Source organism: Bacillus sp. OK048 (assembly GCF_900103525.1).
Lineage (GTDB): Bacteria > Bacillota > Bacilli > Bacillales > Cytobacillaceae > Neobacillus.
Genome location: NZ_FNHN01000001.1, coordinates 230,687 through 288,357 on the forward strand (window position 1 = coordinate 230,687; position 57,671 = coordinate 288,357).

Sequence of the window (57,671 nt, forward strand, 5' to 3'; positions counted from 1 at the left end):
CCCATTCTTTATCCGTATGTCTTGGCACGCTGCTGGTACGTACCGTACAGGTGATGGCCGCGGTGGTGGTGGGACTGGTAACCAGCGTTTTGCTCCACTTAACAGTTGGCCTGACAACGTTAGCCTTGATAAAGCTCGACGTCTCCTATGGCCGATAAAGCAAAAGTATGGGAACAAGATTTCATGGGCTGACTTACTTGTTCTAGCAGGTAATGTGGCTATTGAAGATATGGGCGGTCCAATAATAGGTTTTGGTGCAGGACGCGCAGACATTTGGCATCCGGAAGAAGACGTCTATTGGGGTACTGAAACCGAATGGCTAGGTGATAATCGTTATACAGGCGATCGCGACCTTGAGAATCCACTTGCTGCTGTTCAAATGGGGCTTATCTATGTGAACCCAGAAGGTCCAAACGGTAAACCAGATCCAATTGCGTCGGGTCGTGACATTCGTGAAACCTTTGCACGTATGGGAATGAACGATGAAGAAACAGTTGCATTAATAGCAGGTGGTCATACGTTTGGTAAGGCACACGGCGCAGGAGATGCTTCCCATGTTGGACCAGAGCCAGAGGCTGCTCCAATTGAACTACAAGGATTAGGCTGGCAAAGTTCTTACGGTAGTGGTAAAGGTCGTGATACGATTGGCAGCGGTATTGAAGGAGCATGGACTGCTAATCCAACACAGTGGGATAATGGTTTCTTCGATCTATTATTTGGATATGAATGGTGGCTTACAAAGAGTCCCGCAGGTGCATGGATATGGCATGTTGTAGATGCAGATGAGAAGCATCTTGCACCTGATGCAGAAGATCCGACTATTAAAGTTCCAACGATGATGACTACGGCTGACATGGCATTACGTTATGATCCAATATACGAGAAGATTTCGCGTCGATTCCATGAGAACCCAGAGGAGTTTGCAGATGTATTTGCACGGGCATGGTTCAAACTATTACACCGTGACATGGGTCCTAAGGCAAGATACCTAGGTCCAGAAGTACCAGAAGAAGATTTCATCTGGCAAGATCCTGTGCCGGCTGGAAATTATGAATTAACAGATGCTGATATTGCTGAGATTAAAGCAAAAATCCTAAACTCTGGACTTACAATCAGCAAACTAGTAACCACTGCTTGGGCTTCTGCAAGTACCTATCGTGGCTCTGATCATCGTGGTGGTGCTAATGGTGCCCGCATCCGTCTTGCTCCACAGAAGGATTGGGAAGTGAATCAGCCGGAACAACTAGCACAAGTCCTTCATGTACTAGAAGGCATACAGAAAGAGTTGGATAAGAACATCAGCATGGCTGATTTAATTGTACTCGGCGGTTGTGCAGCAATCGAACAAGCAGCAAGAGACGCTGGCTTTGATGTGAAGGTTCCTTTTGCTCCTGGACGTGGCGATGCAACCCAAGAGCAAACAGATGCAGAAAGCTTTGATGTGCTTGAGCCTGTTGCAGATGGGTTCCGCAACTATCAAAAGAAACAGTATATTGTAAGTCCTGAAGAGCTACTGATCGATAAAGCTCAACTCTTAAATCTTACTGCACCAGAAATGACTGTACTTATTGGTGGTTTGCGCGTTCTCGATACAAACTATGGCGGCACTGGGCACGGCGTTTTCACTGATCGTGCTGGCAAACTCACGAATGACTTTTTTGTTAACTTGCTTGACATGGGTGTGGAATGGAAGCCTGCAAGCGAAAACGTCTATGAAGGACGTGATCGTAAAACAGGTGAAGTTGTGCGTACAGCAACTAGAGTGGACCTGGTATTTGGTTCAAACTCCGTCCTGCGTGCCATTGCAGAAGTATACGCTCAAGATGATAACAAGGAGAAATTTGTCCATGACTTTATCGCTGCTTGGGTCAAAGTAATGAATGCAGATCGCTTTGATCTTAAGGCGGTTGACCTTAAGAAAGCTCAATTAACTGGTAGATAATAAATGTAAGAAGTAACCGCCGTCAAACCAACGGCGGTTACTTTTTGTGAAAGGAATCAACAATTAAGCAAAAAAGCGTTTTTTATTTTTACAAAGTGATTGGAATAATAATCGTTTATCTTAAGCTAAGTATGCTTCCCTGACTTCTTCATTCTTAATCAAATCATAGCCGTTTCCTTGAAGTTTAATTTCTCCTGTTTGAATAACATATCCCCTATGGGCAATTTGCAACGCTTGATAAGCATTTTGTTCCACGAGTAAAATGGTTAAACCTTCTTGATTAAGTTCTTTTATGATTTCAAATATTTGTTCAACAATAATGGGAGCAAGCCCCATTGAAGGCTCGTCAAGCATTAATAAATTTGGTTCCATCATAAGGGCTCGGCCGATGGCAAGCATTTGCTGTTCCCCTCCGCTCATCGTGCCGCCTTTTTGCTCGAGTCGATCTTTTAGCTTAGGGAAATAGTGGAACACTCTTTCTAATCTCTCATTGATCACACTTTTATTTTTTACTGAAAAAGATCCCATAAGTAAATTTTCCTTGACTGTAAGTCTCGAGAAAATCCTTCTGCCTTCAGGGACATGAGCAATACCTAATATGGTCGTTTCGTGGGCTGGCTTGTTTGCGATTTCCGTTCCTTTATAGACAATTTTTCCTGTCTTCACCTTCACTAGTCCACTTATCGATTTTAAAGTAGTTGATTTTCCAGCGCCATTACTTCCTATAAGTGTGACAATTTCACCTTTATCCACTGAAATGTCTATCCCCTTTAATGCCTGTATACCACCATAATAAGTTTCAATATTTTTTAATTGAAGCATAATTTCCTCCTATCCCACATGAACTGCTCCCGAACCTAGGTAGGCTTCGATAACTTTCGGATTATTTCTGATGTTTTCAGGCTTTCCTTCGGCAATTTTTTCTCCATGATCCAGTACAATGATATATTCTGAGATTTCCATAACAAGCTTCATATCATGTTCAATTAAGATAACGGTTAAATTGAATTCATGTCTCATTCTCTTAACAAGTTGTGTAAGGTCGTTTGTTTCTTTTGGATTCATGCCAGCCGCAGGCTCGTCTAATAATATGATCTTTGGCTTGGAAGCTAGAGCCCTCGCGATCTCCAGTCTTCTTTGTGCGCCATAACTTAGATTGCAAGCTTTTTCATTTAATAGATGAGCCAGTCCAACATATTCCAATAATTGATACGCTTTTATTTCGGAGGATTTCTCTTCTTTTCGAATGGCAGGAAGATTGAATAAAATACCCATAAGACCAGCCTTTAAATGGGTATGCATACCGACAAGAACATTTTCTAGGACGGACATTTCATTAAATAAGCGGATGTTTTGAAAGGTTCGGCATATCCCTTTTTTCGAAACCTCATGTGGCTTTAATCCGTTTATTTTTTCATTTTCAAGTAATATTGCCCCTGACGTTGGTTGATATATTCCTGTAATCATATTAAAAAAGGTCGTTTTTCCAGCACCATTAGGTCCAATAACGGCTGTAATTGAGTTTTTTTCAATTGTCATTGAAACATCTTGATTTGCTGTAAGACCGCCAAACTTTTTCGTTAAATTTCGAACCTCTAAAATAGACATGTAGCTACACCTCTTTGGCTTCAATATTCTCGTTTTGCGCTTGTTCAGGTGCAATCCCTAAGTCAGCTTGAATACTTCCTTCTTGTAAAACCTTTTCGTCATAAACATGATTTTTGGCTGGCAAAAGCCCTTTTGGTCTATACAAGGCAAAGAGGATTAATAGCAAGCCGAAGATTAATCTTTGCATTTTTGCCGGAGAGAGTGCGTCTGGAATCGAAAGGACACCAGACAAGCTTAGTTGATTCAACCAATTTGAAACTTCCGTTAATACCTGTAGATTCAGGATCGTCATAACAGCTGCACCGAGAACAACACCAGGAACACTGCCCATCCCGCCTAAGAGTACCATTACTAAAATCGTAATCGACTCAAGTAGAGTGAAACTTGTAGGATCTACAAATGCTTGTTTGGCAGCGAAGACAACACCCATCATCCCAGAGAAGGATGCACCAATCGCAAACGCCATTAGTTTTGTCCGAACTAAAGGGACACCCATCGATTGAGCAGCAATTTCATTTTCCCTAACCGCTTTCCACGATCGTCCTATTTTTGAGTGTTCAAAACGACGAACGGTAAAAATCGTAAATAGTAGAATGACGAGTACAATATAATAAAATTGGCTCGGAAAAAGAAAATCGACTCCAAACAAGCGAGGTGGAGTGACAGAAGGAATTCCCATTGCACCGTTAGTAATATTAATCGGGCGATCAAGGTTATTAAAAATAATTCTAATAATCTCACCAAATCCTAACGTAACAATGGCTAAATAATCCCCTTTTACCCGAAGGACTGGTATTCCAAGTAGAATTCCAAATAATGCAGCTACGAAACAACCGATTAAGATAAATATCCAAAAGCTTTCTCCTGGCAGGGGGAACGTTCCAAATGGCATAAAATTCGCTGCTTGAGCAGTAGAAAAAATTCCATAAGTGTATGCTCCAACCGCGAAGAACGCGACAAATCCTAAATCAAGCAGACCTGCCATCCCAACGACAATATTTAACCCAAGGGCCATCGATATATAGATTCCAACAAGTGTGGCAACTTCCATATAGGATTGATAGGCATCGCCATTACTGGCAGTGAACGGGAGTAAAAAAACTAGAACAATACCCGCAATTAACCATTTTGTGAGGTTTTTGAAATTTGTAAAATATAGCAGTAACAGGGAAGATAATAAAAGCAGGAAGGCGGTGACTGACCTTTGTGCCATAAATAAACTTAGCGATGTGACTCCGATGTAAATGAGAAGAAAGATTCCTTGTGACAGTTTGTTTTGTTTGTATTTGTTCCATAGTGATTTCATTCTTCTCACCTACACTTTCTCTGCAACCGGTTTGCCTAATAAGCCCTCCGGTTTAAAAAGTAATACAATAATTAAGATAGCAAATGCAAAAACATCTTTGTATTCGGCACCAAGTATACCACCTGTTAAAAGGGTTAAATTGGCAGATGCGAACATTTCCATTACTCCAAGCAGTAAACCTCCCAGCATGGCACCCCGGATATTTCCTATCCCGCCTAATACCGCGGCAGTAAATGCCTTTAATCCAAGAATGAACCCAATATAAGGATCAATCGTTCCGTATTGTACGGCAAATAATACTCCAGTTGCCCCACCAAGAGCGGAACCAATAAAAAACGTAATGGAAATAACCTTGTTCACATTTACTGACATTAAGGAAGCTGTCTCTCGATCTTGTGCGACAGCTCTCATCGCCATTCCCCATTTTGTTCGATTGACAAATAGATCAAGTCCAATCATCATTACAACCGCCGTGACTAGAACAATAACAAATGATGTTTTAATCGATGCATCGTTAAAAATGGAGCTTATCGAGGAGGCTTTAATCAAAATTTGATCTGTAAAAAGACTAGGTCCTGTTACGATAAAATTGCCTTTTTTTAATTCAGCTATGAATCTCACAATATCTTGTAATAAAAAAGAAATACCGATTGCCGTGATGAGTGGGATTAATCTTGGTGCATTTCGCAAAGGCCGATAGGCTACTCTTTCGATCCCCATCCCTATGAATCCTGTCAAAATAGCAGTTAATAAGAGAACAAAAATCAGCATTACTATCGCTGGCACTGCTGAAACCCATCCTATTCCTGTCAAAATGATTAATATCGCTGTACCGATAAAAGCGCCTGTCATAAAGATCTCTCCATGGGCAAAATTGATTAATTCCAATATGCCATAAACCATTGTGTACCCTAATGCAATAACGGCATAGACCGTACCTAAAGTAAGACCATCAATCAAGACTTGCGGGATAGATTGGATCAATTCGTTCAGCATATATTACCTCCTTGTCCCAATTTTACAGAAGAAAGGGTATTCCCACTTCAAAAATGAGTCATACCCTTTCTTATCTATTAATTCTTATTTTCCAACTTCACCTACGAATTGTGCCGGGTAGCTAGCTTCGGGAAAACTATAAATAAAGACTTTCGCAAAATCATTGTCACCTTTATCGTCAAAGCTAACTTTCGTCAACACACCTTGGTAGTCTTTCACTCCGCGAACAGCATCTCTTACTTGTTCTCGAGTTGGCAATTTGTTGTCATTTCCTTTGATAGCATCCTCTATCGCTTTTAAAACAAGTCCCATCGTATCATAGCCATATACCGAGTAGGATTCGGTATTTTTATTAAATGTTGCTTTGTATTTTTCGATAAACTTTTTACCTTCTTCTGATTTAGTAGAATCCCCTGCTAACGAAGTGATGTACGTATTTTTAATTGCATCTCCAGCAATTTCAACTAGTGTAGAAGAATCCATTCCATCCCCACCCATAAATGGGACATCAATGCCTTTTTCGCGCGCTTGTTTAATTAGCAGTCCACCCTCTGAATAGATACCTCCGAAGTATACTAAATCTGGCTTCTTGGAAAGAATCTGGTTTAGGACACCATTAAAATCTTTTTCTCCAACCGTAATTCCTTCAAACCCAAGAATTTCAGCTCCTTTTTCTTCAGCTGCTTTCTTAAAAGCTTCTGCAATCCCTGTACCATATGCTGTTTTATCTTGAACGACAAAGATTTTCTTTGCCTTTAATGTGTTAACCGCATATTCAGCACCTGCCGGACCTTGAAAATCATCACGAGCTACAATACGGTTGACTGTTTTTAATCTTCTATCCGTAACATCTGTCGCTGAGTTGGCTGGTGAAACCATTGGTATAGCGTATTTTTCATATACCTCTGAGGATGGGATAGCGACACCAGAGTTAAAGTGACCAACAACTGCCAATACAGATTTATCTGAACCTATCAATTGAGCATTGGCCACCCCTTTTTTAGGATCTGCCTGATCATCATAAGGTACGAGCTGTAAACCAAAACCTAATTCTTTAAACTTTTCCTTTTCCTCGTCTAATTTAAGTTGTGCCCCTAGCTTAATTGCTTCACCAATTGTTGCACTTCCACCTGACAGTGGGGTCTGAGTAGCGATTTTGATAACCGTTGAATCATTTTTTTCGGTCCCAGACTTTGCACCGCAGCCTGCTAAAATAATACCTACCGCCAAACCCCCTGATAACAATAAAGCTAACGATTTTTTTAACTTCATGTTGACCCTCCCTATAATCTTTTTATACAAGCCCCCTTTATATATATTTATCAGTTCATAGAAATAGGACGAATTATTTATTTTAATTTTCTGAATATTATTTCCGTTAAAAAAAGGGTTGTTCCTAGTTTCTTTATATATAGTTTTTTCTAAATCATGTTGGACTGGCACAAAGGTTGAGAGGCATTTAATGGTTTTTATCAAGTTTCCACAATCCCCTTGTAATATATGACAACTTTCTTTTTACAAAACTGCACAAAAGCAACAATATTAAACACAAATAAACAGCTGATAAACCCCCACCTGGATTGCACCTTTAACAGCTATATACAAATTACGGATAGCGGCAAATTGCTCTACCCTGCACGGACAATTTGGATACGATGGGGATGTTGCCTTAAGTATGCCATGCATCGTCGGCAGAAGTGGTGTGGAGCAGCAATTAGAAATTGCCCTTAATACCCAAGAACTTGAATGTCTGCATCAATCAGCGGAGTATATTAAAGAAGCGATGAAGGTTGCAAAGACGGGTAAAATCCATAATTCACTCTAAAAACATCAAAAACCACTTCCCTAGGTTCTTATAGGAAGTGGTTTTTGCAATTGCAAAATTGATTAAAAATACGCAAGGGTTCACCTGCAACCTTCAGTCCTTAGCTGCCGCTTACCTTCGTGTTAATTTTATATAATCAATCACAATGGAGCCGGCTTTTGTGGCTTGAAACCGAATTGGATAGGTCCCTGCAGCCGGGAATGTCACCTGGTCTAAATCCACAGGAATATATTGATTGGCCGTTGAACTAAGTTGATTGACCGCTTCCCCTATCGCTTCACCATTTACATATGCCTGAACCGTTGCCCTTCCTGATGTATTGGTCTTATATTGATAAGACACATCATAAGTGCCTGCCGCAGGAACATCGATACTGAATTGAATCCACTCTCCGACTGGTACGGAATTGGTCTGTAAATAGTAAATTCCATTCGTTGATGAAGTGGAGAGTGTAATACTTGGGATACTCTTAGTAACCGAATTGATTTGCGACTCCCCTTCAATCAATATCTCAAGCGGAACAGTGATCCGATAACTTGCCTTTGTCGTTCCGTCTTCAGCGGTCACAACCAGAATATCTCCCGTTTCAAGCCCACCTGAAGTCTTTGGCTGGCCGGAGGAACCGGTGACGGAGTAAGTCTGTGCCGTCCCATCCGTTGACTCAATTTGACTGGTCAAGTCAACTGCTGTGGTACCTAAAACTGTAGTAATGGTATAACCTTCTGTATCCAGATTGGTAATGTTGTTATGAACATCCCGTTTCAATTGAATCGAGATATTATGCGGATCCTTTACAATCGGCGGATAAGCCTGATTATCAGTCACCGTCGCATTTACTATGTCGTCAAGCGGTGTCAACTTATTGCCCCAAGTATTCTTGTAGAAAGCAGCATTCTTTACGGTAATATTGCTGGCGTTTTTCAGCAGGATGACACTTGGGTTATTTTCCCCTCTCACCATTGTCAACTGGTCGAGGACCGCATTTTTAACATCATCTAATACGAAGGCATAACGATCGTCATTTTTCTCAAAATTAGTCGTTACATTTTTAAACGTTAGACCATCGACATGTCTTGCCCAGAATCCGTAGGCAGGCTGTACGCCAAAGTCGCCAACGTTGTATTTGCCGACACCTAACTCCGGAGGACTGATATGTGAATCGGCAAGACTGTTGCCGCCCTTTACTAAAATATCCACATTTTCAAAGTTCACATTCTCGATATAACCGATACTGCGTCCATCCGGAAGTTTTGGACCTCCATCGCCAACCTTATAACCTGCAATAATCGGTGTTGCCTTACTTTGATTGGTGTAAGGAACCCAGCGCTTAGATGGGTCGCCGTACTGACTTCCCTGGTAAACCTGTTCAATATTTACATCTTTAACGTAAATGTTTCTCACATGGCCGATATTGACATTGTTGCTCAGCAATTCATCACGCTGCACACCATTTTCCATGAATTTCATCCGCTGCGCTTGTCCGCCAATCACCCGTCCCCGATTGGAGATCGAAATGAAGAATGGTGCCCGGGTGCGCCGCATCTGAGCCTCATGGTGAATTGGCCCTGTTTTGCCTGAATTCAAGTAAATATTTTCAACGGTTGCGCCGTCATTTGTTGAAATCGAGAATCCCGCCTTATTTCCGGCTAATACATAAATATTATCGACATAAGCATTTCTGATGTCGTCTGCTGTTTCACTTCCAATCTGGAATAGATTACAGTTTGTGTCACCAATAATATTGCGGACATAAAAATCAGTCGCAGGTCTTGTAAACCCTAATGAAGAGTCGCTGCCCGGTTTGACTATGTCATCGGAAGTACCTTTAGCATAGATGTTTTTAGCCGTGACATAGCTGCTTTCCATATAGTCAAATACGTCCCTGGCCTGTCCCCCTTTTCCTTTATCATAATAAAAGTCGTGCGTGTTGATATGGTCCGTACCGGTTGCCAGCATTGCAAAGTGACCAGCATTATCCACTCTCAGCATATTACTAATGTCTCTTTGCTTCACTTCATTTTTTCCGTCTTTGTCGATGCTTTTAATATAATAGGGCTCGTCAGTGGTTGGTGAATCAGTCTCTTCATACCACAAATCAAGCCCATTATTTAAACCGCCAAATTCAAAGTTGGTGCTTAGCTTTAAAGTAACCATCTTATCCGTACGATTATCAGGTGCGTTATTCATGACACCATCACTAGTCACAAGATTACCATTTCCGGTAATTCGTCCATTTCCAATAATTTTGACATTGTCGACCCTTTCACCGAAGAACATACTATTTCTAAAGTATGTGTGGCCGACATCCTGCTTTGTCATGTAATTTTCAGGATCCCGGTATGGCCCTGTGTCTGTAGGGGATGTACCCGAGCGATAAGCTTTATCTGAAAAATAAGCTGATTCAGGGGCGTCTCCGCCTTTCAATGCGGCAATCGTCGCATCTTTATTGACATATAAATAGACATTGCTTAGCAGATGTACAGTTCTTACATTAAAGGTGCCATTCTCAAACAGCAGCGTGCCGCCGCCAATCGAATTAAGGTACGCAATCGCCTTATTAATGGCTTCTGTATCATCAGCGGTACCGTCACCTTTTGCACCCATAAGCCTGGCGTTAAATTTTCCTGTATAGAATTTAGTAATATTTGATTCTCCGTTGTTCTCCCCGCCAGTGACGTCGAGCCTAAAGAAGTACTCTGTATTCGGAGTCAGGTTCTGAGCTTCAACTTCTCCACTTTGTTTTTCCACTTTTGCATTGCTTTCTGTCCAGCTTGTTCCCTTATCTGTTGACTGCATCAACTTGATGAAGGCAGCATGCTTCGGAGCAGTCCAGCGGAATTTAGCCTTCGTGTAAGTATCGCTATTTTCCTTATATGTTAGACTCTTATCTAAAACTCTATGAAAGTTGCTTATCGTTTTAACCACATTTAAGCTGACAGTGCATGATGGACTAGGTAATACTTCCGGTTCAGAGGTCGTGTAGGAAGCCTCAAACTGATAGCTGCCTTTTTTTATAGAAACATCCTTAAAGCTGATTTGCAGATCTGCCCCATTTGCCGGTCTTAAATCGAGACCCTTGAACGTGATGGCCTGGCTGCCGTCCTTGTTGTTATCAATCTTTACCGTCCCTACTTTTTGGAAACGATATCCTTCCCCGACTCTGCCAATGGACTGTGTCTCAAGCCCGGAAAGCTTGACTTCCCCTCTGCCGATTACATTTACAGTGGTGTTATCCATCGTGGCATTGATGCCCTTTGGAACCTTTATAACCACCTCTGTTGCCGGACTTCTCATACCTGCAAAAAAATTCAATACAACATCCGATTCAGTCTTTTCCGTAATTTCGTTGTCTTCGAGTTCCATCTTGCCGCGAACGGCACCTTTTATAACTTTAATCTGATAATCGTAGGAATCCTTTCCTGCCTTTACGGTTAGAACATCACCTTGGCTGATTGCATCTGTCGGTTGTTTTACTATCCCATTTGCATCTTTCACGGCATATATTGGAGTTACAGCCGCTTTGGAAGTAATTTGCTTGAACAGTTCCTCCACTGTTTTAATTTCTAACGTGGTGCGCCCCTGACTCTCAGGGGTATCGACTGTATAAATAAACGTATCACCCGAAGTAAGCGTAATCGTATCACTAGAGACATCAAAAATATTTATGCCTTGATCTGATGGTAAAATTGAAAGCTTTTCAGGTACCTTGCCATCGCTTTTATGTTGACCCTCCTTTGTTACTTGGATTTCAGCAGCAGATGCGGCTACGGGAAAGCCTGCCCCTAGAGAGGCTAATACAGTCGAAAATAAGAGCACCACAAAAACCATTGCTGAAAATCCCTTTTTCACTATGTTTGTCATCCTTCCACTCCCTTATTGTTTATTTAACCAGATATTTCCTCGCTTATGTTCTGGTTTACATCCTCCTTCCTGAACAGCCATAGAATTGTTTGGTCCTTCTTAGAGGTCGTATACAATGATTGTATAGTAGATACCGCTGTGCCATTAGGGGTAGTTTTTATATATATTTTAGGAATTTTTAGATTATCTGGATGTTATAAAGAAATGGGTGAAATGGCACACAGGGGATGGGACCAGTCTGACTTAGAGGTCGCTGGAAAAAGAAAAATCCAGGTCATGCCCCTGGCTTTAAGAGATTGGATGTGTCCGTTGTCATTACCCGCTGCGCAATTTATTCTACACTGACCTTGCCGCGTTGAAACGATTTGCGAAACTCCGAAGGTGTTTTTCTTTTTATCCTTTTAAATGTGCTGCTGAAATATGATAAATCCGCATAGCCGAGACGATGGGCTATTTCCGTTATTCTAAGAGATGTGCGTGTGAGCAGCCGCTCCGCTTCGTCCATACGCAATTGCTGGACATAATCAAAAAAATTTTGATTCATTTGGCGCTTAAATAGCTGGCTTAAATAGCTTGAATTCAAGTGCACCTCCTTTGCTGCCTCTGTCAAGGTCACTTCACCTGGCACCCTGGATTTGATGAACTCTACCACATGTTCTACGGTGGACTTTTCCAATGGATATGGATTCTCTTTCCCTTCAGTCTGCTCAACGAAATCCACACAAGGATTGAGCCATCTTTCTAAACAGACTGTCATTTCTTCAACTTCTACTGGCTTTAGCAAATAATCGAATACACCTGCCCTTAGTGATTGCTGGGCATAGGAAAAATTATCGTGACCGCTAATCATCATAACGGCTTGTCTTTGATTGACCGAACGGAATTGCTCCAAGAATGTTAAGCCATCCATGACAGGCATCCGAATATCCACCATAATCAGGTCGGCATGATTGGTTTTCAGCCAGTGCAGCGCTTCTGAACCATTGCTGCTTTCGTGGCAGACCATAACCGGCAGACCAGTCTTTTCGATAGTCCGTCTGATGGCGGTCCTTACCCATCTTTCATCGTCTACAAGTAATATTTTTTTCATTTCTCATGCCTCCTAATTCATTACAGGGGCAGAAACGGCAATTTGATATCAACAGCGCTTCTTTGGAACACTAAAATTTCGTAAATCAAAATATTATCCATGTAATATTCAGACGAGTTGACCCCAGCAATCGCCGCAAAACAGGTTTAATTTATTTTGAAGCGCTTTCAACTTGACGTAATACTGCTGTTAAGCCTAATCGGTTTCAATTAGGCTAGAATGATGATTGGAAGGTTTTTATTACTCATAGATATCTTTTGCAGACAATCCCAATCTTGTCTATGAAATTCCAAATCTTTGATACTATCATATTATTTTTAAATTATCTGTCAATGCAACTTTATGACTATTCTTCCCAGTAAATTAATCTAGAACAATAAATAAGGTCCTTTCCAACACTTTATCCAATTAAACAGAAAGCGGGCATTTATTATCCCCGCTTTCTAGTTCAATTCACGATTTATCTAGATTTACTTGTCTTTGCCTCCAGGAAAGTCAACCCGTTTCACATTGATATGATAGGTTTTTGGTTCACCTTTCTTCGGCGTCACTTCAATATGGATTGGATTATCGCCAATTTTTAATAGAATCGGCCGCAACTCAGAGCCAGCCACACCATTTACCTTCACTCTTGCAGCAGCATCGGCGGTAACCGGTGTAATATTAATTCTGTTAATATTTCGTTTTAGATTAACTGTATACTCAGTTACATCCGCATTAAACGAAGGAGACAATGTCCCCTCGCTAAGGATCAGCCGGCTCAAGTCAGCATTCGTTTCCGACGGAACAGCAGATATTTCAACATCATCCAGGTTCATGTATCCGATACTGGAGCTGTCTAATCGGAATCTGAAAAGGAAATTCGGTTTATCAAAGGCATTTGGATTACTAATCGTAAAAGTGAACGGAATTTTGGCATACGTATCAGTCAGTTCCGTATGGCTGCTGTCCCGGAGCAACTCACCTGATGTATTCCAGGTATTCCCGTTATCAACTGACCATTCACCGACCAATTTATAGCCATTAGTTTTATTTTGTGTTCTTGCGTTAAATGAAATGGTCAAATCCTTATAGCCTTTCGTACTTACATTCACCGTGGCAGTAGAACTGTTTGCTGAATCCTTCAACAGCCTTAATGCTGCCGGCATCGACCGGGTATGAGTCGAATTTCCATCTTTCACAAAGATTTGCGCCGGGGCTTTGAAGTGGCCTTGATCATAATAGCCTTGATACCATATTAGTGGTTTAATGTCAGCTGCTGATTGCGGGAATTTTTCCATAATATCGAATAAGCTGACACTGCTATCCTGTGATAATATCTCATCAATTCTTGGATCGGCCCTGAATTCAGTGAAGCTGGATTGATAGATTTTAACAGAAAACTTCTTGTTAGATTCTGTTACCTTTACCATATATGTCTTTATTGAACCATTTGGCGATTCGACTGTATACTTGACGGGGTCGGTAAAATCATTGGCCGTTTCGCCGCTCACTTGCACAGTCTTTCCAACCTTTACACGCTTGCCAGTTGTGATAAAGGAGGCAACTAATCCTTTTCTTTCCGTCCCCTTTGGCACCGTTACGTTGATCTCATTACCGTAGATGGTTCCAACCACTGGGGTATATAATTCCTTGAAGCTAAAAGTGACAAATTCTTTCCGCGGGCTGCCTCCGGCAAGACTCGGTGCCACCAAATTTGCCCGATGGGTGGTTAACTGGTCTTTTAGCATGATATCTGAGGCACTCCAGTAGGAATCTTCCCCGAATTTGGCTGCCGCTTCCCGCAAGTATGTGGAGAAAATTCTTTCGTCCTCTTGCGCTTCGAGTTCATCGTATGGCCATCCCGTGAAATCTACTACATATGGAGTAATAAAATCGTACGCCTTCCGGATTTCCTCTCCAGCGCTCCAAACATCTACCCCTACTTGATCACCCATCACTGCCAGCATGGTAAATGGGATCAAATTAAAGGTGAAGTAATGGAATGGTCGCGTTCTCCGCAGCTCTTCCGGCATGGTCCCATCGTCCATAATTTGATCCGTCATCCGCGGAATCGTTGTCTTCTGTAAATAATTCTTGGCTTTATTTTTAGCGCCCAAATAAAGATTATAGGCTGTGAACTGAGCATCAAACCAGGTGCCATGGTTATTGGCAGTATTTTTCTCATCCTGGGCCACTGAGTTGGTTTCCAGCCAGTTTGTATATTCAGATAACCAGGTCTTGAACCCGATGGTGTCGTTTGTCGTCCAGCTGTTTGAAGGAGAGATTAGCTCGATGTCATCAATGATATCCAGCAATTTATCCGATTCCAGTACTCCTTCCTTACGGCCGTCGGTTACGCCTGGGACACCTTGGGCATACCTCATGTTTGGATTCATCTTCGTTTCTGGATTGATAAACCAGGTTTTTAAAAGCAGCGCGGCATGTTTAGCGTACTCTTCCTTATTGGTTAAATAGTAGGCAAGTGACAGTGACGATACGGCATCCCTTAAATCCATAAAGCTCTGCTTATCATACTTTTCCGTATAGCCTTCAGGGTTAAATTGGCCATCCTTGTTAATATACGGCATTCCATCCGGTTTTGTCGGGTCTGGCCACCAGTATGGTCCGATACTCCAATAATCATGAATACTGGCATTTGGAGCAGGATTAGGCTTGTACGTGACGGAATATGGCCCTTTGGTTAAGGCTGCATCGGCCTCTCCTATTAATTTATTAACCGCATCCGCATACTCTTTGCCTGTGCTTGTTAGGGATTCTTTCACTTTCGTAAGCTGCTGAAAGTTGATGAGAATCGTGTTTTGCTTTTCCGTTGGGACCATCGATAAATTGACCGCGTCACTTTCCGTTCGATCCTTTGCGGCAGTCTTAACGGCAAAGGTATATTCCTTGCCATTGGTTAGACCGTCAATGGTTACCTCACCGACGCCTTTATCGACTATCTTCGTACCCGGGTTAGGATTGGAAGAATCAGAGATGTCTGTTACGATGACCTGATCAAAATCCAAATAGTTAGTATCCTGTACCGGGTCCTGCCAATGGATGATTCCTTGTCCGTTACCGTTGACCACGAATGCATTCGTGACTGGAGCGGTTTTGGCAGGAACATCGTTATATAGTTCGAATTCTGATAGATTAAAATTTTTTACAGTATCCACAAGAGTAAAGGTTACTTTTACATACCGGCCCTCCACCTGTTGACCAAATGCAGCCGTTTCTGTTCTGGGACTGTTTGACGCTTTGTTCTCAATTGATTTTTCATAGGCGGCATTCCACGTGGAGCCATTGTCATTGTTATATTCAATCTTCACTTTATCGGAACCGACATTTGTTCCAAATTGTAGGACAGCCTTATTAAAAGTCTTGAATGACCCCAGGTCCAGAATAAACCAAACAAAACCATTTGGGCGGTCCGTACTATTCGGCTGCCACAAAGTTGCTGTATTTCCATCAACAATATTCGCTAATCGATTGCTCCCCGTCATTGAACTGGAAGCATTAATGGCTGCTGCATTCAGCGCCAAATTAATCTGGTCAGCAGCCTTTGCTTTTTTTATCTGACCGCCCGTTTGAAACGGCGAAGCAACCAGAAGAATGATCATAAATAAGCTGCTGATTCTCCGGAACTTATTGTGAATGAACATGAAATTCCTCCTTCATTTTTTGATCAGCCAATTCAAAAAAAGAAACCCTCCGGTCCAGACGTCCGGAAAGGGCCTCCTTTAAAATTTATTTGGGTATTACGGCTTGGAACCAATATTCGATCAGCTGCTCAACCTTAGTGCTTAAAACTTCCTTTGCGCTACCGGAAATTTGGTCTTGCAGCCCTTTATTATTAATGTGCTTTTGGAAATCTTGTAAACTCTTAACCGCTTGAGTCGTGTGCTGCTTGCTGTACTGGTCTTGTGTCTGTGTTAATTTTGCCTTTAACTGTACCAGCAATGCTCCTTGTACATCTCCAGAATTCGCATAGTCATCGACAAGCTTGTTAATCGAATCAACACTTAGCAGTGCCAGTTTTACCTTGAACGTTTTGCCTTGTGCTCCTTTGACATCGATAGACAGTTTAATGGTTGGGTATGTCTGAGTGACAGTTACACCACTGTCGGCTGATATCACATAAGCAGCTGGATTGTTAATTTCCACATTGATAGTGCTCTTGTTGGCCTGTGTCGGATCAGATACATTTATTTCCAGTACATTTCCTGATTGCATCGTCATGACGGAAGCTTTTTTATCGCTATTAATGAAATCCCTTCCGTTCACTTGCACTGATTTTACCTTGTCATTCCAGAAATTTGCCGCCACGATGTTTAGGTTCTTTTCTTGAACTGCCTGTACGTCAGCAGAGTTCTCTAATACTGAAATATCCGGGTTATTGGCATAATCCGTCACAGCATTGCTAGTTTTGTTTGGTAGAAGGACGTATTCATATGTTCCATTGCTAGAATTCTTTCCGTGATCCTGCCATAACGTTACGAAGTTTTTCGTCACATCGGATGAATCAGTAAATTTTGGATAATTATTACTGTTGTTCCATTTGTCTGTCCTTGCTTCGCGTAAACCATGAACCTCAGCAGGCTGCGGGAAGTAGTAGCCGATATCCGATCCTGGCGTGCTACCTTGAAGATGAATGGTTTTCACATCCCCCATGGTTTCGTTCCAACCTAAATTAGATGACTTTGCAGTCCCGTTAACGGTCAATGTATTTTTGCCTGCATCGCTGATTTTTCTATTTTCGATGGTCGTTTCAATCGTACGGTTATCCGTACTGTTAATGCCGGATCCGAGTGCAACGACTTCGTCATCAAACATGAACCAGGATTTTTTCGCGGTTAAAGTGCTGCTCCAAGCATCCAATTCCATACCGGAGACGCCGTAAAGACCAGCTATGTTTGTCCCGCCCACCCAATTTTTCGAACTCTTATAGCTTTGTCCAGAAACGTCGGCCCGGCGCTGGGTGTCCACCGTAGTTCCGGGCAGTCTATACATATTGACGGTACCCCAGTAATCATCACTGTACTGTGATAAATCGCTGTTATATAAATAGGTAGCTCCGTCACCCGTATACCAGCCCTTTAAGTTCTCGTCATTAATCGATTCAAAGTTAAAGATACGACTGGAAGACATACCAATGGCAAAACCAAAATCAGGACGCAAATGAACGGTACGGTCCATGTTAGGGAATTGGCGGTTCGTGACCAGCTCTCCCCTTGATTTTATAGTTGAATCTTGTACAATTTGTTTGGCTAATACAACATGGTAGATTGGTGCTGTTTCATAGAAGCTTAAGAATGTATCCGATTGAATCCATTCCTTCACCATACTTTTCAGCCTTGCAGCATATTCTGAAGGTGCAAATTGGGAGAGATGCAGGATAGGTCGAATGGCTTCATGGCCCATCAAATGGTCCTGCTGGTTAAATCTTGATATTTCTCGGCCGCGGATAATGTCCATTAAACCGCCTTTGTAAATAACGGGCTCGTACGAATCAAAGATCCACTGGTACATGTTATCCAGGTTTGGGTCGGTTACCTTCCAGACTGATCCATCCAATAAGTAAACGAATGAAACTAAATTGGCAAGCAATGCCTTCCCATACCCGCCAGTATACGGATGTGAACCATGCTGCAGGAAGGAGCCGTCTGTATAAAAACCATCACCAGTGGTCACATATTCGAAGATCGGGCTGATGGCATCACGTGATCTCGCAACCTTATCGCCATCTTCGACGATAATTCCCCGAATACCCACAACGGTCGCCACATACATAAGATTAGCTCCCGTCGCCTTGCCACCATTGGCTTTGGTCGGATCTGGAGTGAATTTTTCAATAGTGTTCATATAGTTGGTAATTTCCTGTTTTGTTAACTTATCATATAAAAGCGCGACTGTATTATTGAGAGTAAGCGGTGTGCCAATACACCAGTCAAACCAGTTGGTTTTACCTATTACTCTGCTCGGGTTATATTTCTTTGCATATAGCCATGCCAAACCATTTTTAATGTCCATTAATAATTGTTCGTTCTCGTACAATATCACCGATTCGCCAGTGCTATTTTTCACGGCTGCGCCTTTTGTGGAATACGCCAGCGCCATGGCTTCCAGACGTTGATAAGCTAATGTCATCGGGCTCGATTTGCTCTTTTCTATGGTGATGGTGCTGTCATCTAAATCTTCCCAGATGTAATTGTCCGGGTTGGTTTTGACCATGGTCTTCCAATAATCGTTTGCCGTGTTTGCAATAATATCAACCTTGCTGACCACATCCGGGTCATCCGGCGAAAAGTCGCCACCGACTAAATAGGACTTCCATTTTTGCCTCAGGGCTTCAAAATCACCTGCAGCCCCTGATTCCGCAGAGCTTTGCTTTACAGTAAGCGGTAAAATCGTTGCAAACACAACCACAAAAGCTAAAAGCGTTTTCCCCGCTAACGATAATAGATGTCTCACTTGCTCATTCCCCTCGTTTCATAAAAGATTAAAAGCCTCATCAACCAGCAAAGATTTTTTCATCGACTCCCCCCTTCTAGAAAACACGTTATCAACTTACTTTTATTATGCAAGCGGTTTCATAGAATCAAGTCTATTTTATCACCGATTCAATATTCAGAATACGCACACATTTTAGGAGTTTTTGCAAATTTTTTAGGGATTTTGCTAAACTTAACACTGCCAATTCTAAAGAAACCGGAAAAAACCACTCCCTAGCTTTTTAGGAAGTGGTTTGGTATTGATATTTGAATAAGAACTTTTTTTGACTTACCTCTGTTATACCGAAGATCTATTTTTCCTTAGAAGCGGCATTATACTTTTAATTTTGTAAACCGCTCTTTCCTTTTTAAGTACTTTTCGTTAAGTACAATCACTTTCCGGTTTTAAGTTGTATTGTATTTTCGATAAACTGATTTATATTTTTCAAATACAAAGTGACCTAATATATAAATTGGGATAATCATGAACCTGTGGATGACTAATTGTAGTATTAGATCAAATTCCGTCCCAAAGAAATATTTAGTCATTACAGCATTTGCCAAAAGAGAATCCATTAAAATTATTACTACATAACATATATGAAAAGGAGAAACCTCTTTTTTCTCACTTTACACTCGCTCTAGTTCGGACTTTATATAAAGTGTTGTCGATACTGATGTTACAATCACAAAAAGGGAAATTAAATATGTTAGAACCTTGTTTGAATTCTATAAAAAAGAAGCTCCCCGCAAGTTTGCTCAGGTAGCAATAGTCAAGTAGGGGCTTGTCCCATAAGTCAATGTTGACAATGGTACAGCCCCAAATTGTTATGGTTTAACCGTTCGTAAGCTAGTATGTTTCGTTCGGGATTTTTCCTTTTTAGCTTCAAATGTTACCGTTTTCTTGCTCCCAATTAGATACAATAACAAAATAATAATCATAAAAGCTGCAGAATAACTAAAAGTCATGCCGTATCCAACACTTTTATCTAAGAATCCAAGACCTACTAATCCAATGGCCAGACCAAAATCTATAAAAATAAGTAGCATAGAATTGGCTGTTGCTTTTTTCTCTGGTGGAACAAGAGTTAATGCCCAAGCTTGGATAATTGGATGGATAATGGCAAAAACGATTCCGAATAATGCCCCTGAAACCAAAACCATCACCATACTAGTAGAAAAGCCTAAAAGAATTAAACCTGCAGCCCCTGAAATGGCGGCTGGAATTATAAGGATTCTGTGACCGAATCGATCGAAAATTTTACCAGAGAAGGCCCGAACGATTACCATTGCATTCCCTTGTGCGATAAAAAACTGTGATATCCTTCCGCCAACATTGTTTTCTTTACCAAACGCCCCCATAAAGTTGACTGTTCCTGCAATGGCTATATAGTTGAACGTTACCAAAATACATGGAAGAAGGACACGCTTATCAAACATGTACTTATAGAAAGGTTCTTTTATTGTCGCCTGTGGACGTTCCTTTTCTTCTTTAACCGTACTTTTTGTGGAAAAACTGCACACTACTGAAAATAGTCATAAGTCCGAGAGTTAACATCATCATGGAATGGAATGAAAAATGCGCAAGGTAAGAAATAGCAATTAGCGGCCCCATTGTCGTTCCAACGCTTGTAGACATTGCGAAAAAAACAATGCCCTCACCTAACCGAGACTTTGGAACAATATTTTTGATATCGTAAAGACTAACTTTGCGAAATGATCTTCCGCAATCAGGCGCTTAACCTTAGCAAGATTCGGAGGGGATAATTTTGATAAGGTTTGTTGAAGATTTAGCTGGAGCAATCTATGATTTCTTTAAGTTTATATTAATAAGTTTAAGTTACGTTTTTGCTGGGATAATTATTGTCGGAGTACCACTGTTCCTTTAGGTCACTCTGATGATGATACGACCAGAAATATATATCTTCATGTAACGAAAGACATGAAAAAGAAGCTTCCCAAAAGTTTGCTCAACTTATGAGAAGCCTCCGTTAAAATCCTCAATGTTAGCAAACCACTCTCATCTTACTCAAAAACCCTTAAATATCAAGGGATTGAGGGGCATGTTACATCATGCCGCCCGTAAGATGAGAGTGTGTAATATCTTTAATGAGAGGTGCAAAAAGTGCGGTTTATCAAGGTATTGTTAAATTCTTACTGTAACATCTTTAACGGAGTTTTACCGTTTTTCATTGAATTGCGTTAGCAAAATGTTAGCATTTCAGATAAAAAATGGTGTAGGCGGTGTCTAACTTAGGACTGACAACTCTACAGTATGTTCTATTAGGTGTTTCTATTTATTGTACTTAAATATAGGTTTAATGAATCTTCTACTTCGTTGATGACTAACTTAATAAAGTCATCATATTCTTTTTGTGTATGTGCTTTATCTAATGCTTCATAATAAGCTATTCGATTTTCCACTTGTTTTCATTGAAATAGATTTCTCTATAATTAACTTTTGAAAATAACAATAGTAAACGATCACTGCTGTTCCCATTAAAAATGCCATTCGGATAAAGGGCCAAAGGGTTACCATGTTCAGGTTGCTCAATTTCGGGGATCTCATGAAATATGGAGGGAAGGCTGTGAAACCACTAAGCTGTCACCATTAGGGAATACTTAAAATAAGAGAAGGTTCCTGTCCCCTTGTCCCCCACAATTAGATTAAATTATGACAAAAATTCTGCTACTTGATTACTAAATAAATGTGTATCGAATACTCCGGCCATATGCCCTTTCATGCTTTCTATCTTATATAGTCGAGCATCTTTCCCTTGATTTTGTAATATCTCAACCATCTGCTGATTATAAACTGTTGGGAATAGCATATCACTTGTACAGGATACCATTAATACCTTGGCTGTAATTCTATTTAACACTTCCTCTAAGGAATGAAAATCATGTGCAATATCCTGCAACATTGTAGCACGGCTAGTATAATACCAATGGCTTGCATCAACCGTAACTGAACTTGCATTATTGATTAATTCATATAATTGCTTTTCATAGGATGTTTTAGCTTTAATATCGAAATAAGGATCAGTTTCACTACTATCACGTTTAAAAGTTTGCTCAAAATATTCTGATGTATATGCGCCAATATTCATTAACTGGCAAGCTAAACGAGTCGCCTCATCTGGTCCATCGTTATCCTCATAATCACCATTATTCCATTTTGGATCCAACTCAATAACCCGCATGGCGTGTTGACATACATTGAATGCTGTATGAACTGGAGTTTGTGAATTGGTTATGACACCAATTAATCTCTCCACCATTTCAGGATAGAGAACTGACCAGTTAATAGAGATAATACCACCCGCAGAGGGTCCCATAACAGCATACAATTTTTTAATGCCTAGTTGTTTTGTTAAAAATTCATGTTGAATTCTAGCCATATCTCTATAATTAAATTGTGGGAACTCAAGGCCATATCTCTTTCCTGTTTCTGGATTAATTGAACGTGGACCAGTAGTGATAACCTTTGTATTTTTCACATGTACATTCGCAATATTATCTGTACTGATTACAAAGAATCTATTTGTATCGACCGCTTTTCCAGGGCCAATTAAATCATCCCAGTATCCTGGAAGAGGATCTTCCGGTGTATATTTCCCTGCTGAATGAGAAGATCCACTAAAATAATGATTTACTAGGATAACATTAGATTTGTCTTCATTTAATTCACCATATGTTTCATAACCTAATGTAACCGGAATGGTTTTTCCACTTTCAAAAGTAAAGTTATCGACAGTAAAACTTTGCTTTTCAACATAATTCATATCCATTTTTTGTTCCTCCTTTAAATGGAAATATTATATTTGATTGAAAATTCACCACAGAAATAAATACTATGCCTTCACATACATTCCGATCTGATAATATTCTTGAAACCCAATATTTTTTTATACATTATATCCTAGATCACTTGAGTGGAGTATCGCCAATTGATAACCTTTTTATTTAGCTTCAAATAGCGGCTGCTTGGTAATAGCAGTGCCCATTCCTTTGCTTCTTGCCTTTTCAAGTGTAGCTACATTGTATATTCCAGCAACACCAGCAAGATAAATGACTGAAGAAATTGCTACTACCTCACCATCTAAACGTGCTAAGAAATGTGTACCATATTCAGGTTGATTGAGAATTGCCTCATCAATTATTCTAAAACCATTTGCAACTTCGTCGGTGGCTTCAAAGCCTTCTTTCAATACCTTCATAAAGCTACTAAAATCATCTTCTGTTTTCACTTCCTCGATCTCTAGCCCTGGGATATTTGCATTTTCACCGGATAAGTCCTCTAACTTTAATGCCATTCCAGGCATTGTTCCAATAGATCCGAATCCATTTTCCTCTAAATAGTTTTTCAGGTTGTGAGGCTTATCTAATTCTGAACATGTCATCCACATAAATGGCAGTTTTTTTTCTTGATAATAATTCGTAATATCATCAACTACCAGGGGCAAATCCACTTCATTACAATTCGTAGACACCACTCGATTAAATAAAGGGTTCGATACAGAAGATGAGAACCATCTCATCCCATCTTCTTGGCAAGCATTAACTTGTTCCTTAGGTAAAATATCACATAGGTCCGCAAAGTTCTTACAAATGGCTTCTTTAATTTTTTCCTCTGTTAACTCTACTAAAATTGGCACCATAAAATATCCCTCGCTTCATAAAGTATAAATATAAATATCAAACATATTTGAAAACCACATGATAATTATACTGCTATTCCGAAAATTTAAAATATTAATTTGAAGAAATCCTCTCACTTATAAAAGGGAATCCAGTAATCATATAATCTTAAATCTTATAAGATTTTCAGTTTAATCATTTAAGTACCTTAAAAAGGCAATGCTCCGGAGGGGGTTAGCTGCCTTTCTTTAAGGATCTATACTAAAAATCTGGACGTGATTGCATAATATCCCATATATTTGTTTTAGTAATGCTAAAAAGGGTTGCAAATCTGCTAGTAGTAGGAGAATATCCTAATAACACTTGCAAGATATTCAATTGATATCCCTTTTCTAACATAATTCTGACAAAAGTATCCCTAAAGGTTCTTGGAGAAATGTTCTTAGTTATATTGGTTCTTATTACCATCTTTTCTATTGCTCTTTCAATACTTCTAGTTGCTATTTGCCGATAAGGTTTTCTTCCTGTTACAAAAATATTACTTAATTTTCCTGACTCTACCCCTTAAAGAATTGGTATCTAATTTCCGTCATCACTTAGGCTATAACCCCTTTTCGTAAAGACAAACATCCCCCTTTTTTCTTTAGTATATAATGTACTATATTCTTAGAAAGGGTGAAATTAAATGTACAATTCATATTACCCCCCGTACCATCATTATGACCTTTATCAACCTACTTCAAAGTCCCGAAACCATAGTAAGCAAAATAACAGCTTAAGTCGCCAAGAGAATTTTCAATCCCAAATTAATATGTCCCCTTTACCTAATAAATTTTCTAAAAGAATTAACAACCAACATCAAGAAAGTTTCCAAGATAAAAATAGTTTGGTTTATCCACCTACTGAATTCCTTGCATATCATAACGACCAGACACAACATATTCCATACCATATCCAGTCCGAAAGTGATCTTGAAAAGCACCTTAAACATCTCTCTTACCAACTTGCTTATTTAATACAACAAAATCATCAATTGTTACAACTTCTTCAAAAACAGAAACAACCAGAGCAAAGTCAGACCGTTTCAACACCTTCTGGAGGCACAGTCATTGTACGTATGTAATTAATAATGGGTCTAATCAGTAGGAAAAAAATCCTCTGAAAAAAGACATTTATGGGGTGTGGATGTCTTTTTTTTAAAATAAGTGACATATTTCAAGCAAACTACTCAAGACAGCGTGAGTCATCATCTTGTATGATGAATAACTTTAGGAAAAACTACTTTCTCCCTAACTCTAAGGTAGTATTTTCTTATTTTAAGATGTATACCATATTAATTTCCAATTAATCCCATATATACTTAAATGAGGATATCCCCTAAAGGAATATGAGCGACACCTTCAGGAGATCCATCATTATAATGATTTATATGATCGATGATCAAATTACAAAAAATCTGTATTTCAATGTCACGCAAGAAATGAAAAAAGAAGCCTCTCAAAAGTTCGCTGAACTCATGAGAAGCTTCCGTTAAAATCCTCTATGTTAGCAAAATGTTAGCATTCCACTCTCATCTTACTCAAAAAACCTTATATATCAAGGGTTGGAAGGCAAGATTACATCATGCTGCCCATTCCTTACTAAACTGTAACATCTATAATAATATTTAACGAACCCGCGACATTATAGGTTTTTCAAAAAATATTTTGTACCATCTTTAACTACTTTTTATTACATTTTATTAGATTGTTAAATTAATGTTAAATTCAACATATTGTTTCCGTATCCCACATGGTTTGAGTTGTGATCGCAGATAAATTGGTCTAGTAGGGTTTACCTAATTACAATTTTAATATAAAAAATAGTTATCAGTTATTTAACAATTGCGCCCGATCGTGAAATATTAAAAAATGTAAAATTGCTCAACTTTTAAATTAACTACTAAACACACTCAATGTGTGTAGTATAATTAACTACACAATGAAATGTTGATGGGTTTATTAACATTTCAATCCTTTAGTCTTTAAAGCATCAAAAAAGTAGAGGGAATTTAAAGAAAAGACAATATAATAGAACCTACTGTTTTTGATAATTGAATTTTAAGCCACTTCAAATTTCAAAGAAAATCTGAAATGCCTTGACACGTAGCCTCAGTAGGCATGATTTTACTCGAAATCCGACCCAAAGGTGTATTCGAGTGGTGGATTAACCAAATCATGCCTCCCAATCCATATCAAGGCTCTGTTCTAAATAGAAAGGATTTTCATGGAAATATGATTTTTCCATAAATTTTTATTTGATTGATTTTGAGTAGCAGATATTAGTATTAACTCTTCAAAGACTAATTTAGCTTTATTTTGATCTTGTAAAAGCGATTAATAAAGTTCTATACTATCTTTAAATCTAGGTGTTCTATTGTACAAACCATTAAAAGCTGCCGGACTTCCGAACATTCGTTTTTATGACGTAAGACATTCTCATGCTACGATGTTATTACAAGCAAATGTCCACCCTAAAATTGTTAGTGAGCGTTTAGGACATTCACATGTTGATATTACAATGGATATCTATTCCCACGTAACAGAATCGATGGAAGGATTGGTCGTTGACACCTTAGATGAATTTCTTGATTAACATCGACGGTACAAAATCATAAATGGCACTTTTTGGGCACCCGACAATAAAAAAAGACCGAGTGCCCTCTGGTCTAAGTATATAAGGTATTCGCTAGAACCCTTGATAGTAATGAGTTGGCGGGACCGCCTGGGAATCGAACCCAGCAGACCTGGCACGCAGGTCTCAAGCAGTTTTGAAGTTCTATACAGTATGTAATATCTAGTATCACCAAGCCCCATAAAGTGCTATAGAATAAGGTTTCAGTGATTTAGAGTATCATGTAGTATCATTAAATTTTTTCAAATGGGCACCAAACTCGGCACCGAATTTCTCCCATATCAAATGATAAAATTTAATGATTAAGCATAGAAATCATGTCGTCCCACTTTCAGCTGTTCGGGAGCTGAATGGAATAATGAGAGATGAGGGGCAGTCAAAGGTATTCTTGTTACTACGAGTTACTACGGAAATGATTCCAAGTAAAATAAATTCTTAAGTGGTTTGATTATTATTACTTCTAGCTTTCCTTTTGTTCATCCTAATGAGTACGTCATGGTAAATCCTTTCGAGATTTAACTTTTCTTCTTCATCATCGGTAATTTGGCTAATCTGATGAAATATTTTTATAATTGAAATTGTATTGTTAATATGAGTTTCATCATACATTACACGGGCTTTTTTACGGGTATCAGAGCTAAATGTTTTGGTTCTTCTATCAATTTCACGATAAACCATTTCATAAAGTGTATTATCATCTACCTCAGGATTTTTTATCATGAAATGAATTTGCTCCAATGTTTCTTTTCTCATTTCTTCTAAGTTATTTATATTTTCTAATTGTTTTTCAACATTTCGTATGGAAGTCCTATGATTAATTTTGAAAACTTGATTCGTTGAAAATGCTCTAAAGGAAGCCCCGTCATTATCCATGAATTTGTAATTTAGATCTATTGAAAATGCTTTTTTTCCTACCTCATTGTTTGATACATAAATCCCTAAATAAATCTTACCAATATCAGATACGTGTATAGGGTTTTCCTGCTCAATAAATATTTCAATATCAGAGTCCGTTAAATTTGCCTTAAGAATTTTAAAAAATATGTTTTCTTTTTTTGCATAAGCATGTAAGGCTAATAATATTAAATAAATGGCAATGTGATTATCATAATTATTGTAATCTGTTGAAGTTAAGCCACGAATATAATAATTATCTTCCTTCATTATTAATCTATATTGACTTTCTTCCTTCTTTCTCTCTTCCATTAAATATGTAATGCATTCAGATAATAAGTCGTGGTAATTATGCTTAAAACAAAATTTTGCAAAATAACCCATTTGAAAAAAATGATTCAAAAAATCATGTGTGAAAGTATATTCACCCGTTGCCACTGTATCATCCAAAGCAACATTATCTTTTATAAATCGTAATATAATTTGATTATTATCATTAAACCCCTCAAATTTAATATTCTTTAATTTAGTATCAGGGTGATCAAATTTATCATCATTCACTTTTTGAAAACCTTCAATTAATGACAATGACCCATAGATCCTTAAATGTTCATTTAACTGCCCATAATTTTTTAGGGGAAATGTCTGATAAATTAATTGATCTACTTCTCTTTCATCATTAATAAAGTCTTATAAATCCTTGCTCGTTCAGAAGAAATATTGCTTAACACTAATTCATCTAACTTTACTTCCTTAATCGTTCTTGGCATATCCCACCTCCTATTTATCCAAAAGATGAAAAACAAATTTAATTATTCTTGCTAACAAATCTGCTATTGAAGAGGTTAATGGTGTCCTTAATTGTTCGTTTAGAGTAAGAGTAATTGCTGTGAGGATTGCCACATAGAAAATGATTAATTCATCTGTACTAGAGGTTTTGTATGTAAGGAAGAATTTGAATCGTTTCTTTGTAATTGGCATGAAGAGAGGCACACCTGACCTAGAAAAATAATCACCCGCAATATGGAATAGATATCCTAAGCTTAATCCTAAAGTAAATGGACTATTAAAAAAACAAATCAATATTGTTAATAAGGACCATGCGAATAATGAATGTGTTGCTCCTCTATGTCCATACCATTTATTTACTATATCTGCGAGGCCAAATGATTTTCTGCCGATAAAAGAACGCGGTTCATCAATATCTGGTAACAAACTACCTAACGAAATACCTCCTAAATACCATACTGTAAATGGAAAAGATATTACTGTTGCCAACCCTGCTCCTACTGCAATCGATGTGGCAAGGTGAGTTTTATACAACATATTACCACCACTTTTCTTAGTAGAATGTACCTAGCATGTTTATTAGATTTTTATGTGATGGTGTTAGGATAAATACCATTTCTTTTCAAAAAATAATGCATCACTTCAAGAGTGATGCATTAGAATGTTTTATATATTGATAAAAACAAGGAAAGAAGATTACTGATTTAAGATATATTTCTCTCGATTTAAAGGTCAGTTGGTTTATATATCTTAATCTTTTTTTTCTTTTACGTATAATCGTAATTATGTTATCTAAAATCTCCTCTTTGCTTATATTTGGGACTAGTGAGAAAAATCCTAGACGAGCAACAGCCGTAGATGAATTATTTCTACCGCTATTTGCATTAGAAACTTATACTTTTTCAGTGATCTCAACCCTGTCAATTCTATAAACACCCTAAAATATGCTGAGCAGCAGTTTCCTAAAACTGTAGGTCGGAGTTGAATCCTCTTCGGGACGTCAAAAAGCCTTGAATTTCTCAAGGCTTTTTATTTTTGTTAAAAATATGCAATCAGCAATTGCCAAAAATGAATTGAACACTCTAATGCTTAGCCTGCTGTTTTATTACAGAAAATTTATATTTTTTTAATCAATCAGAATTATCTTATTGTTCATTAATTTTGTAGTCTTTCTAGGTAACTTTATCATCCTAACTTAGAAAGACTTAAATGGTTCCAACATGATAATAATAATGTCTCACAGTTAACTATAAATCATCATTCATATATTTTCATATATTTTCATATATGACCAGATATACAGTGCTTCAACATATGCTCCGGTCTATAATAGAGAGAAATTTTCTTAAAGCAATAACTGGTCATAAGCAAAATATGATTTAGAAAGATAATATTGAAGTAATGCTTAAATGCGGTTCTTCTTTGGATAAGGGACTTCGATTATCTAAATTCAAATGACCTGCTCTAAGGTACTGCGTGGTCTATGTTATCCCTAAAGTTAGTCGTTCCACCACTAATTAATACATCGGTCAATCGGTAAAAAAAAACTGTAATTGCAACTAACTCATTCAGATATTCTTGCAATAACAATCCTGTGTGGCAACGAGGTCGTGCATGTTCATCGTTGTAATTGTTACTTGTAACTCCTGTCAAGACAAACAAAGAATTCAAAACACTCTTTTATTGGAATAACAATCTCCAATATTAAAATTAAAAAAAATAATTATCTGATTTAGTACATTTGTAAAAGCTGGTTTGTTATTAGCTCTTCACGTGAATAGAATCAAGAAGTTCAATCTCATCTTTTCTATCTACTTAAATGCAATTAAAGCATTTATAGTTGGCTCAACAACATCAATGAAAGAACTTTCCCTAACCTAAGTCCCTTTTCTACTAGATATATTATTCTATGGTTCGATTCCTCAAGTACTTTTATTGTGGAATTTATCCTATCTGATATTGGAATATTTGAAAACGCTAACCATTATCGGTTTACTTTAGTAAACTAATGTCTAAAGGCACTCGGTTCTCCCCATGGACCACTTACAGTGTTATCAGTTTCTAGTAAAGGCTTACAGTTATCACATATAGGACCAAAGGTTCCTCTTAGCCCACTCTGATAAGCTAAACTTAAAGTTCCAGCTCGAAATTCAGTTAAGTGCACATCATAACACCCAGTCGTCCTTTGAATTACTCATGATTCTTGACTATCAAAGTTTTCCGGATCAAACGAACAAACGTTTTAGAAATTGCCCGAAGCCGTAGCACTTTCACCAGCCCCAGCATAAAAAAGATATTATTGGTTTGAGTATCCTAAGATCATTTCCTTCCTGATAAGATATACTTAAAATGGATTTAATTAATTTAATTTTTCATAAATAAATAACTTTTTATATAAATATCCAGTTTTTGACTGACATTAATAGTTTCTTGACTAGTTAGACCATGGTGGGTGCCAGCATTTATCATTTCTTTGCGAAGGAATTCAATTTTTTTTAAAAGTTCATATTCTTTTTGGTCAGTTGTCGTTATAATCATAAATTACTCCTTAATATTCACCTTTGTATTAAATATTTTTCAAGAATTTCTCCACATCTAATGTTTGTACTTTACCTTCTACTTCTTTTGCTTTCGTTCCATCGCTCATCATTGTTAAGCAATATGGACAGCCTTACTCATACAAAACGGGCAAACTGGAAAAGTTGTAACTCCTGACCTATATATTGCATGCTTCGTATGTAGAACTTGACTGTATCCTCCTATTTACCTTGGAACACCAGGAACAATAAGAATAAAAGATGGTAAAAAAAGACAATTCAATTATAAAAAGTTGATTCGTCTTTGTATTTTATTTCATAATTTTTTCCAATTTTTGTTCATTTGCTAATTTTGTTTCAATGATATGAACAAGCTCCTCTATAATATCGTTTAAGGTCATTTGACAAGTATCTTTTTCTAAAATGGTTGAAGTTTTATACTGCAACATTCTTTCTTGCTCACTCAAAAAAATCCCTCCATTTATAAAGAATGATTCCATGAAAACAGCTTTGCAGGAAAATTGGCACTATTGTATTGCTTAACTTCACAACATGGGTCCATCGCAAAACGACACTTCAATGTCCTTTCCTGTTTCAAATAATTTTGATTCCAGGATTAAAAGATCCCCATCTATTCTAAACTGACTTTCTTATGTCTTTTTCTTCCATAATTACAAGGAGGCGCCTGTCCCCACCTGTCAAACCGGTCCGGGACGAATGGTACTGCCACATCCATGTTAGAGAATACCAAACAGAACCTCGGCTTTTTTAAAAAATAAGCACCAGAGCAGCCATCCATAACGTTTTGGCATTTACAAGATGTTTCCAGACATTAAGTATCCTCTACAATGGGATATTTCCATGTTTCTTTCCAGGTCTTGTTTCTTTTTTCGTACGAAGCATTTCAAGTGCTTCCTTAAGCTTCATTCGAGTCTCACGCGGATCAATAACGTCATCAACCATCCCTTGTGAGGCGGCTATATAAGGATTAGCAAACTTCTCACGATATTCAGCTATTTTTAGAGCTCTGGTTGCTGCTGGGTCAATGCTTTCCTGAATTTCTTTTGCAAAGATAATATTCGCTGCACCTTCTGGTCCCATAACAGCAATCTCAGAATTTGGCCAAGCGTAAACCACATCTGCTCCAATTGATTTAGAATTCAAAGCAACATAAGCACCACCGAAGGCTTTGCGCAGGATAACTGTAATTTTGGGAACCGTTGCCTCAGAATAGGCGTACAAAATTTTTGCCCCATGACGAATAATTCCACCGTGCTCCTGATTTACTCCAGGGAAAAATCCCGTTACATCTTCAAAAGTAATTAATGGAATATTAAAAGAATCACAAAATCGGATAAATCTAGATAGTTTATCAGAAGAGTTAATATCTAAGCCACCCGCCATAACTTTTGGTTGATTAGCTACTATCCCAACAGTGTAACCATCAATTCGTCCGAAACCTACAACAATATTTTTCGCAAAGTCAGATTGAACTTGCATAAACTCCCCATCATCTATTACCTGTTCAATTACCTTGCAAACATCATAAACTTTAGTACCTTTAATCGGTACAATATCTATCAATTCGTCGTTCCATCCATCGTCTTTTTCTACTTTCATTACGGGTGGAGTTTCCATGTTATTCTGCGGTAAATAGCTCAGTAATCTTCTCACCTCATTTAACACTTCCGGTTCAGAGTCAGCAGTAAAATGTGCAACACCACTAATACTAGAATGAACCTTTGCTCCGCCGAGATCTTCGGAAGAAATTTTTTCACCTGTTACTGCTTCAATGACCTTAGGACCAGTTATAAACATCTGACTTGTCTTTTCCACCATAAACACAAAATCAGTAATTGCTGGGGAATAAACCGCACCGCCGGCACATGGTCCGAGAATGACAGAGATTTGCGGAAAAACACCCGAGTATATCGCATTGCGATAAAAAATTTCGCCGTACCCACTAAGAGAGGATACCCCTTCTTGAATCCGAGCGCCTCCAGAGTCGTTTAAACCGATTACAGGAGCGCCTGATTTGGCTGCCAAATCCATTATTCTAGAGATTTTAAGTGCATGCATTTCACCAACTGCTCCTCCAAATACGGTGAAATCTTGAGCAAACACATAGATAAGACGTCCATGTATTTTTCCATAGCCAGTGACTACCCCTTCGCCCGGGGCTTCCATTTTATCCATTCCAAGGTTTGTTGCTCGATGATGGATAAATGAATTTAATTCCACGAACGTATCCTCATCCAACAATAGATCAATCCGTTCTCTAGCTGTCAGCTTACCGCGGTTATGCTGAGCATCGATCCTGGCGTCCCCGCCTCCAAGTTCTACCTTTAGCCTTCTATCCATTAATTCATCTATTTTTTCATACATTGTACTCATTAATCATACTCCTCTTACTTCCATTTAATTTGCCCCATTAGTCACCAAATGTTTTCAATAGTTCTTTTGCCGCCATGGTTGCAGACATTTCACCGTGTACTAAAGCATCTTCCATTTCGGGAATTAATCTGCTCACTTGTGGATGACTAAAGAAGCTTGCCCGTAAATCTTCTTCTACCATTGAATACATCCAATCAATAGTTTGTTTAAGTCGACGTTGATTAAACATACCTGATTTATATGTCTGAATGCGGAAAGCCTGTATTACTTGCCAAATCTCAGCAATCCCTTCACCCGATAAAGCGGAGCAAGTATAAGCCTTCGTTGACCAGCCTTCCGTAATAGGCTGTAAGTAATGGAGAATTCGGTTAAGTTCCGTCTTTGTTACCAATGCACGCCGTTTATTTTCTCCATCCGCCTTATTGACAAGGATTCCATCGGCCAACTCCATGACACCCTTTTTGATTCCCTGTAGCTCGTCTCCTCCGCCTGTTAACATGATTAATAAGAAAAAATCCACCATTGAACGAACTGTCACTTCACTTTGACCAACCCCTACGGTTTCAACTAAAATGACATCATACCCGGCTGCTTCACAAATAAGCATGGTTTCCCGACTTTTCCGGGTTACGCCTCCAAGGGTCCCGCCTGAAGCCGATGGGCGGATGAACGCATTTGGGTTACGTGAGAGAATGTCCATTCTTGTTTTATCCCCCAAAATGCTGCCTCTCGTAATCGTACTGCTCGGATCGACAGCAAGAACGGCGACGCGATGACCTTGATCACAAAGCATTGTACCTAGCGCTTCGATTAATGTACTTTTTCCTGCACCAGGAACACCAGTAATTCCTATCCGGATTGAATTTCCGGTGTACGTAAGCAGCTGCTTCAACACTTCCTGAGCGGTTTCCATATGCCGAGCCTGATTGCTTTCAACTAAAGTGATGGTTTGTGCGATGATTGTGCGATTTCTTGAAAGAACACCCTTAACATAGTCACTTACTGTTAATCGGGGCCGCCGGGGCGAAGTTGAAATAGGAAAATCGTTTGAACTGTTTGGGCATTCATGTTGTTCCCCTGTAACACCTTCCACGACATGAGAAGCGAATTCATCTCCCTCGGTTTCAGGCACCCATTCCGGTTTTTTCTTTTTTCTATCCATAATTAGATCCCAACCTCAAGTCGGCGGGTGATTTCCTCAAGCACTTTTTGTGCAGCGACAGGAATCACTGTTCCCGGCCCAAAAATAGCTGCTGCTCCATTCTGTTTTAGGTATTCATAGTCCTGAACAGGGATCACACCACCGATGACTACCATAATATCTTCACGACCCAGCTTTCTTAATTCTTCATTCAACTGTGGTAATAGGGTTTTATGACCAGCAGCCAAGGAACTCATTCCTACTACATGAACATCATTTTCCACGGCTTGTATTGCGGTTTCCTCGGGAGTTTGGAAAAGAGGCCCAATATCGACATCAAATCCTAAATCGGCAAAGGCTGTGGCGATGACCTTTGCCCCGCGGTCATGTCCGTCCTGTCCCATTTTCGCGATCATAATCCGTGGTCGTCTGCCTTCTAGTTTTTCAAATCCATCGGCCATTTTCCTTACCTCAGCTACCTGTTCTTCTTCACCAAACTCCGCACTGTATACTCCGCTAATTGAACGAATCACAGCCTTATGGCGACCTACTACCTTTTCGTAAGCATTGGAAATTTCCCCAAGACTCGCTCTTGCTCTTGCTGCTTCGATCGCTAAAGCAAGCAGATTTCCCTCCCCGGTTTCTGCAGCCGTTGTAATCGCGTCGAGTGTTAGCTGCACTTTTGCTTCATCACGATTTTCCCTTAATTCTGCTAATCTCCGAATCTGTGCTTTACGTACCGCCGTATTGTCAACTTCAAGAATTTCAAGAGGATCTTCCTTATCTAAACGATAATGATTTACACCTGTGATTAATTCCTTTCCAGAATCAATTTGAGCCTGGCGGCGAGCGGCTGCTTCTTCAATCCGCATCTTTGGCAAACCGGTATCATTCGCCTTAGCCATTCCCCCTAGTGACTCAACCTCTTGGATATGATCCCAGGCACGGTTTACAAGATCACGAGTCAATGATTCTACATAATAGGATCCTCCCCATGGATCCACTACATTGCTTATTCCTGTTTCATTCTGCAAAACCAATTGAGTATTACGGGCAATCCTGGCTGAAAAGTCCGTTGGAAGAGCAATTGCCTCATCCAACGCATTCGTATGAAGCGATTGGGTGTGTCCCAATGTCGCTGCCATTGCTTCAATATAGGTTCTGATTACGTTATTGTAAGGATCCTGCTCAGTAAGACTCCACCCAGAGGTTTGACTATGTGTGCGCAGAGCCATCGATTTATCATTTTTAGGTTTAAACTGCTTGATTAGCTTTGCCCAGAGAATACGTGCGGCACGCATTTTTGCCACTTCCATGAAATAATTCATCCCGATTGCCCAGAAAAAGGATAGGCGTGGAGCAAAAGAATCGATATCGATGCCAGCTTTTAATCCAGTCCTTACATATTCCAATCCATCCGCTAACGTGTACGCTAATTCAATATCAGCCGTTGCTCCCGCTTCCTGCATGTGATAACCGGAAATACTAATGCTGTTGAACTTCGGCATATGATGTGAGGTATAAGCAAAAATATCGGCAATAATTCGCATCGAAGCTTCAGGCGGATAAATATACGTATTCCGTACCATATATTCTTTTAAAATATCATTTTGAATCGTTCCGGTCAGTTGAGATCGATGAACACCTTGTTCCTCTGCAGCAACAATATAGAAAGCCAATGTTGGTAGAACCGCCCCATTCATTGTCATCGAAACCGACATCTTATCTAGGGGAATACCATCAAACAAAATTTTCATATCTAGGATTGAATCAACAGCAACCCCGGCTTTTCCAACATCCCCTACAACACGGGGATGATCTGAATCATAGCCGCGGTGAGTAGCCAAATCAAAAGCGATTGATAGTCCTTTCTGGCCTGCAGCCAGATTTCTACGATAGAACGCATTGCTTTCCTCCGCTGTAGAGAATCCGGCATATTGACGAATCGTCCATGGTTTTGTCACATACATTGTCGGGTATGGCCCCCGCAAATACGGAGCAATCCCAGCAACATACCCAAGGTGTTCCATCCCAATCAAATCTTTACTATCATAAAAAGGCTTGACATCAATCTGCTCCATCGTCTGCCATTTAAAATGGTCTAAAGCAGCATCCTGATTCAATAGCCTATCACTATAAGATTGAGAGTTTCCTGTGAACGTAATCGTTGTAAAATCTGGATTTCTACTCATCGCCCAATTCCTTTCTGCTGTTGAAGGGAAAACAGCACGTGATGACAATCTGATTGCGAATGTATGAATTCATCCACTCCAGCTTGCTTGAAAAGTCCTGCTTGTTCTGAAGCTGGACGACCTGCTACAAACAGGGTGATTTCCCGGTTGGCCACTTTTAACGCTTGTGCCAACGGGGGTACAAACTCTGGATATGCGTTGTCATTTGAACAGATAACAACAATCGACGCACCAGATTGAATCGCAGCCTTTACTGCTTGGTCAACCGTTTCAAAACCGTTATTCGAGATCACCTCAAACCCTCCACTTTCAAAAAAACCAGCAGCGAAATCCGCACGCAGTTTATGCTGTGGAATTGGTCCCATATTTGCAAGGAACACTTTTGGATAGGTGCCGTTTTTTTCTTTAAACGTTTCTGCTCTTTTTCTTAAAGCTTCAAATGGTTCTGCACCACGATGGCTATGCAAGACCTTTATGACTGGAAGATTCTTTTCCGTTTGAGAGATAGTCTGTACCCATTCACCTAAAGTTGCACCTGCTTGAAACGCCTCTAAGGAGGTTTCCACGAGCTTTTGTTCGCTATTCTTTCTGAGTGCTTGAAGGATTGTTTGCTTTTGACTAACATTGGTTTGTCGATAGGAACGTACCTCTGAACAACGGGACAAGTAGGCAGAATCCCTGTTCTCCTCACGGTTTGGAAGCTTTTGTTCACCCAAGTTAGGATAGATGTTGGTACCTACAAATTTATCTTTACAGCGGCTGATATTATTGAAACGCTTGTCTGCAATCTCTTTGATTTGCTCCTGTACAAAACCATTTTCTAGTGACTTAAACATCCCTCCGTTCTCCTCAATAAGCTGGAATTGTTTCCAAGCCTCTTTAGCAAGAGAATCAGTAAGGAATTCAACGTACCAAGAGCCGCCAGCCGGGTCTGCTACCTTAGATAAATGAGCTTCTTTTTCCAAAATGATTTGCGTATTTCTAGCAATTCGACGGGAAAATTCGTCGGGTGGACCTGCTGCTTGATCAAAAGGAGAGACATGAAGACTATCCACTCCACCTACAATGGCAGCGAAAGCTTCCGACGTACCACGAAGCATATTCACGTACGGGTCATACACCGTTTTAGTCCAGGAGGAAGTACGAGCATGAATGAACATTTTCTGAATTTCTTCAGTTCCACCAAAAGCATGAATGATTTTTGACCAGAGGATGCGTCCTGCCCGAAACTTAGCAATTTCCATGAAAAAATTAGAGCCAACTGAGAAGGAAAAGGAGATTCTCTGTCCAATCTCATCAACTGACAGCCCTCTTTCCTGCATCTCACGAACATATTCCACACCTGAAGCCAAAGCATACGCTAACTCTTGAACAGCATTTCCGCCTGCATTATGATAAGGATCTCCCTGTATGAAAATGGTCTTTAATTCCGGACTCTTGTCCTTGGCCCATAAGGTGTACTGGGCCGTTAAGTCATACGCGTTCTGTAAGGAAAACGGCAGAGTCCCTTCTTTTACCAGCGTACCTAACGGATCCATCCCCACACATCCACGCAACTTTCTGATATCCATCCCTTTCTGTTGGGCGTGTGCTACAACCATGCAATATATGGGTAATCCTATACAACCCGCTTGAACAAGCAGTGGAGTTTGTTCAAGGTCGATCCCCTCTAAGGCAGTATTTAGATCTTTAAGGGAACTAATGGACACTCCCTCACTTCCTACATTTTCAGGTAAGGCTTGATCTGGATCCTGTCCAAAGGCCGAGGCATGATCAAGGACAAGATTTAACATCGTCTGACCACGAGTTAAATCACTTTTGGCTGCCTCATTAAATTCTAAAGGAGTGCTATAGAGGAGTTCCTGACTTACCTCCCAAGGTTTTTCCTGATAACCCAAAGCGTGAGTTCCTCGTACATAGGGCACAGCTCCTGGTGGGGAAGAAAGGTGGGAAAGACCCTCAATATCCTCTTGCCTATACATGGGTTGAAGTGAAATTCCCTCATAGGTTTTTGAGATAAGCTTCTCCTCAAATGAGCCGCCTTTTAATGTCTTCTCCGCAACTTGCCGCCATTCTTCATATGAAGGGACCGGAAACTCACCAAATCTTCGAGTTTCCTCATTTAATTCTCGGTGGTCTTTTTCTTGAACATCTTTTATCATCGCTATCCCCCTCCTTTCAGAAATTGATGCTATTTTGTATTCACAAGAAACAGTGGTTGGCCATACTCGACTAATTGTCCATTTTCAACCAATACCTCAACTATTTCTCCATTAACGTCAGCTTCAATTTCATTGAATAGTTTCATTGCTTCAAGGATGCATACCACGGTTGATTTTTCGACTTTATCACCTGTTTTTACAAATGGATCTGCATCTTCACCTGGAGCTCGGTAGATGGTTCCCACCATTGGAGAAACAATTTTAAATAAATTGGGATCATTTTCATCCATTGGCTCTTGTCGCTCTTTTTGGACTGTTTTTTTAGGTTCAGTAAGAGGTTTTGGGACCTCATTTACGATAGGAGCTTTAGCTTCTTTTACAGCTGCAGGTTTATATGCTTCAATATTTTCATAGTATGGTAAAGTGCTTCCTTCCTGTTTCTTTAAGGAAATCTTGGATTCAGCTCCCTCTAATTCAACTTCCATTTCCTGAAGAGATGACTCATTAAAAAGTTTGATTATTTCTCTAACTTCATGTATTTTCCACATTTTTATTCGCTCCTTATCCGTTCTCTAATCGGACTCTATTAATCTTCTATATTGATAGAATGCAATTCTAGAAATTTAGTATTAAAGTCACCCTTAACAAAAGCTTCATGTTCTAATAATTGAAGATGGAATGGAATTGTCGTTTTAATTCCGCTGATTTCAAACTCGGATAGAGCACGTTTCATCCTTTGAATCGCCTCATTACGGTCCTTTCCCCACACTATTAGTTTTGCCACCATAGAATCATAGAATGGAGAAATTTGATAACCTGGGTATATGGCACTATCGATCCTTACACCATATCCACCTGGAGGAAGGTACATCTCTACCTTGCCCGGGGATGGCATAAAATTTTTGGCCGGGTTTTCTGCATTAATCCGGCATTCGATTGCCCAACCATTTATCTGTACATCACTTTGCTGAAAAGAAAGTGGATATCCCGCAGCTACTGCAATCTGTTCCTTAATCAGGTCAATCCCAGTAACCATTTCCGTAACAGGATGCTCTACTTGGATGCGGGTATTCATCTCCATAAAATAGAATTGTCCATGTTTATCTAAAAGGAATTCCACGGTACCTGCACCGTGATAATTTACCGATTTTGCTGCTGCAACCGCTGCATTCCCCATTTGCTCCCGAAGGTTTTGATCTAGTGCTGGGGAGGGGGCTTCTTCCAATAGTTTTTGATGGCGCCGCTGAATGGAACAATCCCGTTCTCCAAGGTGAGTAACGTTCCCCATTTTATCCGCAATAATTTGAATTTCTACATGACGCGGCTCCTCTAAATACTTCTCTAAATAGACACCTGGATTCCCAAAAGCCGTCTCTGCTTCTTTCTGTGCCTGCCGAATGGACTTTCTTAATTCCATTTCGTCGTTAGCCACTCGCATTCCCTTTCCACCACCGCCGGCCGTGGCTTTCACAATCACGGGGTAACCGATTTCGCAAGCTACCTTGACAGCTTCTTCCAGATCTTCGACTAATCCCTCTGTGCCTGGGACAGTTGGAACACCTGCACGCTTCATCGTTTCCCTCGCTATTGCTTTGTCCCCCATTTTAGTAATGGCTTCAGCATCAGGACCGATGAAGGCAATGTTGCATGATGTACAGAGTTCCGCAAAATCTGCATTTTCTGCCAGGAAACCATACCCTGGGTGAATGGCATCAACATTCAACAGTACAGCTGCGCTCATTAAATTCGCCATATTTAAATAACTGTCCTTGGATGCGGTAGGTCCTATGCAAAAAGATTCATCAGCTAGTTTTGCATGCAGGGATTCTTTGTCAGCCTCCGAGTAAACGGCTACTGTTTTAATCCCCATTTCCTGACATGCACGGATCACACGAACCGCGATTTCTCCTCGATTAGCGATCAATACTTTCTTAAACATTGAAAGTTCCTCCCTTATTCTGCCTTCACTAAAAATAGAGGTTGGCCATATTCAACCAATTCACCATCATCTACAAGAATCTCAGTAATTTCTCCATCTACATCAGATGCAATCTGTTGAAAGAGCTTTAAGGGCTCCACGTTACTACTGCCAATAATGGTGTTAGGGGAAACCCTGTCACCGACCTTTACAAAAGGTTTAGCACCTGGTGCAGAGGAAGAGGAGAACACGCCGATAAAGGGTGAAACAATCTGATGTAATAAAGGCTCCTTAGCATCCTCTTTTAAAGACATTGGAATGGGCGAAGATTCCGGGTCTCTAACTTCTAATGCAGCTGCAGCCTCTTTATAGGCATTTTGAAAATTCTCTTGATCAACTTCACTTATCTTCTGGGTTGTAACCTCTGGAATCGACTTTTTCATCAAGACCCTGACTCCTTTATTCTTCAAGCTAAATTCTTGAATGGGAGATTTACTTACTAGTTTTATCATTTCTCTAAGTTCAAGCATTTTTAACATAAATAGCCTCACCTACCCTGTTATTTTTTTCATAAAATAAACCTGAATGGTTACCCTAACTGTACAACTGATTTGAGTTAAACAATTAAATAGGTTTGTCTTGGGAGTAAAAGAGTTTCACACATCTGCAAACCAACATCGAATTATCCATTCACTGTTGCGATTGAACGTTCTACAATTTCTGCAATATCCATGGTTTTGACCTGTTCCTCTACTTCTTTTGCCTTTGTTCCATCACTTAACATCGTCAAGCAATATGGACAATTGCTTCCGATCATCGATGGATTTACGCTTAATGCTTGTTCAGTCCGTTCTACGTTAATCCGCTTTCCCTGCTTTTCCTCAATCCACATCATGCCGCCGCCAGCCCCGCAGCACATGGAATCCTGTTTATTGCGTTCCATTTCTAAGAGTTCCATACCAGGAATCGAGGTAAGAATTTGACGCGGAATATCATAGATGTTGTTATAGCGACCGAGATAACAGGAATCATGATAAGCAATCGTTTCTTTAACCTCTTTCACCGGTTTAATACGGCCTTCCTGAATCCATTTCCAAATTAACTCTGTATGGTGATATACTTCAGCCTCTAAACCAAACTCAGGATATTCATTTTTAAAGGTATTAAAAGCGTGGGGATCAATTGTGACAATTTTCTTCACACCATGAGACTGAAAATTGGAAATATTCTCCCGGCATAATTGTTGGAATAAAAACTCATTCCCCATTCTCCGTGACGTATCACCCGAATTCCGCTCTTTATTTCCGAGAACGGCAAATTTTATCCCGGCCACATTCATAATTTTGGCAAACGATTGGACAATTTTTTGACTTCGTTTGTCATAGGAACCCATCGAACCTACCCAAAATAAGTATTCAAATTCATCCACCTCATCTACCGTCGGAACTTCAATGTCACTGCGCTCATCTCGCCAGTTCATGCGCTCCTTACGGTTAAGCCCCCACGGATTGCTTTGTCTTTCAATGTTTTGAAAATAGCGATTCGCTTCTTGGGGTATATTGCCCTCGGTTAATACTAAAAACCGTCTCAAATCAATAATTTTATCCACATGTTCGTTTCCCACAGGACATTGATCTTCACAATTTCGACAGGTCGTACAAGCCCATAGTTCTTCCTCAGTAATGACATCGCCAATCAGGCTAGGCATTTCAAGCGTTGCCGCTGTTTCCTGAGCACCCAAGCCGGAGACAGCTATTGAAGAACCGAAAATAGGTCTTGGCATCCATGGGCTGCGCGAGGTGACAGCTGCTCCTTTTTCAGTCAAATGGTCCCTCATTTTCACCATTAATGCCATTGGTGATAAGGTTTTCCCGGTTACTGAAGCTGGGCACATATTCGTACAGCGACCACATTCCGCACAGGCATACAGGTCGATTAGCTGCTGTTGGGTAAAATTTTCAATTTTTCCGACACCGAATTCTTCTGCTTCTTCGTCCTCAAAATCAACGCTGCGCAATTTCCCAACAGGTCCGGTTTTCTTGAAAAAAATGTTGAAGATTGCGAATAACTCATGTGCTTGTTTTGACTGCGGTACAAACACCATGAATGAAAAGACGGTTACCATATGCACCCACCAAAATAGATAGAACAAAACAGTTCCTGCCGTGGACCCGATCCCGGAAAACAATAACGCAATCGCACCAGAAAATGGAGCATAGGTTAGATTCGGTTCATGATCTAACATAATCGCTTCGAATCCTAATGTAAGCAAGATGGATGAGGTTAGTACAGATAAAACGATATAGACAAAAGCAGCTTTGCCGTCACGCTGCCATTGCAGCCTCTTCAGCTTTTCGCCATAACGGCGGTAAAATCCATATATAACAGCCAACAGCATCAGGAATGTTGCCCACTCCTGCAGAAGACTGAAGTATTTATGCCCCTCACCAAAAGGGAATTCATAGCCTTTAATAAACCCTTTTATGATGAGTTCGATCAGTCCTACCTGAATGATAAAAAAAGTATAAAACAAGATTAAATGCATGAACCCGCTTTTCTTGTCTTTAAACAATTTCCTCTGACCAAACCCATTTATCAATACAGCGTTAAGCCGCTCTTTCAAATTTGGTTCAAAATCCGCTTTTTTTCCAAGCTTCACAAACACAATCCTTGTATAAACAACGTTAACAAACAAATAAAAGGCATATCCTGCTATAGCTAGGAATGCAAGTAAATTCAGCAATGATAACATCTTGTTTCTCCTTCATTTTTAATGTAGGTTCTACTCAGTTTCCTTTTAAAAAACAGCAAAATCAGAATAAGAACTATTACTCTATTGTTCTTTTTACTCCCCATACTTCCATGAATACTTTTTATTTTTCCGTATAACCGAACGACTTTAAGCAAATCACCTATAATTCCTTAATCTACTACATAGAAGTTAGAAAGTTCTGGCCCTTTATGTATCTGCCATACATTCTTCTTTTATCAGTATTAAATGTTGACCTTCACTCCCTCCTATTCATTTGCTTTTTCTATTCATCAATAATCATGCAATTATCATGCCAAAACACTTTAATCACTTTAACCTTCTGTCATTGCGGAGATATGCTTACAATGATTCATATCCTGTTTTCACCTCGATGCATTCTTGCATTAGAACTCGAAGGCTGTTGATGTCATTTTGCATTTAACGTGAATCACCCCTAATAGTCTGTTACTACACTCCCAAAAATAAAAGAGGCTGACCCAAAAGTTCGTTAAAAACAACTTTTAAGGGGTCAGCCCTTTTTCTTTAGAATGGCTTATTGGTTATTATTGGATGAAGTTAGTAGGCAGAAGAGATATAGAATATTAGATTTTTCTTAACTCATATTTCAACTGTTCACGAAAATCAGGGTGAGTTACGACCAATAGTTCTTTCGCTCTTTCTTTTATTGATTTTCCAAACAAACTAGCAATACCAAATTCTGTAACTACATAATGTACATCTGATTTCAATGATGTCACATGAGAAACAGTAGCCTTTATACGGGATTGAGTCCCTTTTTTGGCTGTAGAAGGAAGTGCAATGATCGATTTACCACCTTTTGAAAGCTGGGCTCCTCGAATAAAATCCATCTGTCCACCCACTCCGGCTATAGGATAGAGCCCAATTTGTTCCGCATTTATTTGACCTGTTAAATCGATTTCTAAAGCAGAATTTATTGCATGAAACTTATCTAGTTTGGCAAGAGTACTGCCATTATGTGTGTAATCCACAGGATGCAGCTCAATTAATGGATTCATGTGGGCATAGCGATAAACCTGTTCTGTTCCTGTTAAAGTTGTACAGACCATTTTGCCACGATCAATTGCTTTATGTTCGTTGGTTATTACTCCTTTATCAACCAGATCTATAACTGCGTCTGTAATCGATCCAGAATGAACACCTAATCCATTTTTACTATTCAGGGAACGAATGATACTATCACCAAGACTTCCCAGCCCCACTTGAATCGTTGCTTTATCTGGAATTAATTCGGAAACAAACTCACCAATCTTTACTTCAATGTCTGTCGGCTCTCCGGATTTTATCGATAATAATGGCCGCGAAGTTAAAACAATACTATCAATATCTTCAACATGAACCAAAGTATCTCCGTAAGTAAATGGCATCTTGCTGTTTACTTCAGCGATAACGTATTTTGCTCTTCGAATTAGAGATTGTGCAAAATCCACAGATATTCCTAAATTACAATACCCTTTTTCGTTTGGCGGTGATACCTGAATAAAAGCCACGTCTACATTTTCTCTATCAATAAAGCGAGGAATTTCCGAAAGATTGATCGGAATATAATCGCATGCCTGATTCTGATAAGCTACTTTTAACAATGGCGAACCTAAAAAGGTGCGTATTTGCAGATTCGGAAAACATTCAGCCGCTGCATAAACGCAAGGACTACCTATGATATTGTTATATATAGTAACATCTTGTAGGCGATCCTTTTGCCTGACTAGTTCTTCCACAAGGGTCTGTGGTTCACTACAAAAGGAAGACAAAATGATGTTTGAATTAGACTGTATTTTGGAAATCGCTTCTTCTACACTTCTTTGTCTTTCATGATAAGTCTTTATCCATTCCTTTATCATTTTTCACCTCTGATTTAATCCAAAATAGTGGTAGACCTCCAAAAGGAGGTCTACGCCTTAACCCTCATCATATCCCATAAATATAACTCTTATAATAATTCCAAAGCGATAGCCATCCCTTGACCGCCTCCGATACATAGCGTGGCCAATCCGTGTGTCTCTTTTTGCCGCCGCATCTGATAAAGTAGAGTGGTGATAATTCTTGCTCCCGACGCTCCGACAGGATGGCCCAAGGCAATCGCCCCACCATTTACATTCAATTTATCCAAATTTAAGTTAAGATCTCTAGCAACTCCCAGTACCTGTGCAGCAAATGCTTCGTTCAACTCTATTAGTCCAAAATTGTCTAGATTCATGCCAGTTCGAGTTAACAGCTTTTTTACCGCTGAAACTGGACCGAGTCCCATTACATCTGGTGAAACACCCGAAGTCGCCCAATCCAAAATTTTTGCCATCGGTTTTAATCCAAGCTCGTTAGCTTTGCTCCTGGTCATGAGAACAATCGCAGTAGCACCGTCATTTCTCCCGCATGCATTTCCAGCGGTCACGGTACCTCCTTGCTTGAATACTGGTTTAAGCGTTGCTAGCTTTTCCATCGATGTTTCACGAGGAAATTCATCGGTATCAAAATGGATGGTTTCTTTTTTCTTTTTTACTTCAACAGGAACAATTTCATCTTTAAATCTTCCTTCTTTAATCGCTGCTACTGCTTTTTGCTGACTTGCAAAAGCAAAAGTGTCCTGTTCTTCCCTAGAGATTCCATACCTCTCCGCTACGTTTTCAGCTGTCATTCCCATACCTAGGTCTCCCCATGTTTCCATAGGCTGTTGTCCGTTTTCCAAATTGGAATCGACAACATACGGGTTTCCTTCTCCAAATCTTGAATTCCGTAAATACATAGGTGCACGGCTCATGTTTTCTACACCGCCCGCAACAATTATATTTGCCTGCTTTGTAATTAATTGTTGCACGCCTGAGGCTACCGCTTGCATACCGGAACCGCATAGGCGATTGATGGTAAAAGCTGTTGCACTATCTGGAATGCCGGCACGAAGTGCGGCTACTCTAGCCACATTTGAAGACTCTGTGGCCTGTCTTACTTCACCCATAACCACTTCATCAACCATTTCAGAGTTAATTCCAGCTCTTTTTATCGATTCTTCAATAACTTTGGCCGCAAGGTTCCCAGAATTTATATCTTTTAAAGAACCACCGAATTTCCCAATCGCCGTTCTAACTGCTGATACAATAACAATATCTTCCACACCATTGCCTCCTTGTTCTTTTCAGTTTTCCACTCGAAAAATTAAGCGGTAACCAGCGCTTTTTTAAATTCTTCTGTCAATAACGGAACTACTTCAAAAAGATCTCCAACAATGCCATAATCCGCTACTTGGAAAATTGGAGCCTCCGGATCTTTATTTATGGCAACAATAATTTTTGAATTAGACATTCCAGCCAAGTGCTGAATTGCACCAGAGATTCCACAAGCAATATAAAGATCTGGCGTAACTATTTTTCCTGTCTGTCCTATTTGCATAGAATAATCGCTAAATCCAGCATCACAAGCCCCTCGAGATGAACCTACAGCTGCACCTAATACTTCTGCCAATTCCTGCAATGGCTTAAACCCTTCCTCGCTTTTGACGCCACGACCACCGGACACAATAATTTTCGCTTCACTTAAGTCGACTCCCCCTGTTGTCTTGCTAACGATTTCTTTAATCACCGTTCTTATATTTTTAATCATAGGTTGATAGGAGATAACCTCCGATTGTACTGGTTTTTCTTTAATCTCAAAATTGTTCGCACGAATGGTAGCAAATATTCTTCCTTGATTAAAAGTCTTTTCCTGAAACGCTTTTCCTGCATAAATCGGTCTCGTAAAAATGATTGTTTCATTCTCTACAGAAACAGTTGTACAATCAGTTACTAGACCTGAGTCAAATCTTGCTGCCACTCTAGGTGCTACATCCTTTCCAATGGATGTATGGCCCATTAAGATAATCTCCGCCTGTATTTCTTCGATCAGCTGAGTTAAAGCTTGGCTGTACCCATCCATTGTATAATCAGCTAACGCTTCATCTTCAACAACAATTACTTTTTGGGGTCCATACTGGCTTACTTCTTCTATAAAACGAGGTGCATCTGGCCCAAAAATTGCTGCTACTATTTCTCCCCCTTGTGCCAATTGCTGGGCTACTGTTAAGGCTTCCAAAGATACATTACGCAGTTTTCCATCTTTTATTTCAGTCAAAACTAGAACTTTATTACTCATTTCTCCATCCCCTTTGCATTATAATAATTAGATTACTTTTGCCTCTGTACGAAGTACATTAACTAGTTCACTGACCTGTTGAGGTATTTCCCCTTCCAAAACCCGGGTTGACTTTTTCCTTTCCGGCACATATTGATTACGGATCGAAGTTCGAGGAGCAAACTCTTCTTCTGGCAAATCTAATTCATCTACTGACAGCCTCTTAATTGGTTTTTTCTTGGCTTTCATAATTCCAGGTAAGGATGGGTAGCGAGGCTCGTTTAAACCTTGCTGGGCACTTGCCAAAACAGGAAGATTTACTTCAAAAGTTACGATATCCCCTTCCATATCTCTTTCCATAATTGACTTATTGCCTTCAATTGTCAGTTTTGTAATCGCTGCTATATGTGGAATCCCCAAAATTTCAGCAACACGAAGAGCTACTTGACCCGCTCCTGAGTCGATAGCCATATTCCCGCCAAGGATTAATTGATATTCTTCTCCCTTAATGGTTGCAGTAATGATTTTAGCCAAAGAATATTCATCGACATCAATGTCTTCTAATTCGACGAAAATCCCCTTGTCCGCACCCATCGCCAACGCTGTGAGTAGTGCATTTTTTGCACGATCAGGACCAACAGTCAGGACTGTCACTTCTGCCCCCATATCTTCCTTGATTTTAACTGCTTCCTCCACTGCATATTCATCATAAGGATTGATGATAAATTCCACACCATCCTCATTGATATTGCCGTTATCGATGACAATCCTTTCTTCTGTATCAAAGGTTTGCTTTAACAAAACTAAAATGTTCAACTACATTCCCTCCTAGTCACTTATTTAATTTATTCATTTAAATAATCATGCAATTTCCGTGCCAAATAATATTTGTGCGTTCAAACTAAGCATGGGTTAAGGATATGCATTAAATAATGCCAGATCAGCTTCTTCTCAATGCATTATCGCATCCAAACTAGCGGATGAATAATGTTCTTTTGCATTAGCTGCGAAATCCAAGAGGAACATTCGGATCCAATTTTCACTATTTGGGATGAGGTGAAACGGGGATAGTTTTTGATTTTTCTATCGACATCAGAATAGCACCTCCTGGTACGATACTACTAGTATCGTACCAGGAGGTGCTGCGAGTTTTTATGCTGTTTGATAGGGGCTTACCTTAAGCATTACATAGAATCACTATCCATATGAGTTCTCCAGTCAATTTTGCATAATGAAACCTTTGCCATGCTCATATTAATAATATTTTCAAGTTGGAATTAACAATTTATTTCAGTTTTTTTACTTCCTCTTTAAACATTTTCAGTGCTTTATTAAAATCTTCACTGTCCTGTTTTTTCAGTATATATTTTTCAAATTCATCGAAGAAGTTTTGCCATTGTTGCTTTTCATCTTCTGATAATTCATGGATGCTAATTTTTCCGGATTCAACCCAATCTTTATAGACTCTTGTATTTTGAGTATCCATATATTCGGTTAAACTTCTTCCCATTTCTTCGCCAACTTGCATGATAATTTCTTGTACATTTTGAGGTAAACTTTGATAAACGTCTTCGTTTATGACAAGACCATATATTCCTGAGCTCAAATTCAGACCTCGCGTTGCATATTTTGTCAATTCATCGATACCAAATGCTTCCACAGAAACATAGCTATAATGAAGTCCATCAACAATTCCCGTGCTAAACGCATTATAAACATCACTGGTAGGTATGGATACGGGAGCGGCTCCAAGATAGTTAAAAATTTCAGTAAATATTCCTCCTGCCACTTGTTGTTTAAATCCTTTTAAATCTTCTGGAACTTTAATTTTTTTTCCATTCGTAAAGAGCTCGTAGGAAGGAGTCATGGTCACAGCTATAGGTCTTACACCGTTATTTAAAAATTCTGTTTCCAATACCGGACTTTGCTGGGCAATATTATAATAAGCCGTTGCACCTTGGACAGATGTTTCAAACATTCCAGGTAGACCAGGCAATGTCGCTCCTATCGGCATTTCACTAGGTGTAAAAACGGGCGCAAAAACAGAAATGTCGGCTATACCATTAGCTGCAATACTTACTGTATCGGCTGATTTTCCAAGTTGCTCTCCAGGAAAATACTCAAACTGAACCTGACCATCTGTTAAGCTAGTAACCTTTTCCATAAACGGTTCAAAAAGTTCTGGTGTATGATAACCTCCTGCTGGAAAAGGCGATGCATTTTTTCATGTAATCGTATCTTTGCTCGCTTTTGTATTATTTTGATTATCATTATTTTTACTAACTTCATTTACTGTATTTTCTGAATTTGTGCCACAACCTGTCATGATTAATAGTAAAACTATTAAACTGCTAATTAGAATAGAATATTTTTTCGAAAACATTTTAATTCCCCCTCTAGCTAATTTAATATTTCATACGATTTATGTAGAAAAAAGAAGTAAATATCACTCCCTCTACTAAATCAGGTTGAATTGAAGCCAATTTGTAGGTCAATGGATCTGTGATTACAAAGATTTAAATACGAAGATGTGGTTGTGACCACTTTGTCGGATCTTTACACCAAAGAATTGCTTTTATTAAGTGTAAAAAGGTTAATAATTTCTGTGATGTTATTTTCTTTCTCTAATTCTCCAAGCCTGTTAATTACTTCCTGAATATTTCTTTCTGGAATTTCGTTAGGTGTAAGTTTGGAGCATTTTTTAAACTTATCGACAATCTCTTCGATACTCATACTATTTTCAATACTGCCCAGTGGATGGTCAACTCTTCTCTGATGAACGTTACCATCCTTTGTGACAATAGTTACGATGGCTGGGGAAATTCCCCTACCTGCCAAACTATTATCATATCTAGTTGTCACTTTATTAGCTATATTCAGAATCCTGTGGTCAGCAATCGCTGCTTCCGTAAAATCTTCAACAAACACTTTCCCCTTTACCAAAGCCACTGCTACTGTATACGGAATACTAAATTGTGCATCTACAACGACTTGCGGTTTTTTTCTTCTTTCAACTGGTTCACATACAACATTTGCTTGAGTTGTAACATCTACTGAAATTTCCACGATGTCTTCTGGGTTCATGTTTGTTTCCTCTCGTAATTGCAAAGCAGCATCAATTGCCGGATGAGTAAAACGACAACAAGGGTAAGGCTTAAAGCTTAAATTTTCACTTTCAAAATTTTCCCCATATGAATCGATTAATAAATCGTAGTCAAAATGATCGTTTAAATAAACTTTAGGAAAACTAAATTTACCATTGAAAACATTTCTGGCACCCGTTATACCTTGCTTTGCAAGAATAGCAGCGGTTACCCCTGCTTGTGCACCGAAAGCTGGTTGAATCCGCTTTGTTAATGCTGCATCTGAAACTGCTTGTACCGTACCAGCTACTTGACTCATTGTTATTCCTATAGCATTTATCAATTGTTCATCATTTAGCTTTAGGATCAAACCAGCTGTCAGGGCTGATGCAAAATAAGCAAATGTAGAGGTATAAACAAGGCCTATCTCAGTGGCTCCAATCTTTGTTGCTTTCCCCAATCTGCATAAGAAATCCAAACCTAATGTAACCGATTTCAAAAATAATTTTCCATCACATTCCCCTGCCCTTTCAGCTGCAGCCAAAGCGGCGGGAATAATAGAAACTCCTGCATGGAGAGCTGCCTGATCAAGTGTATCATCAAAATCCCTTGCATGGGCCATGGTTGAATTTACTAAGGTAGCATATGGAGCAGGTACCTTTATTCCATGATACAGGATTGTGCTTTCCTTCTTTCCGCCCCAATCAGATATGATTTGCAACAACTCGTTCGTTCCTTCTGCATTTACACCCGCTAATATGCAGCCAAGAGTATCCAAGATGTCTTTCTTTGTAGCATCTATAACGTTATATGGTATTTCCTCAAACGAGAGGGAATTTGCAATCTTAACGATTCTTTCTAAGTGATCCATATATATTTCCTCCTCGGGGATAAAATTGAAATTTATATATTTTAGAATCTTCGAGGGGCCATGTTGAAGCAGAGGAACTCAGCCCCTCGGTATGAATTTGTACTCGTGAAACCTCTATTAAACTAACTTGGTTTCAGTAACAGTTCCCGAAACTTTAACAGCGGCCCATTCTTCATACATTTTTACAATATCTAGCATTTCTTCATCTCCTTCACCTTTTGCAACTGGAATAATAACTGATACACGATATTAATCAATTACGATAGATGCTCTTGTTATTTCTCTTTTTAATGATTTGTTAAGAGCTGTTTCAATATCTTCAAACTTAAAATCCGCATCCACCAAATCAATAAACGGATATTTATTTATATTTCTGGATAAAAACTCCAATGCTTTATATAAAAACGAAGGTTGATAACGAATAACAGAATTAATAGTAATAGATTTTCTGGTCATTAAACCGGGATCAAATTGGGTAAATGCTCCAATTACGATATTTCCCATCGATACATATCTTCCGCCTTGTCGGATATGATGAATTCCTTCACTAAATGCATCCGGAACACCTGAGACCTCCAAGCCGACATCTGCTCCTTTATCATTAGTGATCTCCATTATTAATGCATTCCTTTTTTCCACCGTATCATATTCGCGTATATTAATTAGATGATCGGCTCCGAATTTCTTAGCCTGATTTAATCGTGCTTCTACCCCATCTATGATAATCACTTTAGCTCCGCTCTCTTTGGCAATGGCTGCTCCATAAAGGCCCAAACCGCCGGCTCCTTGGATCAGGATTGTTTCATTCACTTTAAGCTGTGCTTTGTCGATTCCATATAAAACCTGAGATATGGCACAGTTTGCACTCGCTGCCACAGAATCCGGTATGTTATCAGGCACTTTATAAAAAAATTGATAAGGATTTACATAATAATGTGAGGAATAAGCTGCGTGAAAGTGGGGGAACTCTTCTGGCTGTCTATTTAAATTTTCTAAAGTATTTTCACATAAAACAAATTCCCCATTTGCACAAGCATTACATCTTCTGCATGCCTGAAAAAAGGTCACAGCTACACGGTCACCTACCCGAATCGGTTTACCCGAATGATCCGTAGTAACTCCTTCGCCGATTTCTTCTATTTTTCCTACCATTTCATGCCCCATGGGGCCCCCCTTTACGACTGGGTGAGCTCCATGCCAAATATGCAGATCAGAACCGCAAACATTGGCTCTTATAATCTTCAACAACAATGCACCTTTTTCTAAATTGGGCAATCCATATTCTTGATATTCAATTTTTTGTGGTCCTACCATTACAGCTACTTTACCCTTCACTAAATAACCTCCTTGTGAATCGAAACATAAACTCCAGTCCTAAAAAACTCAAAAATATTAAGAACGAAAATTGAACGGATCGCTAATTTCATTAGAGAGTTCCATGATAACGCTCTTCGTTTGCATATAATCATAAATAGCTTCAATCCCGTTTTCTTTTCCAATACCGCTATTTTTAAATCCACCGAAAGGTGAGTTCGGTGTACTTGTACGGTAAGTATTGATCCAGACAATACCTGACTCAATCGCTCTTGCCATTCGATGGCTTCTTTTTACATCATTTGTCCAAATTCCAGCTGCTAAACCAAACTCAGAATCATTAGCCAATTCTACAACTTCTTTTTCACTATCAAATGGAATAACACATAAAACAGGACCAAACACTTCTTCTTGACAAATTCTCATGGAGTTATTTACATTAGTTAGAATGGTCGGCGTAAAAAACAAGCCATTTTCCAATTCGGGGGCCTCTGGTCTTTTTCCTCCTGCTACAACACTCGCCCCTTCATCTATTGCAATTTTTACATAATTTTCGATTTTATTTAATTGTTCTGGCGTTGCAGCAGGTCCCATTTGTGTAACAGGGTCCATTGGATCGCCTATTTTAATTGCATTAGCACGTTTCACTAATCGATCAACAAAATCATCCATAATTCTTCTTTCAACATATAAGCGGGAACCTGCAACACACGTTTGTCCACTTGCCGCGAAAATACCAGCGAGAACACCAGCTTCTGCTGCTTCAAGATCAGCATCTGCAAACACAATATTCGGACTTTTCCCGCCTAATTCCAATGTCACTCTAGCCAAGTTAGAAGCTACACTCATTGCCACCTTACGGCCCGTTGCTGTACCACCCGTAAATGCTACTTTATTGACCTGTAGGTTCTTAGAAATATGCTCACCTATTTCGCTGCCATATCCCGTCACGACATTCAAGGACCCAGTTGGAAAACCTACTTCATGGAAAACCTTAGCAAATTCCAATGAAGAAGCTGACGTATATTCAGATGGTTTCAGCACGATCGTATTCCCTGCTGCTAATGCTGGAGCCATTTTCCAGGTTGCGTTTAAAAGGGGAGAATTCCATGGAGTTATACAAGCAATAACCCCCAACGGCACTTTCATGGTGTAATTAAACAGACTTTCGCGTTCTAACGGAATCACCGAACCTTGTAGTTTATCTGTTAAGCCCGCATAATATTCAAACCATGAGGGAATAAGTTTTAATTGAGCCAGCATTTCTTTATACAATTTTCCGTTATCTTGTGTTTCAATTTTTGCAAGATGTTCCGCATTATCGGCTATTGCCTCAGCTAACTGACGTAATAATCTTCCCCTTTGAGCAGGTGATATACTTTTCCATTCTTTTGACTCAAAACATTGTTTGGCCTCTTGACAAGCTCTGTCTACATCTTCTTTTTGTCCTCGAGGTATAAGCGCCCAGACTTGTCCTGAGGCAGGATTGGTTGATTCAATCACGGCACCTGAAATTGCATCTACGAACTCTCCCCCGATATACATTTGATATTGCTGTATTGTATTTGACTTTTCCATATAAATACCTCAACTTTCTATAAGTTTTAATCTGCTTCTTGAACATGATTATTTAAGTTTGTCTATTTCTTCTTTAAACATTTCCAGTGCTTTATTAAAATCCTCACTGTCCTGTCTTTCCAGCCAATATTGTTCAAATTCAGTGAAGAAGTTTTGCCATTTTTGCTTTTCATCTTTTGATAATTCATGAATGGTAATTTCTTTGGATTCCAACAACTCTTCAGAGACTCTCGTATTTCCAGCATCAATATATTCGGTCATACTTCTTCCTAATTCTTCACCCACTCGCATGATAGCCTCTTGTACATCTTGAGGTAACCCTTGATAAACCTCTTCATTTATGATAAGACCTACTAAGCCTGCGCCCATATTTAAATCTTTTGTTCCATATTTTGTAGATTCCCTAAGGCCGAAAATATCAAAATCATTATAATTGAAATGAAGTCCATCAACTATTCCCGTGCTATACGAACTATATATATCACTGGCACTCGTTGATACGGGTATGGCTCCAAGATAGTTGAAGATTTCAGTAAATACACCAGGTGTTGCTCTTAGTTTAAATCCTTCTAAATCTCCTGGAACCTTGATTTCTCTTTCATTAGAAATGATGTTGTATAACGGAGTTAAGGTAGCAGATACGAGTCTTACACCGTTATTTAAAAATTCTTTATCCAATACTGGGCTTTGTTGGGCGATTTTATGATAAGCCTGTGCACCTTCGACAGTTGATTTATACAATCCCGGTATACCAATCATATTCGCTCCTATCGGCATTTCACTAGGTGTATAATTGGGCGAGAAATGAGCAATATCGGCTACACCTTTAGCCACCATACTTAATGAATCAGCTGCCTTTCCAAGTTGTTCCCCAGGATAATACTCAAACTGAACCCGGCCATCTGTTAAACTGGTTACCTTTTCCATAAACGGATCAAAGAATTCTGTAGTGTAATAAGACTCTTGGGAATACCACGTTGCCACTTTTAATGTAATCGTATCTTCGCTTTCATTAACTTTACTTCCTGCATCTTTTGAATTTGAGCCACAACCTGCCATGATTAAAAGTAAAACCATAAAACAGCTAATTAGAATTGAATATTTTTTCGATAACATATCAATCCCCCCCTGTAGATGATTTGGTATTTAGTTGGTGTGTCGTGTAGTATTTTATCAACGTATGAGTTATTACTTCATTAACACACCCTGCACGTGCAGGGGGAATCATAGGTTTTCAGACGTGACATATGAGCCTCCATTTGCTTATCTGCTAACTTAGGATTAATTAATTGAATATTTAAAACTTTAAAATTCAATTTATGGACATGACAATTCATTGCTGGATGGTTTTGTTGCTTCTGAAACTAACTTGTTTTCAGTAACAGTCCCCGAAACTTTAACACCGGCCCATTCTTCATACATTTTTACAATATCTAGCATTTCTTCATCTCCTTCACCTTTTGAAACTGGAATATTAAACAACTGATACACGATATTAGAAATAAAAGAAGGAACATGTAGGTCTTTAGCAACTTGGTTATATAATCCAAGATCTTTAGTCATTAAATTCAAGGAAAAATTATTTTTTTTATTAGGCAAGACATAATTAGGAAACTTATCCATTGTAGCAATATTTCTCCCTGAGCCAGTACTGATCACTTCCAAAGCTTTTTGAGGAGAGATCCCCGATTTTTTTATAACCATTATTGCTTCAGCAGTAGCAACGACCGCACAACCACCTAAGAAATTATTTACTAATTTAATTGTATGTCCCGAACCAATCGGTCCCATATGAACGATCTTTTTTCCTATCACTTCAAAAATGGGGAGACATTTTTCAAATAATTCCTCTTTACCTCCTACCATAATGGATAAGGTTTGATTGATTGCACCTATTACTGCCCCAGATACGGGAGCATCTAGCATTTCAATTCCATATTCTCCTAGCATTTGGCTTAACTTTTTAGTACTGCTGGGATCAGCTGTTGTTAGATCAATTACAATAGTACCCTTCCGAGCGTTATTTAAAATCCCGTTGGGCGCTAATACTATCTCCTCTACCTGTTTGGAAGTTGGCATACTTATTATGATTATATCGCTCATTCCAACTAGTTCTTCTAAACTAGAAGCACCTTTTGCCCCTTTTTCTAGTAAATCATTAATAACTGCTAACTTACTTTGGTAATCAGGTGTAATTGAGGAAAATCCACTACTGGCATCAATATCCTTTCGATAAGTTGGTAAAACCAAAGGATAGTCATTTTTTGATAAATTGCAACATATTGGTAACCCCATAGTGCCAAGGCCCAAAAAGCCTATTACTTCTCTTTTCATATACTTTCCTCCCAATCATATAGTTGTTCGAAAACGCTTTCAGCAAAATAACAAACAATAAACGTCAACTGTTTTAAATACATTAAATTGAAAGAGTACTAGTCTTCCAGCTGGGTACTCTTATTTTCTGCGTGATATATAGAAAGGTGGGAAAAATTTGATTCCGTATGGGCGCCATGCCAATGCTTTAGTCCCGCTGGAATGTAGACAATGTCGCCTACATTCACTGTCCATTCCTCATCCTCCGTTGCAACAATCCCTTCTCCTGCTGTAATGATGAGTATCTGGTCGCTGCTGTGAGTGTGAAATTTGTTGCGCACACCCTTGGGAAAGCTAACCATAAGCATGGTATATTCTTTACTTTCATCAGCAGACAACAAAAACCCACACTTTACCTCACCAGTAAATAGTTTCGTATTCATATTATCCAATTTCATTTCATTTGCTTTAATAACCTTCATATTCACTTGCTCCTCACTTGTTATTTTTTATCGTTCAGAACGCACCTTTTTACTAACAAGGGTATACGTTCAATCATAAAATCGGTAACTTTTCTGACATAGAATCATCCTTTAATACGTTTATGCGTTATTTTTTTGAACACTCATTAATAATTGATTTTGAGAAACATCTGCTAACCTCCATTATCGGAATTTATTTAATATTTGTAATTTAGTATATAATTAGATATTATTAATGTAAAATTGAAATAATAGATAATTATATAGACGTTGTCTATAGTTACAACTGGGAGAGTGGGGAATATGCGATTAGAGCAATTACAATATTTTGTAGAGATAGCAAAAACAGGATCCTATTCACAAGCTGCAAATAATTTGTATATCTCTCAACCTAGCATTAGCCATGGCATAAAAAAATTGGAAGATACATTAAAAGTTAGGCTATTCGAACGTTCTCGAAATGGTGCTGTTCTCACAGAGATCGGCAAAAGCATACTACCGAAAGCTCAATCTGTTCTCATTACTATTGAAGAAATAATAGATGAAGCTAAAAGAGAAGAAGAGATACTTACGGGGAAATTATCCATCGCAACAATTCCAAGCTTAGGCAGATACATTACTGATACTTTGCTAGAATTTAAAGAAAAACACCCACGGGTTGATATTGAAATTAGTGAGAATGGAACAGACCAAATCGTT

The 57,671-nt window shown here is 39.2% G+C and carries 41 protein-coding genes and 1 pseudogene (2 of these 42 running past the window's edge); 5 read left to right on the forward strand and 37 right to left on the reverse strand.

The genetic code is table 11. The features are described from left to right. Positions 1 to 1,942: the 3' portion of a catalase/peroxidase HPI gene (gene katG / locus BLR86_RS01190; protein ID WP_175492754.1), read on the forward strand. The gene continues 284 nt to the left of window position 1, outside the view; only the last 1,942 of its 2,226 coding nucleotides appear in the window; the start codon falls outside the window, past its left edge; its stop codon occupies positions 1,940 to 1,942. Positions 1,943 to 2,062: 120 nt separating this feature from the next. Here katG and BLR86_RS01195 read toward each other — a convergent pair whose 3' ends face one another. The 5 genes from BLR86_RS01195 to BLR86_RS01215 all read right to left on the reverse strand — a co-directional run bounded on the left by BLR86_RS01195 (position 2,063) and on the right by BLR86_RS01215 (position 7,124). After that, positions 2,063 to 2,764, reverse strand: coding sequence for an ABC transporter ATP-binding protein (locus tag BLR86_RS01195; protein ID WP_090757824.1), 702 nt, complete (start codon positions 2,762 to 2,764; stop codon positions 2,063 to 2,065). A 9-nt stretch (positions 2,765 to 2,773) separates the two neighbouring features. Next, positions 2,774 to 3,550 carry an ABC transporter ATP-binding protein gene (locus BLR86_RS01200; RefSeq protein ID WP_090757825.1) on the reverse strand — a complete coding sequence of 259 codons (777 nt, stop codon included), beginning with the start codon at positions 3,548 to 3,550 and terminating at the stop codon, positions 2,774 to 2,776. Between the two features lie 4 nt (positions 3,551 to 3,554). Continuing rightward, entirely contained in the window at positions 3,555 to 4,856 is a 1,302-nt protein-coding gene (locus BLR86_RS01205; protein WP_090757826.1) for a branched-chain amino acid ABC transporter permease, read from the reverse strand. A 9-nt stretch (positions 4,857 to 4,865) separates the two neighbouring features. Then, positions 4,866 to 5,852 (reverse strand): branched-chain amino acid ABC transporter permease, encoded by a 987-nt coding sequence (locus BLR86_RS01210; protein ID WP_090757827.1) that lies wholly within the window; start codon positions 5,850 to 5,852, stop codon positions 4,866 to 4,868. Positions 5,853 to 5,936: 84 nt separating this feature from the next. Then, complete coding sequence (locus BLR86_RS01215; protein WP_090757828.1) at positions 5,937 to 7,124, reverse strand: branched-chain amino acid ABC transporter substrate-binding protein; 1,188 nt, start codon at positions 7,122 to 7,124, stop codon at positions 5,937 to 5,939. Positions 7,125 to 7,485: 361 nt separating this feature from the next. Here BLR86_RS01215 and BLR86_RS01220 point away from each other — a divergent pair, with 361 nt between their 5' ends. Further along, positions 7,486 to 7,677 carry a hypothetical protein gene (locus tag BLR86_RS01220; RefSeq protein WP_368086744.1) on the forward strand — a complete coding sequence of 64 codons (192 nt, stop codon included), beginning with the start codon at positions 7,486 to 7,488 and terminating at the stop codon, positions 7,675 to 7,677. A 111-nt stretch (positions 7,678 to 7,788) separates the two neighbouring features. Here the strand turns inward: BLR86_RS01220 and BLR86_RS01225 are convergent, their stop codons facing one another. From BLR86_RS01225 to BLR86_RS26920, 8 genes are all read right to left on the reverse strand, one after another. Then, positions 7,789 to 11,538 (reverse strand): hypothetical protein, encoded by a 3,750-nt coding sequence (locus tag BLR86_RS01225; protein ID WP_090757829.1) that lies wholly within the window; start codon positions 11,536 to 11,538, stop codon positions 7,789 to 7,791. A 331-nt stretch (positions 11,539 to 11,869) separates the two neighbouring features. Continuing rightward, positions 11,870 to 12,628 carry a response regulator transcription factor gene (locus BLR86_RS01230; RefSeq protein ID WP_090757830.1) on the reverse strand — a complete coding sequence of 253 codons (759 nt, stop codon included), beginning with the start codon at positions 12,626 to 12,628 and terminating at the stop codon, positions 11,870 to 11,872. 470 nt (positions 12,629 to 13,098) lie between these two features. Further along, positions 13,099 to 16,272 carry an alginate lyase family protein gene (locus BLR86_RS01235; protein ID WP_090757831.1) on the reverse strand — a complete coding sequence of 1,058 codons (3,174 nt, stop codon included), beginning with the start codon at positions 16,270 to 16,272 and terminating at the stop codon, positions 13,099 to 13,101. A gap of 85 nt (positions 16,273 to 16,357) precedes the next feature. Further along, complete coding sequence (locus BLR86_RS01240; RefSeq protein ID WP_090757832.1) at positions 16,358 to 19,081, reverse strand: polysaccharide lyase 8 family protein; 2,724 nt, start codon at positions 19,079 to 19,081, stop codon at positions 16,358 to 16,360. A gap of 848 nt (positions 19,082 to 19,929) precedes the next feature. Further along, the gene (locus BLR86_RS01245; protein WP_254782195.1) at positions 19,930 to 20,625 is read right to left on the reverse strand and encodes an MFS transporter; all 696 of its coding nucleotides are present in this window, start codon (positions 20,623 to 20,625) and stop codon (positions 19,930 to 19,932) included. A 1,148-nt stretch (positions 20,626 to 21,773) separates the two neighbouring features. After that, entirely contained in the window at positions 21,774 to 22,892 is a 1,119-nt protein-coding gene (locus BLR86_RS01250) for an alpha/beta fold hydrolase (protein ID WP_302847189.1), read from the reverse strand. Between the two features lie 171 nt (positions 22,893 to 23,063). Next, positions 23,064 to 23,762 (reverse strand): GNAT family N-acetyltransferase, encoded by a 699-nt coding sequence (locus BLR86_RS01255; RefSeq protein WP_090757833.1) that lies wholly within the window; start codon positions 23,760 to 23,762, stop codon positions 23,064 to 23,066. A gap of 241 nt (positions 23,763 to 24,003) precedes the next feature. Continuing rightward, positions 24,004 to 24,279, reverse strand: a complete 276-nt coding sequence (locus BLR86_RS26920; protein WP_090757834.1) for a tyrosine-type recombinase/integrase — start codon at positions 24,277 to 24,279, stop codon at positions 24,004 to 24,006. Between the two features lie 148 nt (positions 24,280 to 24,427). Here BLR86_RS26920 and BLR86_RS01265 point away from each other — a divergent pair, with 148 nt between their 5' ends. After that, complete coding sequence (locus tag BLR86_RS01265) at positions 24,428 to 24,865, forward strand: hypothetical protein (protein ID WP_090757835.1); 438 nt, start codon at positions 24,428 to 24,430, stop codon at positions 24,863 to 24,865. A gap of 1,292 nt (positions 24,866 to 26,157) precedes the next feature. Further along, complete coding sequence (locus tag BLR86_RS01270) at positions 26,158 to 26,376, forward strand: tyrosine-type recombinase/integrase (protein WP_254782196.1); 219 nt, start codon at positions 26,158 to 26,160, stop codon at positions 26,374 to 26,376. Positions 26,377 to 26,850: 474 nt separating this feature from the next. Here the strand turns inward: BLR86_RS01270 and BLR86_RS01275 are convergent, their stop codons facing one another. The 24 genes and pseudogenes from BLR86_RS01275 to BLR86_RS01380 all read right to left on the reverse strand — a co-directional run bounded on the left by BLR86_RS01275 (position 26,851) and on the right by BLR86_RS01380 (position 56,972). After that, entirely contained in the window at positions 26,851 to 27,897 is a 1,047-nt protein-coding gene (locus BLR86_RS01275; protein ID WP_090757837.1) for a hypothetical protein, read from the reverse strand. Between the two features lie 192 nt (positions 27,898 to 28,089). Then, positions 28,090 to 28,635 (reverse strand): metal-dependent hydrolase, encoded by a 546-nt coding sequence (locus BLR86_RS01280; protein ID WP_090757838.1) that lies wholly within the window; start codon positions 28,633 to 28,635, stop codon positions 28,090 to 28,092. 1,827 nt (positions 28,636 to 30,462) lie between these two features. Continuing rightward, positions 30,463 to 30,636, reverse strand: a complete 174-nt coding sequence (locus tag BLR86_RS01285) for an aspartyl-phosphate phosphatase Spo0E family protein (RefSeq protein WP_090757839.1) — start codon at positions 30,634 to 30,636, stop codon at positions 30,463 to 30,465. A gap of 310 nt (positions 30,637 to 30,946) precedes the next feature. Beyond that, on the reverse strand, positions 30,947 to 31,102 hold the full coding sequence (locus tag BLR86_RS25875; RefSeq protein ID WP_175492755.1) for a hypothetical protein: 156 nt from the start codon (positions 31,100 to 31,102) through the stop codon (positions 30,947 to 30,949). Positions 31,103 to 31,478: 376 nt separating this feature from the next. Then, entirely contained in the window at positions 31,479 to 33,020 is a 1,542-nt protein-coding gene (locus BLR86_RS01290; protein WP_090758226.1) for an acyl-CoA carboxylase subunit beta, read from the reverse strand. Positions 33,021 to 33,066: 46 nt separating this feature from the next. Further along, entirely contained in the window at positions 33,067 to 34,191 is a 1,125-nt protein-coding gene (gene meaB, locus BLR86_RS01295) for a methylmalonyl Co-A mutase-associated GTPase MeaB (protein WP_090757840.1), read from the reverse strand. A 2-nt stretch (positions 34,192 to 34,193) separates the two neighbouring features. Further along, entirely contained in the window at positions 34,194 to 36,362 is a 2,169-nt protein-coding gene (gene scpA / locus BLR86_RS01300; RefSeq protein ID WP_090757841.1) for a methylmalonyl-CoA mutase, read from the reverse strand. Then, positions 36,359 to 38,524 carry a methylmalonyl-CoA mutase family protein gene (locus BLR86_RS01305; RefSeq protein ID WP_090757842.1) on the reverse strand — a complete coding sequence of 722 codons (2,166 nt, stop codon included), beginning with the start codon at positions 38,522 to 38,524 and terminating at the stop codon, positions 36,359 to 36,361. The genes scpA and BLR86_RS01305 overlap by 4 nt, the downstream gene beginning before the upstream one ends. Before the next feature lie 29 nt (positions 38,525 to 38,553). After that, entirely contained in the window at positions 38,554 to 39,072 is a 519-nt protein-coding gene (gene accB, locus BLR86_RS01310; protein ID WP_090757843.1) for an acetyl-CoA carboxylase biotin carboxyl carrier protein, read from the reverse strand. Positions 39,073 to 39,110: 38 nt separating this feature from the next. After that, positions 39,111 to 40,463 carry an acetyl-CoA carboxylase biotin carboxylase subunit gene (accC, locus tag BLR86_RS01315; RefSeq protein WP_090757844.1) on the reverse strand — a complete coding sequence of 451 codons (1,353 nt, stop codon included), beginning with the start codon at positions 40,461 to 40,463 and terminating at the stop codon, positions 39,111 to 39,113. A 14-nt stretch (positions 40,464 to 40,477) separates the two neighbouring features. Then, the gene (locus BLR86_RS01320; protein WP_090757845.1) at positions 40,478 to 40,981 is read right to left on the reverse strand and encodes a biotin/lipoyl-containing protein; all 504 of its coding nucleotides are present in this window, start codon (positions 40,979 to 40,981) and stop codon (positions 40,478 to 40,480) included. A gap of 143 nt (positions 40,982 to 41,124) precedes the next feature. Further along, positions 41,125 to 43,194 carry a (Fe-S)-binding protein gene (locus tag BLR86_RS01325; protein ID WP_090757846.1) on the reverse strand — a complete coding sequence of 690 codons (2,070 nt, stop codon included), beginning with the start codon at positions 43,192 to 43,194 and terminating at the stop codon, positions 41,125 to 41,127. 602 nt (positions 43,195 to 43,796) lie between these two features. After that, positions 43,797 to 45,074 carry an acetyl-CoA hydrolase/transferase family protein gene (locus BLR86_RS01330; protein WP_090757847.1) on the reverse strand — a complete coding sequence of 426 codons (1,278 nt, stop codon included), beginning with the start codon at positions 45,072 to 45,074 and terminating at the stop codon, positions 43,797 to 43,799. An 89-nt stretch (positions 45,075 to 45,163) separates the two neighbouring features. Then, positions 45,164 to 46,339, reverse strand: a complete 1,176-nt coding sequence (locus BLR86_RS01335; RefSeq protein ID WP_090757848.1) for a thiolase family protein — start codon at positions 46,337 to 46,339, stop codon at positions 45,164 to 45,166. Positions 46,340 to 46,380: 41 nt separating this feature from the next. Next, the gene (locus BLR86_RS01340) at positions 46,381 to 47,352 is read right to left on the reverse strand and encodes an electron transfer flavoprotein subunit alpha/FixB family protein (RefSeq protein ID WP_090757849.1); all 972 of its coding nucleotides are present in this window, start codon (positions 47,350 to 47,352) and stop codon (positions 46,381 to 46,383) included. Between the two features lie 27 nt (positions 47,353 to 47,379). Further along, a complete protein-coding gene (locus tag BLR86_RS01345; RefSeq protein WP_090757850.1) occupies positions 47,380 to 48,147 on the reverse strand; it encodes an electron transfer flavoprotein subunit beta/FixA family protein in 768 nt (255 codons plus the stop codon). Positions 48,148 to 48,616: 469 nt separating this feature from the next. Next, positions 48,617 to 49,504: pseudogene (dctP, locus tag BLR86_RS01350) on the reverse strand (TRAP transporter substrate-binding protein DctP); the annotation flags it as partial. Positions 49,505 to 49,555: 51 nt separating this feature from the next. Beyond that, entirely contained in the window at positions 49,556 to 49,714 is a 159-nt protein-coding gene (locus BLR86_RS25880) for a hypothetical protein (protein ID WP_175492756.1), read from the reverse strand. Positions 49,715 to 49,887: 173 nt separating this feature from the next. Beyond that, on the reverse strand, positions 49,888 to 51,285 hold the full coding sequence (locus BLR86_RS01355) for an MmgE/PrpD family protein (RefSeq protein ID WP_090757852.1): 1,398 nt from the start codon (positions 51,283 to 51,285) through the stop codon (positions 49,888 to 49,890). Between the two features lie 249 nt (positions 51,286 to 51,534). Beyond that, the gene (locus BLR86_RS01360; RefSeq protein WP_254782197.1) at positions 51,535 to 52,620 is read right to left on the reverse strand and encodes a zinc-binding dehydrogenase; all 1,086 of its coding nucleotides are present in this window, start codon (positions 52,618 to 52,620) and stop codon (positions 51,535 to 51,537) included. A gap of 57 nt (positions 52,621 to 52,677) precedes the next feature. After that, positions 52,678 to 54,177 carry an aldehyde dehydrogenase gene (locus BLR86_RS01365; protein WP_254782198.1) on the reverse strand — a complete coding sequence of 500 codons (1,500 nt, stop codon included), beginning with the start codon at positions 54,175 to 54,177 and terminating at the stop codon, positions 52,678 to 52,680. 48 nt (positions 54,178 to 54,225) lie between these two features. Next, complete coding sequence (dctP, locus tag BLR86_RS01370) at positions 54,226 to 55,293, reverse strand: TRAP transporter substrate-binding protein DctP (RefSeq protein WP_090757853.1); 1,068 nt, start codon at positions 55,291 to 55,293, stop codon at positions 54,226 to 54,228. 201 nt (positions 55,294 to 55,494) lie between these two features. Beyond that, entirely contained in the window at positions 55,495 to 56,511 is a 1,017-nt protein-coding gene (locus tag BLR86_RS01375; protein WP_090757854.1) for an NAD(P)-dependent oxidoreductase, read from the reverse strand. A 98-nt stretch (positions 56,512 to 56,609) separates the two neighbouring features. Continuing rightward, a complete protein-coding gene (locus BLR86_RS01380; RefSeq protein ID WP_090757855.1) occupies positions 56,610 to 56,972 on the reverse strand; it encodes a cupin domain-containing protein in 363 nt (120 codons plus the stop codon). A gap of 303 nt (positions 56,973 to 57,275) precedes the next feature. On the opposite strand from BLR86_RS01380, the gene BLR86_RS01385 reads away from it, so the two are divergent. Further along, positions 57,276 to 57,671 carry the 5' end (the start) of a LysR family transcriptional regulator gene (locus BLR86_RS01385; protein ID WP_090757856.1) on the forward strand. It continues 504 nt past the right edge of the window, so only the first 396 of its 900 coding nucleotides appear in the window; it begins with the start codon at positions 57,276 to 57,278; its stop codon lies off the right edge, out of view.

Coding starts and splice junctions, on each gene's coding strand:
- BLR86_RS25880 (WP_175492756.1), bottom strand. CDS start 49,714: ATGTTTTCGAAAAAATATTCTATTCTAATTAGCAGTTTAATAGTTTTA.
- accB (WP_090757843.1), bottom strand. CDS start 39,072: ATGTGGAAAATACATGAAGTTAGAGAAATAATCAAACTTTTTAATGAG.
- BLR86_RS01215 (WP_090757828.1), bottom strand. CDS start 7,124: ATGAAGTTAAAAAAATCGTTAGCTTTATTGTTATCAGGGGGTTTGGCG.
- dctP (WP_090757853.1), bottom strand. CDS start 55,293: ATGTTATCGAAAAAATATTCAATTCTAATTAGCTGTTTTATGGTTTTA.
- meaB (WP_090757840.1), bottom strand. CDS start 34,191: ATGGATAGAAAAAAGAAAAAACCGGAATGGGTGCCTGAAACCGAGGGA.
- accC (WP_090757844.1), bottom strand. CDS start 40,463: ATGTTTAAGAAAGTATTGATCGCTAATCGAGGAGAAATCGCGGTTCGT.
- BLR86_RS01340 (WP_090757849.1), bottom strand. CDS start 47,352: ATGAGTAATAAAGTTCTAGTTTTGACTGAAATAAAAGATGGAAAACTG.
- BLR86_RS01380 (WP_090757855.1), bottom strand. CDS start 56,972: ATGAAGGTTATTAAAGCAAATGAAATGAAATTGGATAATATGAATACG.
- BLR86_RS01280 (WP_090757838.1), bottom strand. CDS start 28,635: ATGTTGTATAAAACTCACCTTGCCACATCGATTGCAGTAGGAGCAGGG.
- BLR86_RS01200 (WP_090757825.1), bottom strand. CDS start 3,550: ATGTCTATTTTAGAGGTTCGAAATTTAACGAAAAAGTTTGGCGGTCTT.
- BLR86_RS01210 (WP_090757827.1), bottom strand. CDS start 5,852: ATGCTGAACGAATTGATCCAATCTATCCCGCAAGTCTTGATTGATGGT.
- BLR86_RS01235 (WP_090757831.1), bottom strand. CDS start 16,272: ATGTTCATTCACAATAAGTTCCGGAGAATCAGCAGCTTATTTATGATC.
- BLR86_RS01330 (WP_090757847.1), bottom strand. CDS start 45,074: ATGATAAAGGAATGGATAAAGACTTATCATGAAAGACAAAGAAGTGTA.
- BLR86_RS01205 (WP_090757826.1), bottom strand. CDS start 4,856: ATGAAATCACTATGGAACAAATACAAACAAAACAAACTGTCACAAGGA.
- BLR86_RS01195 (WP_090757824.1), bottom strand. CDS start 2,764: ATGCTTCAATTAAAAAATATTGAAACTTATTATGGTGGTATACAGGCA.
- BLR86_RS01290 (WP_090758226.1), bottom strand. CDS start 33,020: ATGTATGAAAAAATAGATGAATTAATGGATAGAAGGCTAAAGGTAGAA.
- BLR86_RS01255 (WP_090757833.1), bottom strand. CDS start 23,762: ATGGTGCCAATTTTAGTAGAGTTAACAGAGGAAAAAATTAAAGAAGCC.
- scpA (WP_090757841.1), bottom strand. CDS start 36,362: ATGAGTAGAAATCCAGATTTTACAACGATTACGTTCACAGGAAACTCT.
- BLR86_RS01265 (WP_090757835.1), top strand. CDS start 24,428: ATGTACAATTCATATTACCCCCCGTACCATCATTATGACCTTTATCAA.
- BLR86_RS01285 (WP_090757839.1), bottom strand. CDS start 30,636: ATGATTATAACGACAACTGACCAAAAAGAATATGAACTTTTAAAAAAA.
- BLR86_RS01305 (WP_090757842.1), bottom strand. CDS start 38,524: ATGATAAAAGATGTTCAAGAAAAAGACCACCGAGAATTAAATGAGGAA.
- BLR86_RS01230 (WP_090757830.1), bottom strand. CDS start 12,628: ATGAAAAAAATATTACTTGTAGACGATGAAAGATGGGTAAGGACCGCC.
- BLR86_RS01320 (WP_090757845.1), bottom strand. CDS start 40,981: ATGTTAAAAATGCTTGAACTTAGAGAAATGATAAAACTAGTAAGTAAA.
- BLR86_RS01325 (WP_090757846.1), bottom strand. CDS start 43,194: ATGTTATCATTGCTGAATTTACTTGCATTCCTAGCTATAGCAGGATAT.
- BLR86_RS01365 (WP_254782198.1), bottom strand. CDS start 54,177: ATGGAAAAGTCAAATACAATACAGCAATATCAAATGTATATCGGGGGA.
- BLR86_RS01225 (WP_090757829.1), bottom strand. CDS start 11,538: ATGACAAACATAGTGAAAAAGGGATTTTCAGCAATGGTTTTTGTGGTG.
- BLR86_RS01355 (WP_090757852.1), bottom strand. CDS start 51,285: ATGGATCACTTAGAAAGAATCGTTAAGATTGCAAATTCCCTCTCGTTT.
- BLR86_RS01250 (WP_302847189.1), bottom strand. CDS start 22,892: ATGGATATGAATTATGTTGAAAAGCAAAGTTTTACTGTCGATAACTTT.
- BLR86_RS01375 (WP_090757854.1), bottom strand. CDS start 56,511: ATGAAAAGAGAAGTAATAGGCTTTTTGGGCCTTGGCACTATGGGGTTA.